Origin of the sequence: Flavobacterium sp. XGLA_31 (assembly GCF_051547105.1) — a bacterium.
Taxonomy (GTDB): domain Bacteria; phylum Bacteroidota; class Bacteroidia; order Flavobacteriales; family Flavobacteriaceae; genus Flavobacterium.
The window spans coordinates 113,365-171,035 of sequence record NZ_JBPTTM010000004.1 but is presented as its reverse complement, the minus strand read 5'-3'; the positions used below and the strand labels follow the sequence as shown (position 1 = coordinate 171,035).

Genomic DNA, 57,671 nt, shown 5'->3' with positions numbered 1-57,671 from the left:
CCAAAAGATTACCGAACAAGAATATTTTACTGCTTAATGACATTCCTTTATTGGCTCACAGCATTAGGTATGCGCAGCAAAATAAAGCTATAATTGACGAAGTTTTTGTTTCAACCGATGATGCGGCTATCAAAGAAATAGCAATGCAATATGGGGCTAAAGTCATTGACAGGCCGGAAGCTATTTCGGGAGACTTCGAACCCACAGTTTCCGCAATGAAACACGCTGTTCAGAGTTTGAATAAAGAAGTAGAAAATGTGATTTTATTGCAGCCCACTAATCCGTTACGTCCCGAAAATTTATTAGCAAATTGTTTCGAAAAGTTTTCAACCACAGGGGCTGATAGTTTGTTTACTGTAAGTCGAAATCATCATAAATTAGGTAAAATTGTTGACAATACTTTTATCCCTTTCAATTATACCATCGGGCAGCGAAGTCAGGACCTGGAACCATTATATTATGAAAATGGATTGCTGTATATCAGTAAAGCTGAGTTAATCCTGAATGACCAAATCATCTCTAATAACGTGATTCCTTATCAAATGAGTGACTCATTTCCCATTGTGGATATTGATACTCCGGAAGATTTTGAATATGCTGCCTATCTTATAACTAAAAAAACAACTGAAAATAAACCATGAATCCATATGTAGAAATTGCGGGAAGAAAAGTCGGCCCGGATTATCCGCCATTAGTCATTGCCGAAATCGGAATTAATCATGAAGGTTCGTTGGCTGTAGCCAAAGAAATGGTTGATGCAGCGTTTCGGGCCGGTGTAGAAGTAGTCAAACACCAAACCCATATAGTTGAAGACGAAATGAGCGGAGCCGCCAAAAAAGTAATTCCCGGCAATGCCGATGTTTCGATTTATGAAATTATGGAAAGATGTTCACTCAACGAAGCTGACGAATGGGAACTCAAAAATTATGTAGAAAGTAAAGGGATGATTTTTATTTCCACTCCTTTTTCAAGAGCTGCCGCCGAAAGATTGCGAAAATTTGACACTCCGGCTTACAAAATCGGTTCTGGTGAGTGCAATAATTACCCTTTGTTAGAACACATTTGCAGCTTTGGCAAACCGGTTATTCTGAGTACTGGGATGAACACTATTGAAAGTGTACAAAAGGCGGTTGCAATTTTTGATAAACATCACATTCCCGTAGCTCTCTTACATACGACTAATTTATATCCAACGCCTGTACATCTGGTGCGTTATGGCGCGATGACCCAATTGCATGAGGCTTTCCCGGATAAAGTTTTTGGGCTTTCTGACCATACCTTAAACAATAATGCTTGTTTGGGTTCGGTCGCTTTGGGGGCTAGTATTTTGGAGCGTCATTTTACAGATCACATGCAACGCACCGGTCCGGATATAGTGTGTAGTATGGATGAAAAAGCTTGTGCCGAACTTATTGTAGGTTCTAATGAAATATGGCAAATGCGCGGTGGAGATAAAGTTCCGGCTAAAGAAGAGCAAGTCACAATTGATTTTGCTTTTGCTACGGTTTGCGCTATAGCTCCGATTAAAAAAGGAGAGGTGTTTACCAAAGAAAATATTTGGGTAAAAAGACCGGGAACCGGAAAAATTTTGGCAGAACATTTCAATGATGTACTCGGAAAAACAGCCGCACATGATATTGAAGATGATGCACAATTAACATGGGAAGATGTTTCGTAAATTAAAAAGATGAAAAAAATTCTATTCCTGACAGGTACCCGAGCCGATTTTGGAAAAATAAAATCGCTGATTCAAATTTTGGAAAGCCGTCCGCAGTTTGAAGTTTTTGTATTTGTCACCGGTATGCATTTGCAAAAAGAATACGGTTATACGTTGTTAGAAATTGAAAGATGCGGTTTTAAAAACGTGTATACTTTTGAAAATCATACCCATGAGACGACTATGGATTTGACTTTGGCAAAAACCATTGAAGGCTTGTCAAAACATTGTGCAGCGGTCTCTCCCGATATGATTGTGGTGCATGGTGACAGGGTAGAAACCTTGGCCGGAGCTATCGTTGGGTCGCTAAACAACATATTGGTTGCCCATATTGAAGGCGGTGAATTATCAGGAACAGTAGACGAATTGATTCGCCACAGCGTCAGCAAATTAAGTCATATACACTTTGTTTCCAATAACGAAGCCAAAAAACGATTGCTTCAGATGGGCGAAATGAAATCCTCTGTTTTTACCATTGGTTCTCCCGATGTGGATATTATGTTTTCTGCGGATTTGCCGAGTTTAGAAAAGGCAAAAACCTATTATGAAATTGAATTTGAGAATTATGCAGTGGCTATGTTTCATCCGGTGACCACAGAAGCCAATGAAATGGAGTCATATGCCCGTCATTTTGTAGACAGCTTGCTCAGTGATAATCACAATTATATTGTCATTTATCCCAATAACGATTTAGGAAGCCAAAGCATTATCAATGAATATCAAAAAATGAAGGACAATGCCCGGTTCAGAATTTTTCCGTCATTGCGTTTTGAATATTTTCTGACTTTGCTAAAGCATTCCAAGTTCATCATTGGCAATAGCAGTGCTGGTATCAGAGAAGCACCCTACTATGGTATTCCGATAATTAATATTGGCACACGCCAGCAAAACAGAGCTTTGCACGCAGATATCATCAACGTTGACTATGAAGCAGATTCAATTAAAAAAGCATTGAAGAAAATTGACACGCACCAAGTGATGGAAGTAGCACACAGTTTTGGTAAAGGAAACAGTGCCGAATTGTTTTTGGAAAGTTTATCCGATGAAAAGATCTGGAGCATCAATCACCAAAAACAATTTAGGGATATTTAACTTTTTTAGCTTGCTTTGCAAAGGAAAAAAGAATGATTTTAAAAGAACATGAAAAAAATAGGAGTTGTAATTACAGATGGCGTTGGATTCAGAAATTTTGTTTTGAGCAATTTTTTGCAGGAAGCTGAAAACGCCTTCGATGAAGTGGTTGTTTTTTCATGTTTGCCCGCATTGGTTTTTACAGGTTTATCCCAAAAGATAAAAGTGATTGAACTGACTGTCTTTCAAGAGCATTTTTACACTTGGTTTTTCAGAAAAGCCAAAGAATTGGCACATTTACAGTTACACAAAAAAGGAAATTTTGGGATTACTGATAACCTTAAAACGAACAGTACCAAATCAAAAACACCACGCGGCTATGCTACCCGATTCCTTATCGATTGGACAGCTTTTTTCAATACAGAAAGATGGATTCGTTTTTACAATGCCTGCCAGCAGTTTTCGTTCAGGAATAAAGCGGTTACCAAAGAATATATAGACCTGCTCCAAAAGGAACAACCCAATATTCTGTTTTTTACCCATCAAAGACCTGAATTCATAGCACCATTGGCCTATGCCGCCGAAAAACTAAAGATAAAAACCGCTGCGTTTATTTTCAGTTGGGACAATCTGGCTTCCAAAGGCAGAATGGCGGCTGACTTTGATTATTATTTGGTTTGGAGTGATTTAATGCAAAAAGAATTGCTGCAGTTTTACACCAAAATACCAGCCCGAAATGTGGAAGTGGTGGGAACACCACAGTTTGAACCGTATGTCATGGAGCAATATAAAACGACAAAAGAGGATTTCTGCCAGCGTTTTGATCTTGACCGCTCCAAGCCAATAGTTTGTTTTAGTTGCGGCGATAGCGCTACCAGCAAAAACGATGAGTTGTATATCAGCTGCATTGCCAATGCAATGAACGCAAAGATTATTCCGGATTGCAATCTTATTGTAAGAACATCACCGGCCGAGGATGGTTCGCGTTTTTTGGCGATAAAGAATCAATATCCTTTTATCAAATGGAATTTCCCCAAATGGAAACTATCCAGGGAAAACCACCAGCAGGTTTGGTCTCAACGTGTTCCAACCATAGAAGATGTCAAAGATTTAAGGGCTTTAATCGAGTTTTCGGATTTGAATATTAACATGCTTTCTACCATGAGCCTCGATTTTATGCAATTTGACAAGCCGGTTATCAATACTGTTTTTGGTAATGAATCGAATGGATTGTATGATGATCAGCGGTTTTTAAAGTACGCCCATATTGTTCATGTGGTTAACAGTCGAGCCACCAAGATTGTCAAAGAAGAGGCATCTTTGCTAAAAGCCATCAAAGATTATTTAGACCATCTGGATTCAGATAGTGAAAAAAGGAAAGCATTCCAATCCATGCAGATAGGAAAACCATTGGCAGGAACAAGCAAACGCATTGCTGAAAAATTATTGGCATGGACAAACCGATAAAGATAATCGCTGTGATTTGCAACTATAAACTGCTGCCCGAAAGAGTAGGAGGAATGGATTATTTCTTTTGGATGTTTGATAAAAAGTGCAAAGAAAATGATATTCAGGTGGATTGGTTTTTCCCGAACACATCCAATCATGGATTGTATAAAGAGTTGACTATATACCACAGTCATCACAAAAACGTGGAGCGTTTTTTTTTAGAAAATTATTCCCAAAACTGCTACTCGCATATTATTACTCATTTTGTTGAGCTGTGTACTCCTTTTTACAAGCAGTTAAAAAGAGTTAATAAGGCTAAAGTGATTGCTGTTGACCACAATCCAAGACCATTATCAGGATATCCTTTAAAGAAGCGATTCGAAAAAAGGGTCAAAGGAATTCTATATTCAAGATATATTGATTTATTTGTGGGTGTTTCCCATTATACAGTAACAGAAATTCTGAACGATTTCGGATCACAAATAAAAAACAAAACCATCACACTTTATAATGGTGTAGTAATTGATGATATCAAAGTCAGAACTGAGCGAAATTTTGAGAATCCAACTTTTTTAGTAGCATCTCATTTGAGAGAATCCAAGGGAATTCAGGATTTAATTGATGCGGTGGCAATGCTCACGAAAGACGAACAAAGAAAAATAAAGATTGATGTTTATGGAGAAGGTCCTTATGCCTCAAAACTTTTGGAAAAAGTAAAAGTATTGCAGTTGGAAGCGAGCTTTGATTTTAAAGGCAGCGTGGCCGACTTAAAAGACGTTTTTTGCCAATACGATTATATGCTGCAACCCACTCACATGGAGTGTTTCAGTTTGTCTATTTTGGAGAGTTTAGCGGCCAATGTTCCGGTAATAACAACCAATGTGGGCGGCAATGAAGAAGCGATTACAGATGGCGTGAACGGCTATATCTTTAAAGCCAAAGACATTGTGGCCTTAAAAACGATACTGCATCAAATTTTGGCCAACGAAATCAAAATTGAAGCCAATACCCGAACTTTGGTTGAAGAACGTTTTTCATTAAAAACCATGGTTGATAATCACTTTTCATTAATCCGATAATGCTGTTTAACTCCTTTCAATACCTGCTGTTTTTGCCTTTGGTTTTTGCTGTTTATTGGATGGTGAACAAACGAAGTCTGGCATTGCAGAACGTATTATTGTTAATAGCAAGTTATTTTTTTTATGCTTGCTGGGATTGGCGTTTTTTGTTTTTACTCATTTTTTCCACGGGCTTGGATTATTACACCGGATTAAAAATGCATCAGGCCGAAAATCAAAAGCTGAAAACGTTTTGGTTTTGGTTGAGTGTATCAGTAAATCTGGGCTTTTTGGGAATTTTTAAATACTATAATTTTTTTGCGGAAAGTTTTGCCCAAATGCTGTCGGCTCTTGGTTTTCATCCTAATTTATGGATGCTGGATGTCATTTTACCGGTCGGGATTTCGTTTTATACGTTTCATGGTTTGTCGTATGTGATTGACATTTACAAAAGCAGAATTACACCCGAAAAAAATATAGTGACTTATTCTTTGTTTGTGAGCTATTTTCCCTTGTTAGTAGCCGGTCCTATTGAAAGAGCCACCCATTTATTACCGCAGATTAAAGTTGCGCGAAAATTCAATTATCTTCAGGCCATGCAGGGTGTGAAGCAAATTATCTGGGGATTGTTTAAAAAAGTGGTTGTGGCAGATAACTGTGCTTTTTTTGTCAATCAGATTTTTGATCATGCCGGCAGTCATTCGGCATCCGAATTGTGGCTGGGGATGTTCTTGTTTTCATTTCAGATTTACGGAGACTTTAGTGGGTATTCTGATATAGCATTGGGAACCTCCAAACTCTTTGGAATCGATTTATTACGTAACTTTAGTTTTCCGTATTTCTCAAGGGATATAGCTGATTTTTGGCGCCGATGGCATATTTCTTTATCGTCATGGTTTCGGGATTATGTGTATATTCCGTTAGGAGGGAATAAAGGCTCCAAAATAAAGCAATTACGCAATGTATTTGTGATTTTTCTGCTTAGCGGATTTTGGCACGGAGCCAATTGGACTTTCATTTTTTGGGGGTTACTTCATGCTTTGTTGTTTATCCCGCTTTTACTTTTAAATAAAAACAGAAATAGCTTGAGTGCTACTTCCTTTAATTTTAGAGTCTACTGTAAAATGGGGTTGACTTTTCTTTTGGTTTCTTTCGCATGGATATTCTTCAGGGCCAACACAATAACAGAAGCTTTTCAGTACCTGGCCGGAATGTTTGATTTCAGTAATTTGTCACTAAACTATTTTTACAGCAATACCAAGTTCGCCCTTTTGACAGTCATAAGTTTATTCAGTATTGCTTTTTTAGGTTTTATCGAATGGAAAAGCGTACTCAGAGGGAATCCTGAGGTTAGGTTAACAAAAATGATGGTATTTATTGTCTTATTTTTTTTGTTTTGCATGGGAACCTATCGGAATGAAATGAGTTTTATTTACTTTCAATTTTAATAATGAAAAAGTTTTTACTCAAAATAGCGCTTTATACTTTAGCTCTACTGCTTTTTTTCAATGCAGTAGCTTGGTGCAGCTTGTATTTCCTGAGAAATTCCTCTTTTTACAAGCCTGAATTTTTGACGCATGAGGTCAAAGAAAACCAATTCGACTACATCATTATAGGTTCCAGTATCGGTCTTACGTCTTTGAATACAGTACAAATTGACAGTACTTTAAAAACCACCGGATTGAATTTATCTATAGACGACACCTCCATAAATTCCAATTATTTGATGTTGGAACATTTTTACCATCAAAATAAAAAAGCAGCATACTGTATACTGGCAGTCAACTATTGGGATTTGGCCAACGAAAAACCAACATTGAGTGATAACGATTACCGCTTTCTGCCTTTTGTAAACGAGGCTTATGTTTTCGATTATTACAGTGAATTGGAAACCGGTTATTTCAAGCCACTGACTTGGTCGCATTATATGCCTTTTGTGGGCGTGGGATACTACAATACCGAAGTTTTTTATTCTTCTGTCTTAGCTGCTGTTCATCCGGAAAAGCGCAACCGGTTTGACGCTAAAGGCAATTATTCGTATCCGAATAATGGTGAAGTAAAATCTAAAAACAAAACCATGACCACGTTAGAATGGAAAAACCCGTTTATAAAACGTATTCAACAACTCTGTGATAAAAACCATACCCAATTGATTATTTATCAGGCTCCTAATTTTTCGGTAAGTATCAAAAACAACCAAGCAAATTTTGTCTTAATCAATCACAGTGATTTGATTACAAAGCCCAATTTGTTTTATGATGAACTACATCTGAATGAGGGCGGAAGGAAGTTAGCCACACAGGCTTTTGCCAATGATTTTGACCGACTGCGAATTAAAAAATAAACACTATTTTTGATTTTAAGAGTTGTTGTATCATTCAAAACCCAAACATGAAAATAGCCTTTTTGACTTCTGAGTTTCCTCATCCCAAAATGAAAAGTTCGGGAGGTATTGGTACCAGTATCCTGAATTTGTCCAAAGGAATGACACAAACCGGAAATGAAGTAGTTATCTTGGTCTACGGCCAAGATAAAGATGACTATTTTGTAGAAAATGGGATTGGCTTTTATTTGGTAAAAAACCCTAAATTCAAAGGGCTTTCCAGAATTTTGACACAAAAAAAAATACAAAAATTACTCAATACTTTGGTTGATGAAGACAAAGTAGATATTGTTGAAGTCCCCGATTGGACCGGAATCTCATCCTTCATAAAACCCAAATGTCCTTTAGTCGTAAAACTGCACGGTTCGGATACTTATTTCTGCCATTTGGATCAGCGTCCCGTGAAGTTTATCAATCGATTTCACGAAAAAAGAGCATTACAGCAAGCCGACGCCATCCTTTCAGTAAGTCGTTACACAGCTGATTTAACCAACTCCTTATTTGGGTTGCACCGTGAGGTTACCGTAATCCCTAATGGTATCGACCTCGAAAAATTCAGTTCTCCTGATGTTATCACTCAGGAAAACACCCTTTTATATTTTGGCACCTTAATCCGAAAAAAAGGGTCGCTTGAATTACCCCTCATTTTTAACGAAGTTTACAAGCAAAATCCCAAGGCTAGGTTGTTTTTGGTAGGTCGTGACAGTAACGATGTGATTTCCGGGAATGCCTCAGTTTGGGACATGATGCAACCTTTGTTTCATCCTGCAGCTTTACAAAATGTAGACTATGTTGGTAGTGTGGCGTATGACGAAATTAAAAATTATATTGCTGCAGCAACGGTTTGTGTTTTCCCTACTTTTGCTGAAGCTTTGCCGGTTTCCTGGATTGAAGCTATGGCAATGCAAAAGGCCATAGTTGCCTCCAATATAGGTTGGGCCACAGAAATTATTGATGATAAAGTTGATGGTTTTTTGGAGCATCCAACAAATCACAAGGCTTATGCTGATAAAATAGTAACATTGTTCGCAAACCCTGAGTTGAGAAAACAATTCGGTAGAAAAGCAGGAGAAAAAGTGGCTGAAAAATTTACTATTGAAACTGTTGCTCAACAGAGTCTGACCTTTTACCAACAAGTAATCACAACAAGTAAACACTAGAACTATGATTATCTTGTATCATGCAAATTCAAAAGTTACAGCCGTCATTTCTTCGGAAAAAGGTGAGCTCCCGGGCAGAAGGCGAAAGAATGCTGTATCGGTTTTATTGGATTTAGCTACCGAATTCAAAGAAGAAGTTTTGGTATGGTGCCATGAGAATGAGAGAGAAAATCTGAATATACCCTTTGTTGTACAGCGATTGCACCATCAAAAACTGTTGATTTCATATCACCCTTTTGATTGTAATTTCTTTGACAACCGTTTAGGCTACATTGAAGATACGCATTATATCAATATTGATAAAAAAGTAAGTTATGCTACTTGGCAGATTAGTGGTCAGGTTGGCGCCGTTCATGCTTCGGTTATTCATGTATGTCGGCAGGATTTGAATCCGGAAAAAAATTTTGATTATTTTTTGAATTCACTCGGCAAGAGACTTTTACCATTAGGCATTTTTTGTTATTCTGAACCGTCATTATTATTAAAGCAAAATACTGTTGGACCGACCCCCAAAGCCAGTCTCTCGGAACTGTTTAAATTTACTAAGCAGCATTATCGGACCCGTTGGGTATTTTTATTGTTCTTCAATTTGTTTCTCTACGAAAAGCAATTTGCTATAATACCTTTGCTGATTTCGTTGTTTTACCGAAAAAGAAAATTAAATCCGGAAAAACTGAATGCTATTCCGCTAAAGTCGAACAGAAAAATTGTTGCCAGCGGTACAATTGATGTATTGATTCCAACCATAGGCAGAAAGGGTTATTTACATGATGTACTCAATCATTTGACGAATCAAACCCAACTTCCTAAAAATGTAATCATTATTGAACAAAATCCTCTTGAAGGCAGTACCTCGGAATTGGATTTTCTACAAAACCAAGCATGGCCTTTTAACATAAAGCATCAGTTTACCCATCAGTCCGGAGCGTGTAATGCCAGAAATATGGGATTGGCCTTGGTGGAAAGCGAATTTACTTTTTTTGCTGATGACGATATTGTTTTTGAAAGCGATTTGCTGGAAAAAGCATTACAGGCTTTTCAAGATACCGGAAATGAAGCCCTATTAGTAGCGTGTCATTTGCCAGCTGAAAAAATTATACCACAGCCTCCCAAGCAATCACCTTTTTTTGGTGCAGGTCATGCCTTTGTCAAGTCAGATTGTTTTCGAGGTCTGTCCTTTAATATGGCTTATGAATTCGGTTTTGGTGAGGACAATGACTTTGGTATGGAGCTCCGTCACAGAGGGTTTGATGTTTTATACATTACCACTTCTAAAATTTTACATTTGAAAGCTCCGATGGGCGGTTTCAGGACCCGTCCGATTTTGCAATGGCAAAACGATGACATACAGCCCAAACCCTCGCCAACAGTAATGTTTTACAAATTAAAATACGATACTAAAGAACAATTACGGAGTTATAAGACTACACTTTTTTTCAAAAATTGGGACAAGAGTTTTTTTCGCAATCCGTTTTTGTATGTCAAAATGTTTCAAAAAAAATGGAACCGTAGTGTTTTTTGGGCTAATGAACTAAAACAATCTTAATCATGAATTTTACCTTGGTAGTCTGCACCTATATGCGACCTAAATCGTTGTTGGATTTACTGCAATCTGTAAAGACTCAAACGCGCTATCCGGATGAAATCCTGATTGTTGATGGCTCAACAAATGAGGCTACAAAAGACATGTTGCAGCAAAATACATTTCAAAACCTATGCTATTATAAGGTGGAGGCACAACACAGAGGGTTAACCAAACAAAGGAATTTTGGGGTTTCTAAAGTTTCAGAAGCGTCTGAAATAGTGTGTTTTTTAGATGATGATACGGTTTTGGAACCCAACTATTTTGAGGAAATTATGAATGCGTTTGCGGGTGATGCTGAAATTGTTGGAGTAGGCGGAGTTGCCATCAATGAAAATAATTGGCGTAAAAAAGAAAAAAATAAAATTTATAACAAACACAACTATTACGAGTTGGGTGAATATGTTTATCCGGAAGGTTCCCGAAATGTATTGAGAAACCGTTTGGGTTTGCAGTCGAATTTAGGCCCCGGTTTAATGCCGGAATACTCACATGGTCGGACTTGTGGGTTTCCGTTAGACGGAAGAACGCATGAAGTAGATTTGCTGATTGGCATGTCATTCTCATTCAGAAAACATATTTTCAACAGCATCAATTTCTCGCAATATTTTGAAGGTTATGGTTTATACGAAGATGCCGATTTTAGCATCAAGGCCCTTCAATTCGGAAAAAATGTAATTACTACCAAAGCAAAATTATCGCATTTTCACGATCAGGCAGGGAGACCCAATAAATATAAATACGGATTGATGGTGGTTAGAAACGGCTGGTACGTTTGGCGCTTGAAATACCCAAACCCTTCATTCAAAGCCAGGCTCAAATGGAATGCAATCACATTAGTGTTGACTTTGATAAGATTTAGCAATATCTTTACCACAAACAAGAGAAAAGAAGCCTTTACAGAATCAATGGGGAGATTGATAGGATGGTTGAGTCTGTCTGTAAACAAACCCAGAATAGAGTAGCAATTAAGCACGTATGAAATTAGAAATTCCCCTTTGGCATCATAGCAATAGTCAATTAATTTATGCTTTCTTCTACTATTGTATGAAGCAAAAAATAAAATGCGATATCGTACTCAATAGTACAGTTCACTACAATGGAGCTATACTTCACTATCAAAATAAAAAGCTTTTTTTTGATTATTCAGACGATTCTATCCTGATAAACAATCCGGCCGACTATGATTTTTATTTTAAAAGATCCTTGTTGCCAAAGGATAAAACCGACCGTGTTCTTCCATTGAATTTTAATGTACCGTTAGCTTATAAATCGTTTCAGTTGTTAACCAAGCTGAGCTATAACCTTATCATGGATAAGTCGAGTAGGATTGAAGTGATTAGGGCCTTGGATGCTTTTGATTGGTTTACCAATAACTCACACAATGCCATGGATGTGAGGAAATATCCGGCTGAAGTTAAAGATAACGGAGGGAAAATTATTTTTTATACAAGATTATGGAATCCAGACCGACACGGTGATGCAGAAGAAAAAGAGCGCAGAAGACTTCAGAACGATTTCAGAATCAATGCGTGTCGAATCATTAAAAAGAATTTTGAAAATGCTTCTGTAGGGCTATTTCCGGATGAATTGTCATTGAGCCTTGCGCCTGATATCGTCTTAGATTTTAAAGATACTAAGAAAAAAAGCTATTTCCAAAAACTGCAGAATTATGACATTGGTATAGCCGATGACGGACTAAAAGATACCCCGGGATGGAAAATCGGGGAATATTTGTTTTATGGTAAAGCTTTAATTACAACTCCATTGAATGTGTGCGTGGATGATTTTTATGAAGGAACCAACTATTTAAAACTTTCAAGTCGGTCTGCGTACGAAGAGTTGCCGGATAAAATAGAAACCTTACTCAAAGACAAAAAATATTTAGAAATGGCGGATGCCAATTTGAAATGGAGCAAGGCTTATATTCATCCGTTCCATTATATAGAAAGACTACTCAACGTAGTTAACAACTCCAATTGATTTGTAACCATGAAATTTACAATCATTACCCATGTTTCACATTGTCAGGAACAGAACCGCTTTTTTGCCTACGCTCCTTATGTTAGGGAGATGAATATTTGGGCAAAATATGTTGATGAGGTAATTATTGTAGCTCCTTTGGAAGACAAGAAAAAAACCGCCATTGAATTAGAATACCAGCACGGGAGAATAGATTTCAGGCCGGTTCCCGAATTTAATTTACTGGGCATTTCTTCCAAAATTAAAGCCATTTTTGCCTTGCCTGGAATTTCATGGAAGATTTACAAGGCCATGAAAGATGCCGATCATATTCATTTGCGGTGTCCCGGAAATATGGGGTTACTGGGGAGTTTGATTCAAATTCTTTTTCCTAAAAAGAAAAAAACAGCAAAATATGCCGGCAACTGGGATTACAAATCATCACAACCGTTGAGTTATAAGTTGCAACAATGGATTTTGAGTAATACGTTGCTCACTAAAAACATGCAGGTTTTGGTTTATGGAGAATGGGAAAACAGCACTAAAAATATAAAACCTTTTTTTACGGCCAGTTATTCTGAAAAGGATAAAGTGCCCGTAATTCCGAAAACATTAGGAGAAACCCAATCCTTTGTTTTTGTTGGTACTTTATCTAATGGGAAACAGCCGTTATATGCTATACAATTGATGGAGCAATTATTGGCCAAAGGACGAAAGGTACAGCTGACTCTTTTTGGAGAGGGGAGTGAACGCACAATACTCGAAAACTATATTGCCGATAAAAATCTCGGGTCATTCATTCACTTAAAAGGAAATCAAGATCAGGGAACTATAACCAAAGCCTATTTAGAAAATCATTTTGTAGTTTTGCCTTCCTTAAGCGAAGGCTGGCCTAAAGTAGTGGCAGAAGGGATGTTTTGGGGATGTTTGCCCATAGCTACAAAAGTTTCCTGTGTGCCTACTATGTTGGATAATGGAGAAAGAGGTTTACTTTTGGCCCTTGACATAGCCCAAGATGTTGAACAAATTGAAAAGCTTTTAGAAGATGGCGCCTTATATCAAAGAAAAGTAGTTAACGGGGTGGATTGGTCAAGAAAATATACTTTGGATTTGTTCGAGAGTGAAATTAAAATGCTTTTGCAGTCATGAGAATAGTTCAGATAATTGATTCACTTGAAATTGGAGGTGCTGAAAAAATGGCTGTAAATTATGCCAATGCCTTGGCGGATAAAATAGAGTTCTCGGGTTTGATTGCTACAAGACTGGAAGGTGATTTAAAGGGGCAGCTCAGTGAGAAAGTAGACTATTTGTATTTGGCCAAAAAAAGAGCATTCGATTTAGGAGCTGCCCTTCGGTTGAAGAAATACTGTAAAACCCATCAGGTAGAGGTGTTGCAAGCACATAGCAGCTCTTATTTTATTGCGTTTCTAACCAAGTTGATGTATCCCAAAATACAACTGATTTGGCATGATCACAATGGTATTCTGGCTTTAATTACCCTCAGACAAACTATCGCTTTAAAGATGACCTCTTGGTTTTTTCATGGAATCATAGCCGTAAATTCGGAGCTTGAAAGCTGGTCAAAACAAAAGCTGAATTGCAAAAAGGTAATTTATTTGCCTAATTTTACCAGTGTAAAAGTCTTCGAAAAAGCGGAAACCCATTTGCAAGGATTGGAAGGGAAACGGATTTTGTGTCTGGCAAATTTACGCCCGCAGAAAAATCACTTTTTGTTGCTGGAGGTCGCTGTAAAAATTAAGAAACAATTTCCGGAATGGACATTTCACTTGGTGGGCAAAGATTTTAATGATACCTATTCAGATCAATTGAAAAATGCTATAGCTGAAAAGAATTTAGAGACTACAGTTTTTGTATATGGCTCTAAAAATGATACGGTTCATATCATAAACCAATGTGAAATAGCCATTTTAACTTCGGATTCCGAAGGATTACCGGTGGCTTTAATTGAATATGGTTTATTGAAAAAACCGGTTGTAGCAACAGATGTTGGGGAAATCCCTTCGATTATAGTGCATGGCAGCAATGGTTTTTTAGTTAGTGCAGGAAATGCAGTAATTTTTGCCGATTTTTTGATGAAATTAATAGAAGACAAAGCGATGAGCAATAAATTGGGTGAAGCTTTGTATGCAACAGTAGCCAAAAGTAATTCGGAGGAAGGGGTCATTACACAATATTTAAATTGGTTAAAAAACGATAATGGAAATTAAGGACAATCATTATATTTTGTTAGTTGTACTTCATGCTTTGATTGGCGTGTTGGTTTATCTTGTGCCTTCAATCTCCGGTATGTATGGTTATCTAATCTTGCTGCTGTCCGTATATTATGTGTTAAAAACAAGAAATAGAAACAATGATGTTTTGTTGGTTTCTGCTTATATCGTTGGTAGTGAGGTGTTTTTGAGGATGACCGGAGGGGTCATACTCTATGAGTTTTCCAAATATGGTGTTATGCTTTTTTTAACCATAGGAATGTTTTACAGTGGTTTTTCCAAAAATTCAGTACCGTTTTGGGTTTACATGCTGCTGCTAATCCCCGGTGTTTTTGTGGCAACAGAAACCTTAAATTTACAATCAGATTTACGAACTTCCATAGCGTTTAATATTTCAGGACCGGTTTGTTTGGGTATCGCTTCGATTTATTGCTACAACAGAAAGATTTCTTTTCAGCAGGTTAATAATATCTTACTGGCCTTGGGATTGCCAATTATATCAACAACTGTTTATTTAATTTTATACACTCCAGAGCTAAAAGATATTTTAACAGGAACCGGGTCAAACGGAGAAACTTCAGGTGGATTCGGGCCTAATCAGGTAGCTACCGTTTTAGGTATCGGGATGTTCATTTTCTTCTCCAGACTGATTTTTTCATCCAAAAGCAAACTCATATTTATTTTAAACGTTATTATAGCTTTTAATATCAGTTATCGTGGGTTGGTAACATTCTCCAGAGGAGGAATGATTACCGGTTTTGTGATGATTGTGCTCTTGTTGTTTTTCTTATATACCAATTCAAGTGCTAAAGGGCGTTATAAACTCAACTTACTTTTTGTATTCATGTCTATCGTTTTTTGTTTTGTATGGATTTATACTTCCATGCAAACCGGTGGTCTTATTGATAAACGATACGCAAATCAGGATGCTTTGGGAAGGGCAAAAGAGAGTAAGTTTACCGGAAGGGAAGAGATTTTGGAAAACGAAATTAATTCTTTTCTGGACCATCCTATTTTGGGCATTGGTGTTGCAAAGGGATTGGAGATACGATACGAACAAACAGGAGCTATCGTTACGTCACACAACGAAATATCAAGAACTATTGCGGAACATGGCGCATTAGGAATCATGGCGCTGATGATAGTCTTTTTCACACCACTTTTTTTATACCTCGATAACAAACAACACGTTTACATGTTTTGTTTTTTACTTTTTTGGTTGCTCACTATCAACCACGCGGCGATGAGGATTGCTGCTCCGGCTTTTGTTTATTCTCTATCGTTGTTAAAAGTGACTTTTGACAGAGATTCACTAAAATAATGACTTCTTTTAGCAAATTATGAAAATCAACAATTTCATTTCAGGATGCGTATTATTTACTAACTTGCGGTTCCAAATAATTGCTTTTGACCTGATATGAATAAATACAAGGATATCCACTTTGAAATTTCCGAAAGAAAAGTTCTTTTGCGGATTTTTGATGTGGTTTTTGTATTGTTTTTTCTGTACCTCGTCGGTATCATTTTCAGGTTTAATTACTTCATTATTTCGACCAGTAATTTTTACTGGACAATAGTTTTAGGACTGTATCTAAATTTTATTGGTTCTGTATTTGAAATGTACAATCTGCAGGTGGCCAGTAATCAGTTTCAAGTCATTAAAAGTATCATTCTCACTTCATCAACAACAGTATTACTCTATTTGTTGACCCCGGTTTTTACACCTATTCTGCCTAACAGGCTTCAGATTTTAATTTTCTTTCTGGCTGTTTTTGTAGCGCTGTTTACCTGGAGGATTATTTATGTTCGCTTTTTTGCTTCCAATCGTTTTTTGAAAAAAGTAATTCTGATTTGCGATAAAGAGCAGGTAAAAGAATTGGTAAACGGATTGGAAAGTGTTGATCCGCATTATCGGGTTTTGGGCTATGTCAATTCAGACAGCTCAGATGAAAGCAAAATTTCATTTGTAAAAGTCAAGAACATTGCAGTAGATGATTTGGAGAAATTTGTCAAAGAAAATTCGATTTCAGAAGTAGTAATCGCTTCTCAAAAAACAGATGGAATTACTGTGAATTTATACAATCAGTTGATTCATTTACTCGAAAGTGGTTTCATTATCAGAGAATATACCCAAGTGTACGAGAATATTACCCAGCGCATTCCAGTACAGTATGTTTCCCGCGACTTTTACCGTTATTTTCCTTTTAGCCGAAGCAATCAAAATCATTTGTATCTCATTGTTGTACGCTTTTTAGAAGTAATCCTTTCGCTGGTTGGGTTGGCTATCGGACTTGTTTTGGTTCCATTGGTGTTTGCTGGAAACCTGATGGGAAATAAAGGGAAGTTATTTTACACACAGGAAAGAGTTGGGAAGAACGGAAAGGTTTTTAATATTGTCAAATTTCGAACAATGATTAAAAATGCCGAAAAGGCAGGTGCGGTTTTTGCCACTACAAATGATTCCAGGGTGACTCCTTTTGGCAAAATCCTCCGAAAATCAAGAATTGATGAGTTTCCCCAATTTTACAATATATTGAAAGGTGATATGGCCGTTATCGGGCCTCGTCCGGAACGTCCGGTTTTTGTTAATGAAATTGCTGAAGTTATGCCGTTTTATGAAACCCGTCATGTTATCAAACCAGGGCTGACAGGTTGGGCGCAGGTCAATTACTCCTACGGAGCGACTATTGAAGACAGCCTAATCAAACTGCAATACGATTTGTATTATATCAAACACCGAAATCTTTTCCTCGATTTTAATATCATTTTTAAAACCTTTAGTACCGTCTTATTTTACCGTGGGCAGTAAGGCTCTGTTACTTTTTCTGAGGAAGTAAAACAACATCAGTAACATGCTCAAAATCATGGGTAGAAACATGACTAAATTGGGTTTGTCAAGTAAAATTACCACCAATGCCATCAACATTACTATACCGATTTGAGTGAATCGCTTCACCCAAACAAAGTTTTGTTGCCAATAACAGTATATTAACGCCAACAACAATGGGTTGAAAAGTAGTGTATTGTAGTTCCAAGCTACTTCGGCATGATAAGAATACCACCCCACTAAAGATAAGAATGTACCCAACAGTCCGAAAATGGCAAATAAGGTAAGATAAATCCAGGTTTTACGAGTTAAGACTATCAGAAGGAATACGAGTGTGAATGCATAAAAATTGTTCCAAAGCGAAGTGGTTTGACTTTGAGCTTCTGCTTTTAAAATTAGTTTTGGCGCTTCGGACACGGGTTTTCCATAGAGTTTAGTTGTTTTCAGACTCTCCATGAATTGATTGGGGAGGAACAATTTTTCCCCATTATCATCCACTTTTTTACCAAAAATAATCATGATACCCAAGTTCTCTATAAAATGATTTCTGAGATAGGGATACAGAATTTGTCGGTAACTTAAATCCTTTTCGGTTGTTTTTACAATACAGTTTTGTCCCAATGTTTGATTGACTTTATCAACCACCATATTGGTACAGTTACGGTCGATAAATTTATAGGTATAATACTTTTCCTCGGATTCTAAACTGTGGTTAAGTCTTTCAAAAAGCTGCTGTTTTTGCAAATCGGTCAGGTTGATTTTTTGCTCATAAATAGAACGGTTTTCCAATACATATTCATTGAAAAAATCATTGTAGGTAGTGGCCGTAACAAAATAACGCAAGTCCCCCTTGACGAATTTTAGATAAAAGTTTTCTGTACTGAAATCGAATGTACCATAATTATAAACAACATCCAGGGCATTGATATCATCTTTAATCCGAATGGCGGTGTGGCCAAAAAGCGAATAGAGTTCATTCCCTTCGCCACAGGTAAGGATACTTACTTCAGCGTTTTTGCCTAAGGACATTTGTCCGAAAATCAAACTGTTACTCAAGAGCAATACCCATAGAAACAGTAAAAAGATTTTGTTTTTAAACATAAAGTTCTATTTGATTTATCTAAAAATACTCAAGTCGACTTTTACTGAAAAGATATTGGAATAGAGCGCGGCACTTTGATCGCCTAAGTCGGTTAAAGCATAATCTACCTGTATGCCTTTATACTTGAATCCCAAACCGATGTTGGGTTGGAAATTTACTTTTTTGCTACCGTCAATTTGTTCTACATTCTGAAAATTTCCCACGCCCGCTCTGAGAAATACCAAATCGGTATACCCGAATTCGAGTCCCAAGGCCGGGTCGATACTTACGGCATCTGAAGCAATCACATCATTGGTTCTGGTAAACTGCATATTCAAATTGACAGCCGCCAATAACGTATAGTCATAATGAAATTCGAATTTTTTAGCAATACCCAACTGTGCTTTTGGCATTGTAATCTCGGTGCTTTCAGGCGGTTCTTGGTTTTGACCGGCTACGGCATCTTTAATTTCGTTGTACTTGTCTTCATCAATAGCCCACACGTTGTAAGTAGTGGTAATATCACGCAACATTAAACCGTAATGCCAATCGTCTTTTTCATATTGCAAACCAAAATCAAAACCAAAGCCCCAGGAATTGGCAAATTTACCAATCACACGTCGAATCACTTTGGCATTTACCCCATAACGTAAACCTTCTATTAGTGTCGGACGTCGGGCATAGGAAAAAGTCAAGCCATAATCGGCGGTAGAGAAGAGGCTGATGCGATTGTAATCAATATTTCCTTGTGAGTCAATTAATTGAGTGGTGTTTAAGATGTCATCTACTCCAAATCGAATAATGGAAAAACCCCAAGCACTGCGATCATCTATCTTTTTGGCGTAACCGGCATAATCATATTGAGCAATATTGGCAAAATAACTGGCGTGCATCAAAGCGGCCTCACTGTCTTCAATTTGGAGTAAGCCTGCCGGGTTCCAATAGCCCGAATTTACATCGCCTGTAAATGCGGTAACGGCATTTGACATTCCTAAGGCTGCGGCATCCACTCCAATATTCATGAATTCGTTGGAGTATTTTCTAACGGTCTGAGCATGAGTGTATAGTCCGGTGAAAAGCAGGAGAATAGCAATTGTATTTTTCAAGGCAATTTTTCTTTTTACAAATATCAATTAAAAATCTTGAATATAAAACGCAGAAGTCTGCAACTTATTGTATTAAATTTGCAAAACTTACATAAAAACCAAGTCTAATGAAAATAAAAGCGCAGATTCCCAATTTGTTTACAATGCTTAATTTGTTTTGTGGCTGTGTAGCTGTGGTGATGGTAGCTGATTTTAGATTTGATTTGGCTTTTTACTTTGTTTGTCTGGGGATTTTCTTTGATTTTTTTGATGGCTTTTTTGCCCGAAAGTTTGGTGTTGCTGGGCCATTAGGCGTACAACTCGATTCATTGGCCGATATAGTAACCAGTGGTGTAGTACCCGGATATGTGATGGTGTATTTATTGTCGGGTCATTATGAACATGCGCCCATTGAAGGATATCTTCCCTATTTGGGATTTGTAATCACGCTTGGAGCTTGTTATCGTTTGGCGAAATTCAATATCGACACACGCCAATCGGATTCTTTTATAGGATTGCCAACTCCGGCTAATGCGTTGTTTGTGACCAGTTTACCCTTGGTTATTGTATATGGTCAGGATACCTTTATTGCCGATATGTTGTTAAACCAATGGGTACTGTTGGGATTAACGCTTCTAAGTGCTTATGTGATGAACGCTGAAATTCCGCTGTTTTCATTGAAAATAAAAAATTTCAGTTTTGACAAATACAAATTGCAACTTTTCTTTTTAGGGCTTTCGGTAGTTTTAATTGTAACGCTGCAATTTTTGGCGGTTCCGCTGATTATTTTACTCTATGTTTTATTGTCAGTAATCAATAATGTACTGAGCAAAAAAGTTTCCTAGAGCAGAGACTTTTTATTGATTCTTTGTAATCATGTAAATTACAAATCCGAAAAATAAGGTAGCCAAAAGTAAAGATAAATAGGCTTTCGGATTTGCAAAATTAAGGGTTACGCCAAAGTCCGGATTTCTTTTTTCTATAAAAACTCTTTGGTCTTTTTTGTTATAATAAAAAAGTCCGCGAAGTTTCCAGTTTGAGTCATCATCATGCCAACGCTGTAGGGTTTCTTTGCTTGGATTTTCCATGCGTTTAAAATTCCAGTTTCTTTTTACGAAGTTCAAAGTTTTGTCCGAGATACACTTTTCGTACCATGGCGTCTTCGGCCAATTCCTCAGGAATTCCGGCTTTCAGAATGCCACCTTCAAACATTAAGTAGGTTTTATCAGTAATGGCTAATGTTTCCTGAACGTTGTGATCGGTGATAAGGATGCCGATGTTTTTATTTTTTAATTGCGCTACTATTCGTTGGATATCTTCAACTGCCACCGGGTCAACTCCGGCAAAGGGTTCATCCAATAAAATGAATTTTGGGTCAGTAGCTAAAGCACGAGCAATCTCAGTTCTACGGCGTTCTCCACCCGAGAGTAAATCACCGCGATTGGTTCGGATGTGTTCCAAGCTGAATTCTGCAATCAGACTTTCCATTTTGGCAATCTGTTCTGCTTTGGATAATTTAGTCAACTGTAAAACACTTAAGATGTTGTCTTCGATGCTCAGTTTTCGGAAAACAGAAGCTTCCTGTGCCAAATATCCTATTCCGTGTTGCGCACGCTTATACATGGGAAATTCGGTGATGTCAGTATCATCGAGGTAAATCTTCCCTGCATTGGGTTTTACCAAGCCTACAATCATGTAAAAGGAAGTTGTCTTTCCGGCACCATTCGGTCCTAAAAGCCCCACGATTTCTCCTTGGTTTACTTCCACGGATATGCCTTTTACGACACTTCGCCCTTTATAGGTTTTGACTAAATTTTCAGCTCTTAATTTCATTCTGTTGGTTATTCGGTTGTTCGACTATTTGGTTATTCAACAAATTAACGAATAAACCAATCATCAAATTCACCATTTAACAATTATTTATTTTCTTCTAAGGCTTCCCAAAATTCATAAGCTCTTCTCAAATGCGGAATTACGATAGTGCCACCTACCAAAGTGGCTATACCCATGGCTTCCATCATTTCTTCTTTGGTAATGCCTTCTTTGTAACAGGTTTCCAAATGATATTTGACGCAGTCGTCACAACGTAAAACAGTGGAAGCAACCAAACCCAATAACTCTTTGGTTTTGACATCCAAAGCTCCTTCGGAGTACGCATTGGTATCCAAATTAAAAATGCGTTTTACAATTTTGTTATTGTCAGCCAATAACTTTTCGTTCATCTTGGAACGATATTCGTTAAATTCTTCAACCAGCTTGCTCATTTCGTTTTTTATTTCGGACAACGATAGCGGATATCCAGATACTCACTTCGTAAATTAATAACATGGGGATGGCTACGGTAATTTGGCTTACCACATCGGGCGGCGTTACAATAGCGGCAATCACTAATACGATAACGATGGCGTATTTTCTATAGGTTCTAAGGAAGGTTGGGGTTACCAATCCCAATTTGGTGAGGAAATACAAGATGATAGGCAATTCAAAATAAAGTCCACTGGCAATTACGGCGGTTTTTACCATACCTATATAAGAATCAATATTGAACTGATTTTTTACGACACTACTGATGGAGAATGTGGCCAAGAAGTTGACTGACATCGGTACAATTACAAAATAGCCGAACAATACCCCTAAGAAGAAAAGCAATGAGGCTACGGTAATAAATACTTTAGCATTTTTTCGTTCTTTTTCATACAGAGCGGGACTGATAAATTGCCAAAACTGCCAAAGAATATAAGGGAATGCCAAAATGAACCCGGCAGTGATACAGGTCCATACAAATATGTTTACCTGTCCTTCCATTTCTGTATTTTGAATGATGAACGGCAGTTCGGTAATACAAATACTATCGGCAAAACCTAAATAGTGAGAGGCTTCACAAAAGAAACGATAGGTGATAAAACTAGGATCGGTTGGTCCGAAAATCAGCGTGTCAAAAATATAATCGGCAAAGAAATAGGTAATAGTTGCCATGATGACCACAGCGGCAGAGCTTCTTACTAAGACCCATCTTAATTCTTCTAAATGATCAAGGAACGACATTTCGCCCGTAGGCTTTTTTGTTTTTTTTGCCATTATACGATACCTTCTTTTAAAATGTCATGCAAATGTAAAACACCTTTATAATCTCCATTGTCTGCAACAACCAATTGCGTAATCGAAAAATCTTCCAACAGGTTGAGTGCATCGCTGACCAAATCAGTAGATTTTATGGTTTTAGGATTTTTAGTCATGATGTCAGCAGCCGTCAAACCAGAAATGGAATCGGTTTTATTCAGCATTCTTCGAATGTCACCATCGGTAATAATCCCGATAATTTTGTCGTTTTCAACCACAGCGGTTACGCCCAAACGTTTTTCAGAAATCTCAACAATCACTGTTTTGATGTTTGAATCGGGAGTAACGACAGGTTTGTGGGTTCCGTCAAGCATATCTCCAACGCGCAGCAATAGTTTTTTTCCCAACGCTCCGCCTGGGTGGTATTTGGCAAAATCTTCTGCTGTGAAATTTCTCATTTCCATCAAACAAACAGCAATTGCATCACCAATAACCAATTGTGCTGTGGTACTGTTGGTGGGTGCCAGGTTATTGGGGCAAGCTTCTTTTTCTACATAAGTGTTTATGGTGACATCAGCTTCTTTTCCTAAAAAGGAAGTAGTGTTGCCGGTAATGGCAATCAACTTGTTTCCGAAACGTTTTAATAATGGGACTAAAACCTTAATTTCAGGACTGTTACCGCTTTTCGAAATGCAAATGACCACATCGCCGGGCTGTACCATCCCTAAATCGCCGTGAATGGCTTCAGACGCGTGTAGGAAAAGAGAGGGTGTTCCTGTTGAATTTAAGGTCGCTACAATTTTTTGAGCAATGATGGCGCTTTTACCAATCCCTGTGACCACTAGGCGACCACTAGCCTTGTAGATGAATTCAACCGCTTCTGCAAAGTTGTGGTCTAAAAAATCTACAAGTTTCGCAATGGATTCACTTTCAGCTAAAATGGTGCTTTTGGCCGAAGCCAAAATGGTGTCTTTATTTATCAAAATTGTAATAATATAAAATTTGTGTGTGTAAAAGAAAGTCGTATCTTTATGTTTGCAAATTTATGTAAAAATACCACATTACCCAAGAATGAATTCAAACGAAATTGACATACACGCAGCATTAAAAAAGTATTTTGGTTTCAACCAATTTAAAGGATTACAAGAACAAGTCATAAAAAGTATTATTACCCATCATAATACTTTTGTTATTATGCCGACTGGCGGTGGGAAATCACTTTGTTACCAGTTGCCTGCTCTAATACAAAACGGAACAGCCATAGTTGTTTCTCCACTTATTGCTTTAATGAAAAATCAGGTTGATGCCATTCGGAGTTTGTCTTCTGAAAATGGGATTGCCCACGTATTAAACTCCTCACTAACCAAAACCGAAATCAATCAGGTTAAAAAAGACATCACATCCGGAATTACCAAATTATTGTATGTAGCACCTGAGTCACTGACTAAAGAAGAATATGTAGAGTTTCTGCAAAGTGTGCCTATATCTTTTGTTGCCATTGATGAGGCGCATTGTATATCAGAATGGGGTCATGATTTCCGTCCGGAATATCGAAATCTCAGAAGCATTATCAAACAATTGGGAGATGTGCCCGTGATTGGTTTAACGGCTACGGCTACGCCAAAAGTGCAGGAAGATATTTTGAAGAATTTGGACATGTCTGATGCGACGACTTTCAAAGCTTCGTTCAACCGTCCGAATTTATTTTATGAAGTACGTACCAAAACCAAAAATATAGAAGCGGATATTATTCGCTTTATCAAACAACATAAAGGAAAATCAGGGATCATCTACTGCTTGAGCAGAAAAAAAGTAGAGGAAATTGCCGAAGTGTTGCAGGTAAATGGTATCAGTGCTGTGCCTTATCATGCGGGATTAGATGCTAAAACACGTGCCAAGCATCAGGATATGTTTTTGATGGAAGATGTTGAGGTGGTGGTGGCTACGATTGCATTCGGAATGGGAATTGACAAGCCGGATGTTCGTTTTGTGATCCACCATGATATTCCGAAATCACTTGAAAGTTACTATCAGGAAACCGGTCGTGCAGGTCGGGATGGAGGAGAAGGACATTGTTTGGCTTATTACTCCTATAAAGATGTTGAAAAATTAGAGAAATTCATGTCGGGAAAACCGGTGGCTGAGCAGGAAATTGGTTTTGCTTTACTTCAGGAAGTAGTGGCTTATGCTGAAACATCCATGTCAAGACGTAAATTTTTATTGCATTATTTCGGTGAGGAGTTTGACAGTGAAACCGGTGAAGGTGCTGATATGGACGACAATGTTCGCAATCCGAAAACCAAAGTCGAAGCCAAAGATCAGGTAAAAATGTTGTTAGAAGTGGTTCGCGATACCAAGCATTTGTACAAATCCAAAGAAATAGTATTTACTTTAATAGGCAGAGTAAATGCCACCATCAAAGCGCATCGAACTGATACACAAACATTTTTTGGTTGTGGTGCTTCTTTTGATGAGCGGTATTGGATGGCATTGATTCGACAAGTATTGGTTGATGGTTTGCTCCATAAAGACATTGAAACATATGGGATTTTAAAAGTCTCGGAACGCGGTCATGAGTTTATCAAAAATCCGACTTCTTTTATGATGTCTGAAGACCATGAATACAGTGAAAGTGAAGAGGAAGCTCTGGTAACAGCTGCCAAATCCTCGGGCACTGCTGATGAGGCTTTGATGACGATGTTGCGTGATTTACGTAAAAAAGTGGCAAAGAAATTAGGTGTACCACCATTTGTGGTGTTTCAGGATCCTTCCTTAGAAGATATGGCCTTGAAATATCCGATTACTATTGATGAATTGAGTAATGTTCATGGAGTAGGAGAAGGCAAAGCCAAGAAATACGGAAAAGAATTTGTTGATTTGATTGCCAGATATGTGGAAGACAATGATATCATTCGTCCGGATGATTTGGTAGTGAAGTCTACCGGAGCCAATTCTTCGAATAAATTGTACATCATTCAAAACATTGATCGGAAGTTGTCTCTTGAAGATATAGCCAAAGCCAAGGGCTTTACAATGGATAATTTACTTAAGGAAATGGAACAAATAGTTTATTCCGGTACCAAGCTCAATATAGATTATTGGATAAACGAAATCTTAGACGAAGAACAACAGGAAGAAATCCATGATTATTTCATGGACTCTGAAACGGATAAAATTGAAGAAGCACTTAAAGAGTTCGATGGAGATTACGACATTGAAGAACTTCGTTTAATGCGAATAAAGTTTATTAGTGAGGTGGCAAACTAAACTAAGAGGTTTCCAAATAAAAATCGGCTGCTTTTATGAAGGCAGCCGATTTTTTTTAGTAATGAATAGTAGTATTATTGCTTAATTATGCGAAGTGTTTTTACTTCATTTTCTTGTCTTACGATCACATTGTAAACGCCAGTCGGATAACCCAAACCAAGTTGTGTTTTAGTAAGTTCTTCCAAACTGATTTCTCTTTGTTCAATTAATCTTCCTAACATATCATACACCTGAATATGTATATCAGAATTGTTATATGACAATAAGTTTATTTGAAATGTTTTCTCATACGGATTGGGGTAAGCCATTACATTACTTAAAGACTCAGAAAGCGTTGGTGTATGCAGGTCACAGTTTTCGGTTAATACAGTTGCTGTAACGGCTACTCTGGCTGAGGAACAAACTTCGGTAATATCCCAATCGTAGAAATAGTTGTAACTGTAAATATCTGTATAATCATTATCAATGCCACCGATTATCATAACGGGACCATTTTCCATAGGAAATGGGCTCGGGAAGAAACTATTATAAGCCAGAGCATTGTCATATGATGTACCGTCGGTAACCTGAAGGGAGTAATTCTCTCCTGCAGCTAATTCATAATTAAGAATAACTGTTTGTGCTGTAGTACTTGGCGAATAATCTGAAAAAGAGTTTGGTGTAAAAGTTACCGCAGCAGTACCGGGAACTGGTATGCCGTTTTGAAATATTCTTATCGTAATAGGTGCTACACCAGATCCGCCCGGACTTTGATTAGGGTATACTTTAACCGAATTTAAAATAATGGAATTATTGAGATTAAAGGACAAACCTTTATTGGTGCCACCGGATGGATAACCGTCTCCTGAATATGACATGCCCGCTGTAGTATTGCTGGTAGTTTCCGTGCCGACATAATAGGTTGTAGTCGTTGAAATTGAAGGGGTAATAAATGTATTTCCGGTAGCTAAAGTTGTACCGCCGCTTGGAGCATCATACCATTTAACAGTTGCTGTTGAGGCGGCTGATAACGTAGCCGTGTCGGTATTTAATAAACAAATAGTTGCTGGTATAGTAGAATCAATAGAATTGTTTAAAGTGATTGAAACAGGAGTTGACGCTACTGTTGCAGAACTGAATGAACAACTTACATTACAACGATAATACGTGTTTTCCAAAGGAGTAACCACACAACTTGTAGCTGTGGCACCATCAATATCATCATAACTTAACCCAGAGGCAGAACTTTGCCATTGATAGCTTATTCCTTCTCCAATAACTACATTTTGCAAACTCAAAGTACTTGATTGTCCGTTACATACATTGGTTCTTGTAGCTATTGTATTCCCCGGGTTAACAATAGAACATTCTGCTTGTCTCGCGGTAGAAAAAAAGCCTTTAAATGCAGTAAAATCTAATGGAGCACTTGTGGATGCTAAGGTGTTTGGTGTTCCTGCTGTAAAAGTTGAAGTAATTCCAAAGTCATTATCATACACACCCGCAGCAGCAGGTGCCTGAACAATAATACTGTTTTCTCCGGCTTCAGAATCACTTACTTTTATGTTGAAGTTTATAACAGTACCATCTGTTTTATACACTTCCCAGCGATTTTGACTCAAATGGGCAATGTTAGCGGAAGGTGTTCCTGAATTGGTTCCGAATGCTTCTACTTTCAAATTGGTCCCCGGACTGTTAAATCCTCCGGAAGGAGTCGTAACCCCCACCCATATAGGCGCATAAGATTCTTTACCCACAGGGAAAAAGAAAGCAGAATCAAAACCGGAACCATTGGTTAGGTCAATTGCATTTTGGCCACTTCCGATATCTTTAGACATCGGCCCGTCTACATAACAAGTGCTCCCGAAATTACCATCTATAAAAGCCGTATAAGCCATAGCCGGAGTTCCGATTTTCAAAATGTTTGTTCCCATATGAATAATACCGGCCGTCATGTTAAGACCGCTAACTACATTAAAAGGAATGGTAAAAGTGACTCCGGAAGTACTGGTGTTGTTTACTTTCAGTTGGTTTACAGATCCGGTATTGAAGGAATTGTTGAGAATTACATCGCTTTGCGCATTAAATGTTCCGTTACCTGAAATTGTTTGAGGATTTGTGGTTTCTACATAAGAACCGTTGATATAATTACCTAAGTAGGTGCTGTTGTAAACGTTTAATTCTCCGTTGTTCAGAACATTTCCTCCGTAGTAGGTATCCACGCCGTTACCTTTTACTTTCCCCTGCAAAATTTTAAAATCGTTTTGAACATTCATTACAACAGTGCTGAAATTACTGTTGTTATTGTCTAAATTCATGAATCGGTTGGTCGGATCTAGAGCGTTAACAGTTAAATTGCCCAAAGACAAAGCACCGTCAGCAGTTCTGAAATTACAATTGAAACCATTTGTGGTTACGGTACTCTTCTCAGTAGAAATCCCATCTCCAATTTGTAAAGTATGTCCTAAACCGGCGGCATAATTTGTATTAGAATCATAAACAAACGCCGAAACGGTATTACCGGTGTTATAAAATGATAAACTCAATGGCAAATTAAGTCCTGTTTCGGGTAAACTGGGATTAGTATTAATGGTTCCGTCAAAATTGATATTAGCAATAGTTGTACCGGCAGGAATTCCTGTGCCAACCACAATTTGTCCAACAGCCAATCCATCAACAGAATCCAGTTGCACACTTGAAGTATACCAACAAAAAAATCCGGTGCAAGGAATAACACTTGTTGCTTCGTGAGTTGTTACTAATGTAGTATTCACCACAGGTGGATCAATAATTGTTATTTTTCCTCCTGTCAGATTCAATGTTGAGTTCCCTATTTTGAAAAGTGTTTGGTCACTGCTGGTAGCGGTAGCTCCATTATGATTTCCGTCAACTATTATATCACCTCCGGTTTGGTTGAACGAACTGCCATTTGCATGGAATACGTTTCCATTAACAATAAGTGAACCTCCGTTAATAGCATACGTTCCTCTGTTTGAAAAAGTAGCATTATTATTGGTACAACCTACAGTTAAACTGGAAGCATTACTAATCAAGGCACCACCGACAGAAATATTAATGCCCGCAGCATTGCTGTTAGTATCAACTGTTATGGTATGACCGGAAAGTATGGTTACAGTGTCTGTACAGGTAGGCACTGAATTACTGCTCCAAACAGCAGCATCATTCCAGTTTCCTGATTGGAGTGAAGTTACCGGAGTGTCTAAAGCGGCATTGTAACCCACCTGAAAAATATTGTCTAAATCAGTATCAGAAAGATCTGTTCTTTCTGCAAAAGGGGTAGTGGTTCCTGTTTGATGAACTCCGATTGTGGTTCCGTCAGCTTTGATAATTCGGGAGTTACCATTTTTAATTAAATAAGCATCCTCCAAAGAAAAAGCTAAAGTATGGTTTCCAACGGGGAATGAATAAGTCGCATCTTTTTCAACTACCCAGGTGCCTTCATAAATATCTGTAACGGTATAGGCACCGTCTGCTATTGTAAAGCCGGGAGATACAGTGGACGCATCATAATAACTTACAGAGAGTTGTCCTGATATTGCTGAAAAAGTAGAGTCGTTTGGCCTCGTGATAAAAGCCGCACGGCTTTTCCCGTTGGCACTGATAAAAGGAAATAATGCCTTAATATTATAATAATCAGCGCCAGAAGCAATAGGGTCGTAATTATCATATGCGTCATACCATCGCCCGATAGTACCGCTCAAAAAACCATTACCGGCAGGGCAAACAAGAGCGGCACTACCATAATTTCCAACAGACATTTTATTACTGCCCAAGTCGACTCTGGCATTCGTCAGTGTTAAAACACTTTTGATTTTAATATTGTTGAATCCCCAAATAACATTAGGCGTTGTCGGGCTGGTGTTGTTTACGACCAGCTGATTAATTACTGCACCATTGTTTGAAGAGGAAGTGTTATAAGAGGTTCCGCCGAAAGTTCCCAAACCACTTACGGTTTGTAAAGTAGTTCCGTTTAGATTCAGAACGCCTTCCGGATTATAACTGGAACCTTCGGACAAATCGATTCTCCCGTTGTTAATAATATTGCCTGCAATGCTAAGTTGTATTCCTTTATTATAACCAAATGAACCGGCATCAAAAAAGTAATACCCTTTAAATAAACCACCCGAATTCACCGTTAAATTTCCATTTACAATGAATTCCCAAGAGGCTGCTGTGCTTTCCAAAGTGCCGTTTATTGTTACGTTTTGAACTGTCAACCAATCTGAAAGGGATACTGTAGTTCCTGTACTGATGATTACATTATCGTCAGGAGTTGGAGCTGTTTCAGTTCCCCAAGTTAATGGATCGGTGTAATTTCCTGATTGAACTGACGTATATGTAGTTTGTGATTGTATATCCGTAAAGATAAAAAGCACCATTAGAGACAGTATTCCTTTTAAACCAACTTTGGTTCGGCAATTGTGAAAACCCGGAATGTTCTTAAAAATGTAATTTATTAGCATTGGATAAAGATTTTGATTAATAATTACTCAAAGCTAATTATTTGTATGTCTTTTTTTATAAAGCACACTTTCAAAATGGCAGAATTTACGAAGCTTATTTGACTGGTTTTCCCCAGTAAAATAAGCATTGTTGCACAACTGAAGGTAAAAAAAGAAGTAATCGCTTTTCTTTTTTTAAGGAGTGTAAAGTTCGCCTCGATGTGGTTTCAAAACATCTCTGACTTGAATCATGTACTCATCAGTTACCACCATAAAAGCAATGGCATACATGTCATTTTTAATCTCAAAACCGGTAATGTTTACAGGCAGTTTTTCAATTTCTATATATTCTTTTAGATGAATTTCGTGATGTTCTGCTGTTTTTGCTGCCGCCGGACCACGAAAGTCCCAGATTAATTTTATTTGTCTAGACATGATAACGATGTTGATGCGATGCAAAATTACAATAACAATTTTCAAATCACTATTTTTGCCAAAATTCAATACAAATGCCACGCGAATTACTCATACAAGTCTCCCCGGAAATAGCATCAAACGAAAGTTTACTTTATGAGAATGTGGCTCAATTAGTTCGGGTTTCTACCAAATTGGTTCAAAAAGTTGTAATTCTGAAAAGATCCATTGACGCACGCCAAAAAGCAATAAAGGTGAATCTTAAAGTTTTGGTCTATTTGATTGATGAAAAATATACCGAACAAAAAATAGAACTTCCGGATTATCCCAATGTTTCCAATGCACAGGAAGTTATCATTGTCGGAGCAGGGCCGGCAGGTCTTTTTGCCGCTCTACAATTGATAGAATTGGGGTTAAAACCAATTGTTCTTGAAAGAGGAAAAGATGTTCGCGGACGTCGCAGGGATTTGAAAGCGATTAATCGGGATCATATTGTCAATGAAGATTCCAATTACTGCTTTGGCGAAGGCGGAGCAGGAACCTATTCTGATGGAAAGCTCTACACCCGATCGAAAAAACGCGGTGATGTTGATAGAATTTTACAGTTATTAGTAGCCTTTGGAGCCACTCCCGATATTTTGGTGGAAGCACATCCGCACATCGGGACAAATAAATTACCACAAATAATTCAAGACATCCGAGAAAAAATTATCGAATGCGGAGGACAGGTTTTGTTTGAAACCCGCGTTACCGATTTTGTGATAAAGAATAATGAAATACAAGGGGTGACAACCCAAAAAGGGGATACGATTGCGGCCAATAAACTCATCTTAGCCACCGGACATTCCGCTCGCGATATTTTTGAATTACTAGACCGAAAAAAGATTTTTATCGAAGCCAAACCTTTTGCATTGGGAGTTCGTGCTGAGCATCCTCAGGAATTGATTGATAAAATTCAGTACAGTTGTGACTTTAGAGGAGAATATTTACCGCCGGCACCTTATTCCATCGTGAAACAAGTAAACGGCCGCGGAATGTATTCATTTTGTATGTGTCCCGGTGGTGTAATTGCGCCTTGTGCTACCAGCCCGGGCGAAGTGGTGACCAATGGTTGGTCTCCGTCTAAAAGAGATCAGGCGACAGCCAATTCGGGAATTGTGGTCGAATTGAAATTAGAAGATTTCAAACCATTTGCCAAATATGGCGCCTTAGCAGGTATGGAATTTCAAAAAAGTATCGAACAAACGGCTTGGCGTTTGGCAGGACAAACTCAAAAGGTACCGGCACAGCGCATGGTTGATTTTACCCAAAATAAAGTTTCGTCTTCCATCCCGAAAACATCCTATGTACCGGGAACAACTTCTGTTGAATTAGGGCAAGTATTCCCCGGATTTCTGACCCAAATCATGCGCGAAGGTTTCATGCAATTCGGTAAATCAATGCGGGGTTACATGACCAATGAAGCAATTTTGCATGCGCCCGAAAGCCGTACTTCATCGCCCGTAAGAATTCCAAGAGACATTGAAACGTTAGAACATCTTCAAATTAAAGGATTGTATCCGTGCGGTGAAGGAGCAGGATTTGCCGGCGGTATTATTTCGGCAGCTATTGACGGTGAAAAGTGTGCATTGAAAATAGCGGAAAGTCTTTCAAAATAAGTATATTTCATTTTTATTGTAAAAAAAAGTAGGGTGATAGCATTATGTGTTGTCCAACCTTAAAACTCTAAATTATAAATAAGATGAAAAAAATTAAAATTTTACTGTTGTTACTAACCGCTATTGTGGCAACATTCTATTCTTGTTCGGATAATAATCCGGTTGAAAATGAGGTGGTAGCTACTAAGAGTATTTCGCTGAGAACCACACTTAATGAAATTAAAAAAGCCAATAATATTCCGGGCAAAACAAATCAGACCACATTAGATCAAGCTTTTTGTTTCAATTTTGTTTATCCTATTACTCTTTCCTATAACAACGGTACTGCTGTAACCGTTGCTACATATGATGGGTTAATTGAAATTTTGACCGATGAAACCAATAATTTGTATATTGATGGAATTGTGTTTCCATTCCAAGTTCAGGAGGAAAATACTATAACTACAATTAATAATGAAGCTGAATTTTACGCTTTGATTGATGCTTGTACCACATTTGAAACGGTAAATGATTTAGTGGTAAATCCTAATTGTTATCAGATTGTGTATCCTATTTCAGTCATTGGTCCTAATGGACAAACTGTAACTGTAACCAGCGACACACAATTGAACAGCATGATTTCTCCGGCGGCTGGTACATATCAATTGGATATTGTATTCCCAATATCATTGACATTGAACAATCAAACAGTAGTAGCCAACGACTTATACGAATTGTTCGATTATTTTGATGATTGTACCGGAAATGCGTGTAACTGTCCAACCGATATTAACCCTGTTTGTGTACAAACGGCCAATGGAATAGTGCAGTTTGACAACGCTTGTTTGGCTGAATGTGCCGGTTATACCGCTAATGACTTTGTAGATTGTAACAGTAATAATCCGTGTAATTGTCCAACAGATTTCTTGCCGGTATGTGTACAAACGGCTACGGGAATAGTACAGTATGACAATGCTTGCAGAGCAATTTGCGATGGGTTTTCACAAGCTGATTTTGTGAATTGTAGTACAGCTACACAAACATTTGGTCAGTTATTAGGCAATTGTTTTACTATTTCTTATCCGGTTCAGATACAAAATCAGGGAGCTTTGGTGACGGTTAATAATGATGGGGAATGTCTGCAATATTGGTTCCCGGTACAGAATTCTATGCCGGCGTTTAGTTATCCGATAACAGTTACTTTTGGAAATCAGGTCTTTACTTTTGCTAATCAAGCGGCATTTCAGACACAAATTGATTTGCATTGTAATTAATGATAGGGTTAAAAATTGGATTAAATTTAATTCTTGTTACCACATGTTTTAAGTAAACATGTGGTAACTAATTTTATGATAATGAATCAAACTGACCAGCAAAATAATGCATGCTTATGTTCGGAACCTATTTTTAAATTGGTTTTTGAGACCAACTTTAAATTGCTGCGAAACTTTTTAATTTATAAATTCAGAGATGTTGAACGCGCCGAAGATGTGGCGCAAAATGCATTTGTAAAACTTTGGGAAAATTGCGGGATTTTGAAACCCGAACAAGCCAGAAGCTTTTTGTATACCACGGCCATCAGGCTTTCATTGAATCAAATTAAGCACAATAAAGTTGTAGCTAATTTTGAAATACAATCCAAGTTGAAAACAACATATTCGGAATCTCCAGAGTTTTTGATGGAAGAAAACGAGTTAAAAAAGCGATTGGAAAAAGCGATTCATGATTTGCCCGAAAAACAGCGAATTGTTTTTTTGATGAATAGGTTTGATAATCAATCTTATGCCGATATCGCAACAGCATTAGATTTGTCTGTAAAAGCAGTAGAAAAAAGGATGCACTTGGCCTTGCTGTCGTTGCGAAAAGTGGTGAAAAATGTTTAAAATTTGTAGTATGAAAAATGAGAACGAAGCGTATTTGTCCGATTGGTTAGCCCAAAAAATTTCAGATGAACAACTGAAATTATTGGTTGGGGAAAAAGAATTTAAAGCTTATCAAAAACTGAAAGAGGCCTTGAACGATTTCACCGTCAATGCTCCGAATATGGAGCAAAATTTCAGTGCAATTCAACAAAAAATAAAGGCTCAAAAAGAGGAAAAAAAGTCTAATGTCTTTTTGCTTTGGTATTCCGCAGGTGTCGCGGCTGCCATACTTTTATTGGTGGGATTGTTCCAGTTATTTTACTTCTCCAATACGGTAGAAACGGCTTGTGGAATCAATAAAATAGAGCTGTTGCCGGATAATTCACGAGTGACTTTAAATGCAAAATCAAAATTGTCATATCCTACCTTATTTCGATACAACAGAACTTTGACATTGGATGGCGAAGCATTCTTTGAAGTCCAAAAAGGAAGTGATTTTACAGTAAAAACCGATTTGGGAAGTGTGAAAGTCTTGGGGACCAAGTTCAATGTTATTGCCTATAAAGATTATTTTGAAGTGGTGTGTTATGAAGGGAAAGTTCGGGTGCAATCCAAAGACAGATTTACTATTTTGACTCCTACTGAAAGTGTTCGCTTTTATGACAATCATTGTGAGAATTGGGCCGATAATTTGGTCAAAGCACCTTCTTGGATTTACGGTGAATCCACTTTTAAAAACGTTCCGATAAAATATGTTATCAATGAGTTGAAAAATCAGTATGATGTAGATGTTCAATTTCCGGAGAACCTGGAAAACGTCAAGTTTACAGGAACTTTTACTCATAAAAAGCTGGAAACTGCCTTGAAATCAATTTGTATCCCTTTGCGTTTGAATTATGCTAAAACCAGTTCGGGAAAAATTATTATTTCCAAATGAAATACCTGATTTCGTTTTTTTGTGTAGTTGTTTTTTGTCAAATTTCATGGTCGCAAAAGAGCGAAAGGAAATCCTTTGTCTTTACTGTAACCCCAGTTCAGAAAGTTTTAGCGGAAGTTGAAGAGAAGTTTGATGTCAAATATTCGTATGTAGACAGCATTGCGGTAGGAAAAAAAATCACCTTACCTAAAGCATTGTACTCTTTGGAAGAAATTAATAACCAAATCTCAGAGCAAACAACACTTTCTATTGTCAAAATTGATAATCGGTTTTATTCTATTGTTCAACAATACCAAGAAATTCCGCCCAAAATTTACACTTTGGATGATGTTTTAGTCGAAGCGTTTTTAGCTAAAGGCATCACTAAAACCAGTCAAAAAGTAGTGCTTTATCCCCAAATAATCCAAACTCTTCCCGGGGTGACAGATGCCGATATTTTACTCACGTTGCAGCAATTGCCCGGAGTGAAAAGTCCCAACGAAACGGCGAGCGGTTTGCATGTCAGAGGCGGCTCGCCTGATCAGAATCTAGTCCTATGGGATGGTATTCGGTTGTATCATCCGGGGCATTTATTCGGTATGATTTCGGCTATTAATCCGAATGTAAATCAAACGGTTAATTATTATAATCAAGCGGTTAATCCCAAATTCGGTGAACGTATCTCGAGCGTTATTGATGTTAAAACGTCTGATAAAATTTCTGAAAAGACCTTCATCAATGCAGGACTTAATGCACTCAATGCTGATCTATACCTGCAAACTCCCTTGATTAAAAATAAACTAGGCCTACAGCTTTCGGGTAGAAAATCATTTACAGAATGGCTACAGTCGCCAACGTTTGAGCAACTGGCCAAAAAAGTTTTTCAGAACACCAATTTCAAAGATTTCAGTAATCAAAACCAATTTCAGTTTCAGGATTATTCCGCAAAATTGAATTATAAACTCAATCCGAATTCAGAATATTCTTTGACCGCTTTATGGATTGATAATAATTTGGATTTTAAAAGTAAAAGTGCCGATTCGGAATTCAATAAACAAACCATGTCCATTTCCAATTTTGGTTTCAGTTTCAACTGGAAACAAAAATTCAGCAAACGATTCGAACAAAAACTGCTGATTTTTTACTCGGCTTATGATTTTGATTATGAAAAGCGACAGCAACATTCGGATGTTACTTTTGAAGGCTATAAAAAATTAAACCGTTTGATTGATTCGGGTACAGAACTCAATTATTCCTTCGGGATTAACAATCGATTGAAATGGGATTTCGGGTACCAATTTTTAGGAAATGATGTGTCTCATTTGTTCAACAGCTATAACCAAAACCTCGGTGTTGTATTGGATTTGAAGCATCATTACAACGTCTCGCAAGTTGGGTATTCATTTCTGAAATACGAATATCAAAAATGGAATTTACAAGTAGGAATGCGCTATGCATATTATGTTCAATTGAAAAAAAACAGTTTTGAGCCTAGGATTATGGTGCAAAGACAGCTTTCGGAATCATTAATCGGACAATTGTCATATGAGGGGAAAAGTCAGGTTTTGAGCCAAATCAGAGAAGATTTTGCAAACGATCTGAGTTTGGAAAACTATGTTTGGGTTTTAGCAGGAAAAGATTCTTATCCGATACAACGCGCCAATCAGTGTACCCTTGGATTCATTTTCAAAAAGAACTCTTGGTTGTTGGATGCCGGTGCTTATTATAAAACAATAAAGGGCATTACTTCTTTTACCTTTGATTTTCAAAATCAATACGATTACACAATTCATCAGGGTAACGGCTTTACTAAAGGAGTAGACGTTTTGCTGCAAAAAAGTGCTTCCGACTGGCGTGCCTGGATGACCTATACTTTTCAGGATTCACAACACAAATTTGACGGAGTGAATCAGAATGAATATTTCCAAATGAACTCCAATAGCAAACACGCCTTGAATTTTTCTTTCTATAAAAAATGGAAAAGCTATAACTTGGCTTTAGGTTGGTTTTGGCACACCGGGAAACCCTATAGTTCAATTAATGAGACAGGTGAAATAATTTCCTATAATTCGGAAGTGCTTCCGGATTATCATCGGTTGGATATTTCGGGTTTTTATCAGTTTAAAGACAAGCATGATTGGAATTATAAGGTTGGTTTCTCTGTTTATAATCTCTACAATCGTCATCAAATTCTCAGCAAAGAGTTAGAACGAAAATATACTGTAATAGGCGATTTTATGACTGCCAATTATACCGTTCAGAATTACTATTCATTGGGAATCATGCCTAATGTTTTTATTAGAATGAACTTTTAAATAAAAAACCGCTCATAAAATGAGCGGTTCTGAAAGTAATAATTAATGCTTCTTTTTCAATCGGTCTTTAAATACCTTCTCGAATTTTTCCAACTTAGGTTGTATAACCAACTGGCAGTACGGTTGCTCTTTATTGTTTTCATAATAATTCTGATGGTAGTCTTTCGCTTTGTAGAAGGCTTTGAAAGGTTCTAAAGTCGTTACAACTTTTTTGCCGTACACATTGCTCGAATTCAATTCAGTGATGATGCTTTCCGCAGCTTTTTTCTGTTCATCATTTTTATAAAAAATTACAGAGCGGTATTGTGTTCCCACATCAGCACCCTGACGATTTAATGTTGTTGGGTCATGAACGGTGAAGAATACTTTGAATATTTCATCCAAATTGGTTTTGGTTTTGTCAAAGGTAATTTCCACCACTTCGGCAGCACCTGTGGTTCCGGTACAAACTTCTTCATAACTCGGGTTTACTACTGTGCCTCCTGAAAAACCGGAAACTACTTTTTCTACACCTTCTAATTGTTCATATACAGCCTCCACACACCAATAACATCCGCCACCAATAACGATGGTGTCCAGATTCGATTTGTCTCCGGCAATTGCATCCGGAACAAAATCCAAGGAGACTGCATTCATACAGTACCGTTTTCCTGTTGGTGCCGGGCCATCGTCAAACAGATGTCCTAAGTGACTTCCACATCTCCCGCACAGAGCCTCGGTGCGTTGCATACCATAGGAATTATCCGGTTTGAAAATTACACTGTTTTTGTTTTCCTGCTCAAAGAAACTTGGCCAGCCACAGCTGCTCACAAACTTTTGTTCCGATTTGAAAAGCTTGTAACCACAGGCCGCACAGTAGTAGGTTCCTTTGGTTTCAGATTTCCACATCGTGCCGGTAAAAGCTCTTTCCGTGTCGGCATGTCGGGCAACAGCATACAAGTCGGGAGATAATACCTTTTTCCATTCCGCATCAGGCAAATCCAGTTTTTGGGTATCGGTATTAGAGTAATAAGGATTTTCGGGTTTTGAAATTACATTTTCCATAGTAACGGGTTTTGAGTTTGCTTCTGATTTACTAGCATTTTGGCCACAAGCATTCAGCATGAACAGTGGCAATAAAAATAAAAAGTTTACAACGGATTTTTGCATAATTGTAAGTATTTAAATCTTTGACAAATTTACATCACATCTACGAGGTGAAATGTCAGTTAAATTACAAATTGCGGCTATTTAAGGAAAGTTTAACGGTTGTTCCAAATGCAGAATTAATGAGGCTTGTTTTTTTTCGTATTTTTGAACGATTAATAAAAGCTATGACAGAAGAAAAAGTAATCTTAGTCAACGAAGAAGATGAACCTATAGGGTTGATGAATAAGTTGGAAGCACATGAAAAAGCAGTGTTGCATCGTGCTTTCTCGGTATTTGTATTGAACAGTAATAATGAAATTATGTTGCAGCAACGAGCGCATCATAAATATCATTCTCCGTTACTTTGGACGAATACTTGTTGCAGTCATCAGCGGGATGGTGAAACAAATATTCAGGCCGGAACCCGTCGATTGTATGAGGAAATGGGTTTTAAAACTGAACTCAAAGAATTGTTCCATTTTATTTATAAAGCACCATTCGACAATGGCCTGACCGAGCACGAACTAGACCACGTCATGATTGGCTATTATAACGAAGAACCCAGTATCAACAAAGAAGAAGTGGAAAGCTGGAAATGGATGAAAATTGAAGATGTGAAAACAGATATGCTTCAAAATTCGGAGATTTACACCGTTTGGTTTAAAATCATTTTCGATGAGTTTTATCACTATCTAGAAGACCATAAAATATAATCATGAGAGTAACTGTTTCAAGAAAAGCTCATTTTAACGCTGCCCACCGATTGTATCGCAAAGACTGGTCGATGGAAAAAAACCAGACCGTTTTCGGACTCTGTAATAATCCCAATTTTCACGGACATAATTATGAACTGACGGTTTCGGTTACCGGTGAGATCGATCAGGAAACCGGTTATGTAATTGACGTTAAAATTCTTTCCGACTTGATTAAAGAACATATAGAACTTTCTTTTGATCATAAAAATCTAAATCTTGATGTTCCTGAGTTTGCTGATTTGAATCCAACAGCTGAGAATATAGCTGTAGTCATTTGGCAAAAAATGAGAAAACATATTGATCTCGATAAAGACTTAGAGGTGGTATTATATGAAACCCCAAGGAATTTTGTAACCTATAGAGGCGAATAATGGCATTGCAGGTAGGAGAAACAATTCCCGTTTTTTCGGCTATTGACAATCATGGCGATTTGTTTGAAAGCACAACAGTTATTGGGAAAAAACCGGTAGTAATTTATTTTTATCCTAAGGATGATACTCGAGTTTGTACCGAGCAGGCCTGTGCTTTTCGTGACCAATATGAAGATTTTAAGGCTTTGGGAGCAGAAGTTATAGGCATCAGCAGTGATAGCTTACAGTCACACATAAAATTTGTGACTAAGTACCAACTTCCTTTTATATTGCTTTCTGATTTTGATAAGAAGATAAGACGTGCTTTTGGTGTTCCAAATGATTTGTTGGGATTAATTCCGGGAAGAGCGACTTACGTAGTTGATAAAAAAGGCGTTGTCCAAATGGTTTTTGACAGCACTTCGGGAAAAATTCATATTGAAAAAGCACTCGAAATGCTGAAAACCATGTAAGTTTGACAAAATGAAAGAGATGAAATTTTATCCGTTGCAATTTGAACCGATATTGAAAGAGAGGATTTGGGGCGGAACCAAGTTGAAATCCTATTTGAATAAATCCATTACTTCCGATATTACCGGTGAGAGTTGGGAAATTTCCACTGTTCAAGATAACGTGAGTGTTATAGCAAATGGTCATTTCCAAGGAAAACATTTAGACGAATTAATTGCTGAGTTTCCGAAAGAGATTTTGGGAACCAAAGTCTATGAAGCCTTTGGTAAACAGTTTCCGTTACTATTCAAATATCTGGATGCCCGGGATGATTTGTCTATACAGTTACATCCGAATGATGTTTTGGCCAAAAAAAGACATGATTCTTTCGGGAAAACCGAAATGTGGTACGTTATGCAAGCTGATGACAATGCCCGATTGATCGTTGGGTTTAAAGAAAAATCTTCACCGGAGGCATTTTTACAACACGTAAATGACAAGACTTTATTGGATATACTGGATACTAAAAAAGTGAAACAAGGTGATGTTTTCTTTTTGGATACCGGAACAATTCATGCTATTGGTGCCGGAATTGTCATTGCCGAAATTCAGCAAACTTCAGATGTAACCTATCGTATTTATGATTTTGACCGCAGAGATGCCAATGGTAATACACGCGAATTGCATCTTGATTTGGCTTTAGAAGCCATCAATTATGATACGGTAAAAGCGCAAAAAGAATACTTGAAAAAAGAAAATGTGTCTAACGAAATAGTACATTGTCAATACTTTACAACCAATATTATTCCGCTAAACGGAGCTGTTGTAATGAATAAAAGCAAAGATTCTTTTAAAGTATTTATGTGCGTTGATGGCGAATTTCAACTGCAAACCAACGAAGAGACATATCAATATCAAAAAGGAGATACTATTTTGATTCCTGCTGCTTTGACTGACTTTCAGTTGATTGGCAAGGCCTCGGTACTAGAAATTTACATTTCGTAGTGTAAGTTCTAAAGAATTAACGTAATTTTGCGCCACCCGAAACCTCAAGGTCGAACGGGAGATCATTAAATTTAAAATTTACGAAAAAATGGGAAGTGTTAAGAATTTAAAAAAAGACATCAACTTTGTATTAGGAGATATTATTGAAGCAGTTTATATTTATGAAATGACTTCTTCAGGAAAACCGTCAGACAAAACCAATGCCATCATTGATGAGGCGATTGCTTCTTTTGATGCTTTGATTACAAAAGTGAATGCTAAGAATGTGGAGAACAAAAAAGCACATTTCAAACAAATCAACGCCGAATTAGAACAAACTGCTAATCAATTGGTTGAAAAAATCAACGCTTTGTAAGCATAAAAAACAATAAAAAAGTGCAAAATTATTTTGGAGAATTCATTTTCGCTATTATATTTGCACTCACATTGAGACGCCAGCATAGCTCAGTTGGCTAGAGCAGCTGATTTGTAATCAGCAGGTCGTGGGTTCGAGTCCCTCTGCCGGCTCAATACGAAAACCATCACTAACCAGTGGTGGTTTTTTGTTTTTATGGGCGTCAATATTTCTGAAAACCTTCTTGTAAATCATTTCAATTTGTATCTTTATAAGCTGCAATAAATTGAAATGCAGTAAGTAATATTCCCATAAAGAGTTGTAATTATAATAAAGATTAATAATATGTGTGCAAAAAATGAATTTATGCAAGAGGCTATCAACCTGTCTATCGAAAATGTAAAATCGGGAAAAGGCGGGCCTTTTGGTGCAGTAATCGTGAAAGACGGTAAAATTATTGCCCGCGGAGCCAATGGAGTAACTTCAACAAATGATCCTACGGCACACGCAGAAGTAGTCGCAATCCGCAACGCTTGTAAAGAATTAGGAACGTTCCAATTAGACGGATGTGAAATTTATACCAGCTGTGAACCCTGTCCAATGTGTTTGGGCGCTATTTACTGGGCACGACCGGACAAGATGTACTTTGCTAATACAAAAAATGATGCAGCCGATATTCAGTTTGACGATCAGTTTATCTACGAAGAATTAGAATTGCCTTATCACAACCGTAAATTGTCTACCGAACAAATGATGCGTGAGGAAGCTTTGGAGGCTTTCAAATTATGGTCAGAAAGCCTCAATAAAATAGAATATTAATCGCAGTCGCGTATGATTCAATTTATATTAAATAATCGATTGGTTCAAACCGACAGAGCGGCCAGTACTACTTTGCTCGATTTTATTCGGTATGACGAAAACCTACGCGGAACCAAAATCGGCTGTCGCGAAGGTGATTGCGGAGCTTGTACCGTATTAATCGGTTCACTCAAAGAAGGAAAAGCGGAATACATCAGTGTGACTTCCTGTTTAACGCCTTTAGCTAACGTATGCGGCAAGCATGTTGTAACGGTTGAAGGGTTGAATTTGCCTGAAAAATTGAATCAGGTACAACAAGCCATGGTCGATTGTTCAGGAACGCAATGCGGATTTTGTACGCCGGGCTTTGTAAACTCGATGAGTGGTTTTGCGTTGACTTGTTCAGAGCCAACCGTTGAAAAAGCCATCAGTGCCATTGACGGCAATATTTGCCGTTGTACAGGATACAAAACTATAGAACGTGCGGCTGCCAAAGTAACCGAGCAACTGCTGCAAAAAGATCAAAAAGAGCCTTTATCCTGGTTGGTTGCCAATAATTTTGTGCCCGATTATTTTTTAACAATTGAAGAAAGATTAAAAGAATTCCAATCTGAATACTCATTCACCGGTCAGATCCCTATTGGTGGTGGAACCGATTTGTACGTTCAGAAACACGACGAATTGCACGATATGGATATGGACTATCTGTTCGATAAAAAAGAATTGAACGGAATTACATTCGAAGGGAATCAGTGTATATTGAAATCTTCGGTAACAGTCTCGGATTTAATAGCAAATGAAGCGCTATTAAATGCTATTCCTAATTGGTATAATTATCTAAAATTACTTTCGTCTACACCAATTCGAAATATTGCTACCATTGCCGGAAATATTGCTAATGGTTCGCCTATTGGAGATTTCACGATTATTCTTTTAGCCATGAAAGCTCAATTGATATTGACCAATAAAGAAAATGCCAGTCGAAAAGTTATGCTGAAAGATTTTTATTTGGGATACAAAACCTTAGATAAAAAAGCGGACGAAATCATTTCTGAGATTGCATTTGAAGTACCCACTTCAAGTAAATTCCATTTCGAAAAAGTATGCAAACGCCAATATTTAGATATTGCCAGCGTGAATACTGCTATAACTGTTTCTACTAATGGAACTGCCATTATTGATGCTGATGTTTCTATGGGAGGCGTTGGGCCGATTCCGAAATATTTGACTGAAACCAGTGCTTTTTTAATCGGAAAAGAACTGACCGCTGCTACTCTAAAAGAAGCAGAACAACTGTTGCAAACTGAGCTGGCTCCAATAAGTGATGCCCGAGGCACTGAAGAGTATAAAAGACTTTTGGCGCGTCAATTGTTCTTTGCCCATTTCATTGCGCTATTTCCTGAAACTATAAAAATCGATGACTTATTATGATTAATATAGATGCTCATAACCACGTAAAAGGAAAATCCATTTATCTGGATGATATTCAGGAAATTCACGGAACGCTTTACGCATTGCCGTTTGATGCTACGGTAGCTCATGCCAAAATAAAAAGTATCGATTTAGAATCGGCACTAAAAACCAAAGGCATAGTGACCATTTTGACGGCGAAAGATATTCCGGGTCAAAATCAAATCGGAGGTATTTTTCCTGACGAGCCTTTATTGGCCGATGGTGAAGTGCATTTCCGCGGACAGGTCATTGCCATCATTGTAGGTACTACCGAACACCATTGTCGTGTAGCGGCAAAACGGATAAAAGTAGTTTATGATGAATTGCAGGTTATTACCGATCCGAGGGAAGCCCAGAAACAAAATCAGTTAATTATGCCTCCCCGACAATTCAAGTTGGGTGATACAGCTTCTGCCTGGTCGCAATGCGATTACATTTTTGAAGGCAGAAGTGATGTCAACGGGCAAGAACATTTATATATAGAAACTCAAGGTGCTTATGCTCGTCCCAAAGAAGACGGAAGCATCATTGTTTCTTCTTCTACACAAGGGCCAACGGCTGTGCAACGTATGGTTGCTCAAGTATTGGGAATTCCGATGCATAAGATTGAAATTGATACCGTTCGTTTAGGTGGCGGTTTTGGTGGGAAAGAAGATCAAGCAACTCCTTGGGCTGTTATGGTAGCTTTGGCAGCGCAGCATTTACACAAACCGGTAAAAATGTCGATGCACCGCATGGACGATATGCGCATGACAGGAAAGCGCCATCCGTATTCGGCCGATTTTAAAATTGGTTTGAATAAGGATTTGAAAATCATCGCTTACGAAGTAACTCATTATCAAAACGCAGGAGCCGCCGCCGATTTATCGCCGGCCGTTATGGAACGAACCCTATTTCATTCCACGAATGCGTATTTTATTCCAAATGTAATTGCTAAAGCCTACAGTTGTAAAACTAATTTGCCACCTAACACAGCGTTCAGAGGTTTTGGTGGTCCTCAAGGAAAATTTGCCATTGAAGCGGCAATTGTGAAAGCTGCTGAATCGTTGGGAGTAAGTCCGGCTGTAATTCAGAAGGCAAATTTGGTACAAGATGGCGATGAGTTGTCGTATGGACAAGTTTTGCAACAAGTAGAAGCACAAAATGCTTGGGAAACCTGCATGAAAAGCTACGATTACGAAAGTCAGAAGAAACGAGTTGAGGAGTTCAATGCCAATAATACACGATTCAAAAAAGGCTTAGCGATTCAACCGATTTGTTTCGGGATTTCGTTTACCAATACCATGATGAACCACGCTCGTGCTTTGGTACATATTTATCATGACGGAAGTGTGGTGGTTAGCACCGGTGCCGTTGAAATGGGACAAGGGGTGAATACCAAAATGCTGCAAATCGTGGTGGAAACATTTGGCATCAAACCTTCAAAAGTCCGAATTGAATCGACTAATACGTTGCGTGTGGCCAATACGTCACCAACGGCTGCCAGTGCGGGAGCAGACCTGAATGGGAAGGCATTGCAAATGGCCTGTAACGCTTTGTTGGAACGATTGAAAGCTGTAGCTCAAAAAGAGTATACCGACCAAATTATTGAATTGAAAGAGGAGATGGTTTATGCCAATGAGGTAAAAACTGAAATCACTTGGAATGAATTAATCACCAGAGCGTTTACCCAGCGTGTGGCTTTGAGCGAAAACGCTCATTATGCCACGCCAACCATTCATTACGATAAAACCAAAGAGAAAGGTCATCCGTTTGCATATCACGTGTACGGTACGGCCATTCATGAAGTTACGGTCGATTGTTTGAAAGGAACTTATGATTTTGACAGCGTGAATATTGTGCACGATTTCGGAAAAAGTATGAACCCAACGATTGACAACGGTCAGATAGAAGGTGGCTTGGTACAGGGAATGGGTTGGATGACTTTGGAAGAAATCATATATAACGAACAAGGACGATTGGTTTCGAATGCATTATCGACTTACAAAGTTCCTGATATTTATTCGGTCCCAAAAGTGATTAACATTCAACACCTCGAAACTGAAGGCCATGAACTCGCTATTAAAAAATCAAAAGCTGTGGGTGAACCACCATTGATGTATGGAATCGGAGCTTATTTTGCCATTCGCAATGCTGTGAAAGCTTTTAATCCTGATGCCGATTTAGCTGTAAATGCACCGTACACGCCCGAGAAAGTGTTGATGGACTTATACAAGAAGTCATAAACCACCAATAATTTAAGGATTATGGTGATTGATTTCTATAAAAAAGTTCAGCAAGTACTTCAGCAAGAAAAAAGACTGATCCTGATGGTGGTCATTGCCAATGTAGGCAGCAGCCCCGGAAGAAAAGGCTTTAAAATGTTGGTGTCCAAACAGCAAATGTACGGCACGATTGGTGGCGGCATCATGGAGCACAAATTGGTAGAGTTTGCCGAAAGTCTTTTGGATAAACCGCATTTTGAACCTTTCATAAAACGTCAGATTCACGATAAATCGGCACCCAAAGACCAGTCGGGGATGATTTGTTCCGGTCAGCAAACGATTGCTTTTTATGATGTTGATTCCAATTATTTTTCTTTGTTAGATGAGGTACTTTCTGATGAAGTTGTTACTATTAATTATTCGAATTTCGGTATAGAAACACACCAGCCTGAAGCGAGTGAATGGTTGTTTTCAGAAACTAATTCTTTGATTCAAAAGGTATACATTGTTGGCGGAGGTCACGTGGGTTTGGCGTTAAGCGAAATACTGTCCAAATTGGATTTTGAAATTCATTTGCTGGATCATCGGGAAAATCTGAATACGATGGAAGCGAATCATTTTGTTAAATCCAAAGCCGTAATCGAATTTGAATCTATAGAAAATCACATCCCCGAAGGCGATAACGTTTATGTTGTAATTATGTCCTTCGGTTACCGAACCGATGATATTATTATTCGACGTTTATTGGGGAAAAATTTCAAATACATAGGGATGCTGGGCAGCGCGGCAAAGATTGAAACGCTATTCAAAAACCTCGAAGCTGACGGATTTGATAAAAATCAAATTGCTAAAGTATATGCGCCAATTGGCATTGACATCAAAAGCGAAACGACCTATGAAATTGCTGTTAGTGTAGCGGCCCAACTTATAAAAATCAGAAACCAAGATCGATGATTTCCGTAAACGAAGCCTTTTCGATTTTAAATCAAATCACTTTTTTTCTTAAAGAAAAGGAAGTTTTTTTGTTGGAATCTCGCAATCATATTTTGGCTGAAAATCTATATTCTCCAATAAACATGCCACCGTTTCGGCAATCGAATATGGATGGATTTGCACTTTGTCTTCATGATGCTTTAGAATATGAAATTATAGGGGAAGTAAAAGCCGGTGATGAAAATCAACCGGAGCTTCAACCCGGTCAAGCGGTTAAAATATTTACCGGAGCTGCGGTTCCTGATTCAGCACAAGCGGTAATTCAAATTGAAAAAGTTGCGGTAATTGGTAATCAATTACAACTTGAAGAACAAATAGCAGCTCAGACCAACGTCAGACCGTTAGGCTCTCAAATCAAACAAGATGATGAAGTATTGACCAAAGGAACATTTCTCAATGCAGCCGCTATCGGTTTCTTAGCCGGATTGGGTTTTACCAAAGTTAAAGTATATCAAAAGCCAACATTAGCCATTGTTGTTACCGGAAATGAATTAGTGCAACCCGGTCAACCGTTACCTAACGGAAAAGTCTACGAGAGCAATGCAGTCATGCTGCAAACGGCTTTGTATAGTACTCATTACAATGAGGTAAAACGGTATGAAGTTAATGACGATTTTGAAGGGACAAAAACGATTTTGGAGAAAGCATTGGACGAAAATGATGTGGTTATGGTTTCGGGCGGGATTTCTGTTGGGGATTATGATTTTGTGAGCAAAGCATTAGAAAGTTTGCAAGTAGAAACACTGTTTTATAAAGTGAATCAAAAACCCGGAAAACCGTTATTAGTTGGAAAGAAAGACAGAAAATTAATTTTTGCCTTGCCCGGTAATCCAGCGGCGAGTTTAACCTGTTTTTATGTTTACGTGTTGCCAACTTTGCAGCGCTTGTCAGGAATGACAGTTTTCTATGAATCCAAAAACACTTCGCTTTTAGCTCATGATTACAATGTAAACAATTCCCGAGATCAGTTTTTAAAAGCAGTAGTAACAGAAGAAGAAGTGACTATCCTTCCGTATCAGGATTCTTCAATGCTTAATTCTTTTGCTATAGCGAATGCTTTGGTGTATTTACCCAATGGAAATTATCAAAAGTTGAAGGGTGATAAAGTTGTTTTTTACCCTGTTTAGCCATTAAAATACTCATTACCTTTGTTTTACTAAATAAAAAATATGCTTTTACCGGATATTATAAATTCTCCTTTGCTGCTGGTTTTGTTACTGGTAGTTGCCTTTTTATACGCGAGTGTCGGACACGGTGGTGCCAGTGGTTATTTGACATTAATGAGTTTGTTTGCTTTTCCGGTAACCTTCATGAAACCCACAGCTTTGGTGTTGAATATTTTGGTTTCGGCCATTTCGTTTTATTTTTTCTACCGAGAAAAAAAGTTTGAATGGAAATTGTTTTATCCGTTTGCTATTACTTCGGTTCCTTTTTCATTTTTAGGCGGAATGATTACCATGGAAACCCGCTATTATAAAATAGCATTAGGTACTGTCTTAGTATTTGCCGTAGCCCGATTGTTAGGGTTGTTTGGCAATGAAAAGACGGTGCGAAAACCATTAAACATATCACTAGCTTTATGCATAGGAGCCCTTATAGGATTTCTTTCAGGATTACTCGGCATTGGCGGAGGCATTATTTTGAGTCCGGTCATCTTGTTATTAGGCTGGGCCAATATCAAACAAACGGCGGCGGTTTCGGCTTTATTTATTTTTGTGAATTCTATTTCTGGGCTTTTTGGATTTTTATCTAAAGGAGGAACTTTGCCAACTGCATCGCTGTCATTGATTATTGTAGCCCTCATAGGCGGAATACTTGGAGCCTATTACGGAAGTAGAAAATTCAATACACTGACTTTACGAACTGTTTTGAGTTTTGTACTCGGAATAGCCATTCTAAAATTATACACAACCTAAGTTATGACTATAATATGTGTTTTAAAATATTATGGTATCATCAGTGATATACTGGAGACGGATAGTGATTTTGCGGAGTTTACCGCTTTCACTCCGACTCTGAATCATATAAAGTTGGCACTCGAAAACTCGTCTCCCGAAATCAAAAAGGTGGAGTATATATTTGCCGTCAATCATAAGATTGCTTCCGATTTGACATTGGTATTGAAACACGGTGATGAGATTGCACTGTTACCGGCTTTTTCAGGAGGATAATTCAGAATAAAATGCACAACAAACGATATAATAAACAAATTCAGCTGTCTGAAATAGGTATTTCAGGTCAGGAAAAACTCGGGAGGGCTAAAATATTAGTCATTGGTGCCGGAGGATTGGGCTGTCCGGTATTGCAAAACTTGGCCGGAGCTGGTGTAGGTCATATTGGGATTGTGGATGGTGATGTGGTGGAAGAAACCAATTTACACCGTCAGTTTTTATATGTCAAAGAGGACTGCGGAAAACTCAAAGTCAAAGTTGCCGCTGAAGCAATTTTAAAGCAAAATCCAGAAGTTGAAGTGATTCCGTATACAGATTATTTTACCACAAGTAATGCCTTTGAAATAGCTTCCGATTACCAAATTATAGTGGATTGCACAGATAACAATGTGACCCGATATCTGATTAACGATGTAGCATTAGCAAAAGGAATTCCAATGGTATATGCCTCCATTCACAAATTTGAAGGGCAGCTTTCGGTTTTCAATTATAAAAACGGACCAAGCTATCGTTGCCTGTTTCCTGAGCCTGTAAATTCCGGTTTGGTGTCAAATTGTAATGACTCCGGAGTTTTAGGTGTTTTGCCTAATGTTTTAGGTGTAATGCAAGCCAATGAAGTACTTAAGATTATTTTAGAAATTGGAGAAGTTTTGAGCGGAGTGTTGCTTTTGTACAATGGTTTGAATGTCAATTTTCAAAAAATGAATTTTCAAAAAAACAAATTGGAAATAGATAAAGGACTGCAAAACGGACAGGCCATTTTAAATCTTCAGGAGACTACAGAAGTTAAAATTATAAAGGCTAAAGAATTTTGGCAAATCATAGATAATCCCAATGTTTTAGTGGTTGATATTCGGGAGTCTTATGAAGAACCAAAACTAGATATTCCCACAATAACAAAGGTTCCGTTGGCACAACTCGAAGGCTTTTTAAAGACATCAGACAAAGACCGAAGGATTGTTTTATTCTGTCAGCGTGGTCAAACAAGTTTAATGGCTGCTAAGTATTTGACACGGAAGGGTTTCAGTCAGGTCTTTCATTTGGAAAACGGAATCCATGCCTTGGAAAAAGACAAAACAAATTCGGCAATAAATCCCTGAACAAAACTTGTATCTTTTTGATTTAAATCTATATTTGTAGGTTCGCAACTAATTCTTGCGGACTTACTATTGAAAATAAAATAACCTTGCAGGAAAGAAAAATATACAGCCAAAGGGTTTGGGTAAATGACAAGATTCAACCCGCTACTATAAGCTTCCAAAACGGAAGTATTATCGCTATTGATTTCGAAAAACTAACCGATGTTGAAGATTTCGGTAATGCGGTAATCATGCCGGGCGTTATCGACGTTCACGTGCATGTCAATGAACCCGGACGAACCGAATGGGAAGGTTTTGAAACAGCCACTCAGGCCGCCGCAGCCGGAGGTACTACTACTATTATCGACATGCCTTTGAATGCAAGTCCCGTGACGACTACCCTTAAAGCTTTCGAAGAAAAACTGGAAGCCTCCAATGGAAAACTCAATGTAAATGTGGGTTTCTATGCCGGATTGATTCCCGGAAACACACCCCATTTGGAAGCAATGATGAAAGCAGGTGTAGTAGGAGTGAAGTGTTTCCTCACGCATTCCGGGATTGATGAATTCCCCAATGTCACTGAGAAAGATTTAGACCAAGCCATGCCAATAATTGCGAAGTATCATTTACCATTATTGGCGCATTGTGAGTTGTATGACAATGAGGTTGATTGCGATTTTGAAAATAATCCAACAAGTTACCGGCATTATTTATTTAGTAGACCAAAACAATGGGAAAACGATGCTGTTGATTTGATGATACGGAAATGTCGTGAACATAATTGCCCGGTTCATATAGTGCATGTGGCTTCCGCTGAAGCTTTGAGTATGATTGAGGTTGCAAAGAAAGAAGGGTTGCCAATAACTGCTGAAACGTGTACCCAATATGTTTTTTTCAACGCAGAAATGATACCGGATGCGAGTTGTATTTACAAATGTGCGCCGCCTATCAGAGAAAAATCCAATAATGATCAGTTGAAACAAGCTTTTGCGACTGGAGTTTTAGATTTTATGACCACCGATCATTCACCGGCTCCACCGAGTATCAAAGAAATGGGAAGTGGTAATTTAAAGAAAGCTTGGGGAGGAATCGCCGGAATTCAGTTTTTATTAAATGGTTCTTGGACTGCGATGAAAGATACCTTGTCTTTGGAACAGTTTATCCCTTTGGTAACCTCGAAACCTGCGGATTTTATTAAAGCTAAAAACAAAGGAACCATTGAGATTGGTAAAGACGCTGATTTCGTGATTTGGAATCCTGAGGGAAGTGAAATAATTAAAGAAGATAATGTGTTATTCCGCTATAAAATAAGTCCGTATATCGGTCAAAATTTATACGGGACTGTTAATGAAACAATTGTAAACGGAGTTACCGTTTATCAAAATAAAACAATAAAGAATAAAAATAAAGGACAATGGCTTTTGCAAAAGTAACAGAGATTATCAAAGAATCACCGGCATTTACACAACTTACGGACTTAGCTGCTGAGCGTTTAGGTGGAAAAGTATTGTATGCTACGGATGATTTTTTTGCCGAAAAAGAGAATTTGATACTACCCACACGAGGGGTTTTTATAGCTGATAAATATACCGACCGAGGGAAATGGATGGACGGTTGGGAAAGCCGACGCAAAAGAACACCCGGACATGATTGGGCGGTTATTCAATTAGCTACTTCGGGGAAAATTACCGGTTTTGATATTGATACCAATTTCTTTTTAGGCAATCATCCGCCACATGCTTCCATTGAAGCCGTTAATTTGGAAAGTACTGAAGGAATCACTGATTGGGAAAACGTGGCTTGGAAAGAAATTTTACCAAAATCACATTTAGATGCCGGTTCACAGAATTTTTACGAATGTGAAAGCGATGAAATCTTCACGCACTTACGTTTGCATATTTATCCTGATGGGGGCGTGGCTCGTTTACGCGTCTATGGCGAAGTTTTCAAAAACTGGGATGCTGTATCAACTACTGAAGAACTTGATTTGGCAGCTGCCATCAATGGTGGTCAGGCCATTGCTTGTAACGATATGTTTTTCAGTGCCATGAGTAATTTGATTATGCCGAATCGCGGTGTCAATATGGGTGACGGATGGGAAACCAAAAGAAACCGAACACCTAACAACCGTGACTGGGTTATTTTGAAATTGGCGCACAAAGGCATTGTCGACAGAATCATTGTGGATACCTGCCATTTTAAAGGAAATTATCCTGATAGTTGTTCCATTGAGGCCTGTATTTCCGATACTGATGATGTGATGAATGCCGATTGGAAAACATTATTACCGCAACAAAAGTTGAGCGCTGATAACATTCACGAGTTTGTGCAGGAAGTTACTACTTTAGGTGCTGTGACCCATATCCGATTGAATATCTTTCCTGATGGCGGCGTGAGTCGATTACGAATTTTTGGAAAAATCAGTAAGTAGTGAAAATTAACTTATTCATATTGATCATCTTGTATGTGGTCTATTTCAGTGTTTTAATTACACTGGGGTATTTGTCATACAGAATGCCGAAACTAAAAGTCAGTAAAGCCGAAGAGCATTCCGAGGAAACAGAGGATATTAAAGTTTCGAGTCAAAATTACATCTACACCGGTATACTTTTGACGATAGTAGGGATTTTGGTCAATACCTACTTTTTGGTGCAAGGAACGCCATTGGAAAGCCACATGATGGAGTGGCTCAATATCGTCATTCGTTTGATGCATATTACTTTCGGTATTGCCTGGATTGGTGCCTCGTTTTACTTTGTGTTTTTGGAGAATGCTTTAAACCGAACGGAAGATGTACGCGAGGAATTGGCCGGAAATCTTTGGGCGGTTCACGGTGGCGGATTTTATTATTTGGAAAAATATAAGATAGCGCCAAAGACGATTCCGAAGCATTTGCATTGGTTCAAATACGAAGCCTATTTCACTTGGTTGTCCGGTTTCTGCTTGTTGTTTGTAGTGTATTATTTTAATGCTTCCGCCTTACTTATTGACAAGAATGTTCTTGACATTAGTGCCACGCAAGGTATATTGACAGGGGTTGGTTCTTTTGTTGTTGCCTGGCTGTTGTATGATATCATGTGCAAATCAGCTTTAATCAAAAATCAATTGGCTTTTGCTCTTGTTGGTTTTGCTATACTGATTGGATTTGCTTTCTTCTATTGTCATGTCTTTAGTGCCCGTGCGGCTTATATTCATTTTGGAGCTATGATAGGCAGTATCATGGTAGCCAATGTGTTCTTTGTGATTATACCTTCACAAAAGGCAATGGTAAAAGCGGCCAAATTGGGACAACCGTTGGATTCAACCTTAGGGAAAAAAGCCTTGGCGCGTTCGTTGCACAACAACTACTTTACTTTGCCGGTCTTGTTTGTCATGGTGAGTAACCACTTTCCATCCACTTTCGGGTCTGAATACCCTTGGTTGATTTTGGCGATTATTTCGTTAGGTGCTGCCGGTGTGAAGCATTACTTGAATCTGAAAGAAAAGAAACAACTCAACGTATGGATTTTACCGGTATCAGTGGTTATCCTTTTGGCGGCGTGTTTTATTACGGCACCGAGTACCAATCCTTACGAATGTAAAAAGGAAGTCAGTATTACCGAAGTACAAGCTATTGTGCAAAAACGTTGTGTTCAATGTCACTCGGCCAATCCTACGGATGATGTTTATAAAGCAGCGCCCAATGGTGTAATGTATGACACTCCGGAAGATATATACAAAAAGAAAGATTTGATTATGCAGCGTGTGGTGATTACCAAAACCATGCCGCAGAACAATAAAACCAATATTACCGAAGAAGAGCGTAACACTATTCGTTGTTGGATTGAACAGGGTGCGAGCTTAAAATAAATACGATATGAATTTATCAACATTCAATACTTTAGATAAAGAATCGGCAGCCAAAGAGCTGTTTGCCTGCTGTGGTTCGACCCGATTCGTTGATGTAATGATGACACACTTTCCTTTTGCTTCCGAAAAACAATTGGTAGACTTGTCAACCGATATTTGGTATAACCAATGCAGCGAAACCGATTGGAGAGAATCCTTCACACACCACCCGAAAATTGGGGATGTCAAAAGTCTGACTGAGAAATTTGCCGGGAAAGAGCAAGCCGGTGTAGCCGTAGCGACTCAACAAACGATTCAAGCTTTGGCCCAAGCAAATGCAGACTATGAGGCCAAAAACGGTTTTATTTTCATTGTTTGCGCCACCGGGAAATCGGCGGATGAAATGCTGCAAATCCTTTTGGATCGATTAAAAAACGAACCGGAAGAAGAGTTGAACATTGCGATGGGCGAACAACAAAAAATTTCCATCATTCGATTTAAAAAGTTATTAACCGAAGGCGATTTCAGTTTCTTGAAAGTGAGTCAAATCACAACGCATGTTTTAGACACAGCTGTCGGGTTGCCGGGGAAGAATATCTCTATCAGATTGCAAGCAAAACGCAATAATGTATGGCAAACTATTGCACAAGGTATTACCAATGGTGATGGTCGCATTCCTGATTTGTTGCCACAAGACAGAAATCTAAAGCCTGATACCTACAAAATGGTTTTTGATACCGGTCGTTACTACCAACAGCAAAACCTGAAAACGTTTTATCCCGAAGTAGAAATTCAGTTTACCACTTTTGACGAAACCCATTATCACGTTCCGTTGTTAGTAAATCCTTTTGGGTACAGTACCTACAGAGGTAGTTGATAAGAAAGAAGTAAGAGCAAGAAAACAGTATATAGAGAATAGATATTAAAAATCAGAATTATGACAATTCCCAATGATAAAAAGGAACAATTGTTCCAAAGCTTGAGCAAAGCTAATAACACTTTTAACGAAATATATCCTGGTGACCGCAGCGAGCGTCAACCGGTACATACGTTATATGGCGGTGCCAATTTGTTCAAATCGGATGCCCCAATGACACTGGGACAAAGAGCCTTAGAAATTTTAGAAACCTACGCGCCGAATCACGAAGTGTTCGGGAAAGCGTTTGGCTTGACTGGGGGGAATGATTTCAGCAAACGTATCTATGATAAAGTGGTTGCCAAATTAAAATCGGAAGCCATTGAAGATTTCCGTATTGATTTTGAAGACGGTTACGGCAACAGAAGCAATGAAGAAGAAGATGCTACAGCAGTTACGGCAGCCAAAGAAGTGGCTAAAGGAATGACTGATAACACTCTTTCACCATTTATAGGTATTCGTATCAAACCGTTTACGGAAGAAATGAAAGAACGCGGGTTACGCACTTTAGATATCTTCTTAAGTACTTTAGTAAAAGAAACGGGAGGGAAGTTACCGGAGAATTTTGTGGTAATGTTACCGAAAGTGACCATACCGGAGCAACCGGAAACCTTAGCCAATTTCTTTGCTATTTTGGAGGAAGAATTAAAACTGTCGAAAGGAATCCTGAAAATGGAAATGATGGTAGAAACGACACAAGCGATTATGGCCATAGACGGAACCAATCCGTTATACAAATTCATTAAAGCAGCACAAGGACGTTGTATTGCCATGCATTTCGGAACGTATGATTATACGGCCAGTTGCAGTATTACGGCCAAATATCAGGAAATGGATCACCCTGTTTGTGATTTTGCCCACCATATGACTAAAGTAGCTTTGGCCCATACCGGCATTTGGTTAAGTGACGGGGCTACGAACACGATGCCTATCGGTCCGCACCGTGGGGATTTGACTCCGGAACAGGAAGAAGAAAACAGACAAGTGGTACACAGAGCCTGGAAAAAAGGGTATGATCATATTCGTCATTCATTATGGAATGGCTATTACCAAGGTTGGGATTTGAATCCGGCACAGTTTCCAATGCGTTATGCTGCGGTGTATGCGTTCTTTTTGGAAAGTTATGATGATGCCGTAGACCGCTTGAAAACTTTTGTGGAAAAAGCGGCGAGAGCCACTTTAATCGGAGATGTATTTGATGATGCCGCTACCGGTCAAGGGTTGCTGAATTATTTCCTCAGAGCGTTAAACAGTGGTGCTATTACCGAAGAAGAAGTATTAGCTACGGGATTGACTTTAGACGAAATTCGCGGTCGCTCTTTTAAGAAAATTTTGGAAAACAGAGCTGCTAAATGATGACTGCCGAGAAACCTAAAAAAAGTTCCTTTATTTCCGGTCCCATATCGGCGGAGTTCATCGGGACGGCAATTGCCAAGCATCAAACGAAAACTTCGATTGGGGCACACAATATTTTTTTAGGTCAGGTTAGGGCTGATGAAATTGACGGTAAAAAAGTAATTGCCATTGAGTACTCCGCTTATGAAGAAATGGCAGAACAAATTTTGTACGACATTCGTGAAGCGGCTTTTGCTAAATATGAATTGACATGCCTTCATATTTACCACAGTTTAGGCATGGTAAAAGCGGGCGAAATTTGTCTTTTTGTATTTGTATCGGCACCAAGACGAAAAGTAGTCTATGACGCTTTACAGTTTTTGGTGGAAGCCATCAAAGAAAAAACCCCGGTTTTTGGCAAAGAAATTTTGGAAGACAAAACATATATCTGGAAAAAAAACACCTGACATGGTTGATATTACGCATAAAATAACGACACTCAGAACAGCTACCGCACAAGCTATTGTGACCGTTGGTTCCGAAGATACTATTCGGGCGGTTTTAGACAAAAAAGTGCCTAAGGGTGATGTGTTGGAAGTCGCCAGAACGGCCGGATTATTTGCTGTGAAAAATACATCAAACAGCATTCCTGATTGTCACCCTATGCCAATTGAGTTCACCGGAATCGAGTATGAATGTCTGGATGATAGTATTAAAATAGCGGTAACAGTAAAAACTATTTACAAAACCGGTGTTGAGGTGGAAGCCATGCATGGGGCTTCAATTGTGGCGTTGACGATATATGATATGTTGAAACCTATTGACAAACAAGTGGAAATTTCTACGGTCAAATTAGTACATAAAAAAGGAGGGAAGTCGGATTTTGGCACAGCTGAGAAACTCGACTTAAGTGTAGCTGTAGTCGTTTGTTCCGACAGTGTTTCAGCCGGAAGTAAAGAAGACCGCTCGGGTAAAGTGATTACTGAAAAACTGCAAAAATTGGGATTAGAGGTAACACAATACGATATTATTCCGGATAGAGTAACCGAAATTCAACACACCCTTCACAGCCTTTGTGCACAAAAAATGGATTTGATTATCCTGACCGGAGGTACCGGTTTGTCTCATAATGATGTTACCCCCGAAGCTTTGATTCCGCTCTTGGACAGAAGGATTCCTGGTATTGAAGAAGCCATTCGTTCCTATGGCCAAGAGCGTACTCCTTTTGCCATGCTTTCCCGAAGCGTGGTAGGTTTCAAGGGAGATACGCTTGTAATGGCCTTGCCCGGTTCTGTTAGCGGTGCTTCAGAATCCATAGATGCTGTTTTTCCTTCTGTGTTGCATTTGTTTAAATTAT

General features: G+C 38.3%; 53 protein-coding genes and 1 tRNA gene (3 of these 54 cut by a window edge). 43 read left to right on the top strand and 11 right to left on the bottom strand.

Annotation, left to right across the window (positions count from 1 at the left end):
* Window positions 1-4, bottom strand: the beginning of a protein-coding gene (locus ACSVH6_RS09570; protein ID WP_438078023.1) for a hypothetical protein. It extends 56 nt beyond the left edge of the window; 4 of the gene's 60 nt are visible here — the first part of the coding sequence; it begins with the start codon at window positions 2-4; its stop codon lies beyond the left edge, outside the window.
* Between ACSVH6_RS09570 and ACSVH6_RS09565 the strand changes: the two genes are divergently transcribed.
* From ACSVH6_RS09565 to ACSVH6_RS09495, 15 genes are all read left to right on the top strand, one after another.
* Window positions 1-641, top strand: the 3' portion of a protein-coding gene (locus tag ACSVH6_RS09565) for a cytidylyltransferase domain-containing protein (protein ID WP_438078021.1). The gene continues 19 nt to the left of window position 1, outside the view; the window shows 641 of its 660 coding nt (coding positions 20-660); its start codon lies beyond the left edge, outside the window; it ends in the stop codon at window positions 639-641. The two genes, ACSVH6_RS09570 and ACSVH6_RS09565, sit on opposite strands and share 23 nt — an antisense overlap.
* Entirely contained in the window at window positions 638-1,678 is a 1,041-nt protein-coding gene (locus tag ACSVH6_RS09560) for an N-acetylneuraminate synthase family protein (RefSeq protein ID WP_438077860.1), read from the top strand. Before ACSVH6_RS09565 ends, ACSVH6_RS09560 begins: the two co-directional genes overlap by 4 nt.
* A 9-nt stretch (window positions 1,679-1,687) precedes the next feature.
* The gene (gene neuC, locus ACSVH6_RS09555) at window positions 1,688-2,809 is read left to right on the top strand and encodes a UDP-N-acetylglucosamine 2-epimerase (RefSeq protein ID WP_438077858.1); all 1,122 of its coding nucleotides are present in this window, start codon (window positions 1,688-1,690) and stop codon (window positions 2,807-2,809) included.
* 48 nt (window positions 2,810-2,857) lie between these two features.
* Window positions 2,858-4,255 (top strand): CDP-glycerol glycerophosphotransferase family protein, encoded by a 1,398-nt coding sequence (locus ACSVH6_RS09550; protein ID WP_438077856.1) that lies wholly within the window; start codon window positions 2,858-2,860, stop codon window positions 4,253-4,255.
* Window positions 4,240-5,316 (top strand): glycosyltransferase family 4 protein, encoded by a 1,077-nt coding sequence (locus ACSVH6_RS09545; RefSeq protein WP_438077854.1) that lies wholly within the window; start codon window positions 4,240-4,242, stop codon window positions 5,314-5,316. Before ACSVH6_RS09550 ends, ACSVH6_RS09545 begins: the two co-directional genes overlap by 16 nt.
* Entirely contained in the window at window positions 5,316-6,743 is a 1,428-nt protein-coding gene (locus ACSVH6_RS09540) for an MBOAT family O-acyltransferase (RefSeq protein WP_438077852.1), read from the top strand. The genes ACSVH6_RS09545 and ACSVH6_RS09540 overlap by 1 nt, the downstream gene beginning before the upstream one ends.
* Window positions 6,744-6,745: 2 nt before the next feature.
* The gene (locus ACSVH6_RS09535; RefSeq protein WP_438077850.1) at window positions 6,746-7,639 is read left to right on the top strand and encodes a hypothetical protein; all 894 of its coding nucleotides are present in this window, start codon (window positions 6,746-6,748) and stop codon (window positions 7,637-7,639) included.
* 47 nt (window positions 7,640-7,686) lie between these two features.
* Complete coding sequence (locus tag ACSVH6_RS09530) at window positions 7,687-8,838, top strand: glycosyltransferase family 4 protein (RefSeq protein WP_438077848.1); 1,152 nt, start codon at window positions 7,687-7,689, stop codon at window positions 8,836-8,838.
* Between the two features lie 4 nt (window positions 8,839-8,842).
* Complete coding sequence (locus tag ACSVH6_RS09525) at window positions 8,843-10,384, top strand: glycosyltransferase family 2 protein (protein WP_438077846.1); 1,542 nt, start codon at window positions 8,843-8,845, stop codon at window positions 10,382-10,384.
* 2 nt (window positions 10,385-10,386) lie between these two features.
* The gene (locus tag ACSVH6_RS09520) at window positions 10,387-11,385 is read left to right on the top strand and encodes a glycosyltransferase family 2 protein (protein ID WP_438077844.1); all 999 of its coding nucleotides are present in this window, start codon (window positions 10,387-10,389) and stop codon (window positions 11,383-11,385) included.
* 82 nt (window positions 11,386-11,467) lie between these two features.
* Window positions 11,468-12,403 carry a hypothetical protein gene (locus ACSVH6_RS09515; RefSeq protein WP_438077842.1) on the top strand — a complete coding sequence of 312 codons (936 nt, stop codon included), beginning with the start codon at window positions 11,468-11,470 and terminating at the stop codon, window positions 12,401-12,403.
* Between the two features lie 9 nt (window positions 12,404-12,412).
* A complete protein-coding gene (locus ACSVH6_RS09510) occupies window positions 12,413-13,531 on the top strand; it encodes a glycosyltransferase (RefSeq protein WP_438077841.1) in 1,119 nt (372 codons plus the stop codon).
* Complete coding sequence (locus ACSVH6_RS09505; RefSeq protein WP_438077839.1) at window positions 13,528-14,610, top strand: glycosyltransferase; 1,083 nt, start codon at window positions 13,528-13,530, stop codon at window positions 14,608-14,610. Before ACSVH6_RS09510 ends, ACSVH6_RS09505 begins: the two co-directional genes overlap by 4 nt.
* The gene (locus ACSVH6_RS09500) at window positions 14,600-15,934 is read left to right on the top strand and encodes an O-antigen ligase family protein (protein ID WP_438077837.1); all 1,335 of its coding nucleotides are present in this window, start codon (window positions 14,600-14,602) and stop codon (window positions 15,932-15,934) included. The genes ACSVH6_RS09505 and ACSVH6_RS09500 overlap by 11 nt, the downstream gene beginning before the upstream one ends.
* 96 nt (window positions 15,935-16,030) lie before the next feature.
* Window positions 16,031-17,422 (top strand): exopolysaccharide biosynthesis polyprenyl glycosylphosphotransferase, encoded by a 1,392-nt coding sequence (locus ACSVH6_RS09495; protein ID WP_438077834.1) that lies wholly within the window; start codon window positions 16,031-16,033, stop codon window positions 17,420-17,422.
* On the opposite strand, the gene ACSVH6_RS09490 is transcribed toward ACSVH6_RS09495, so the two are convergent.
* Window positions 17,402-18,541: a lipoprotein N-acyltransferase Lnb domain-containing protein gene (locus ACSVH6_RS09490; protein WP_438077832.1), complete on the bottom strand. Its 1,140-nt coding sequence runs from the start codon at window positions 18,539-18,541 to the stop codon at window positions 17,402-17,404. The two genes, ACSVH6_RS09495 and ACSVH6_RS09490, sit on opposite strands and share 21 nt — an antisense overlap.
* 15 nt (window positions 18,542-18,556) lie before the next feature.
* Window positions 18,557-19,543 carry a PorV/PorQ family protein gene (locus ACSVH6_RS09485; protein WP_438078019.1) on the bottom strand — a complete coding sequence of 329 codons (987 nt, stop codon included), beginning with the start codon at window positions 19,541-19,543 and terminating at the stop codon, window positions 18,557-18,559.
* A gap of 191 nt (window positions 19,544-19,734) precedes the next feature.
* On the opposite strand from ACSVH6_RS09485, the gene ACSVH6_RS09480 reads away from it, so the two are divergent.
* The gene (locus ACSVH6_RS09480; RefSeq protein WP_438077830.1) at window positions 19,735-20,451 is read left to right on the top strand and encodes a CDP-alcohol phosphatidyltransferase family protein; all 717 of its coding nucleotides are present in this window, start codon (window positions 19,735-19,737) and stop codon (window positions 20,449-20,451) included.
* A gap of 12 nt (window positions 20,452-20,463) precedes the next feature.
* On the opposite strand, the gene ACSVH6_RS09475 is transcribed toward ACSVH6_RS09480, so the two are convergent.
* The 5 genes from ACSVH6_RS09475 to ACSVH6_RS09455 form a co-directional block, all read right to left on the bottom strand.
* Window positions 20,464-20,694 (bottom strand): DUF5808 domain-containing protein, encoded by a 231-nt coding sequence (locus tag ACSVH6_RS09475; RefSeq protein ID WP_438077829.1) that lies wholly within the window; start codon window positions 20,692-20,694, stop codon window positions 20,464-20,466.
* 4 nt (window positions 20,695-20,698) lie between these two features.
* Window positions 20,699-21,439 (bottom strand): LPS export ABC transporter ATP-binding protein, encoded by a 741-nt coding sequence (gene lptB / locus ACSVH6_RS09470; RefSeq protein WP_438077827.1) that lies wholly within the window; start codon window positions 21,437-21,439, stop codon window positions 20,699-20,701.
* An 83-nt stretch (window positions 21,440-21,522) separates the two neighbouring features.
* A complete protein-coding gene (locus tag ACSVH6_RS09465) occupies window positions 21,523-21,870 on the bottom strand; it encodes a carboxymuconolactone decarboxylase family protein (protein ID WP_438077825.1) in 348 nt (115 codons plus the stop codon).
* On the bottom strand, window positions 21,854-22,684 hold the full coding sequence (gene tatC, locus ACSVH6_RS09460; protein ID WP_438077823.1) for a twin-arginine translocase subunit TatC: 831 nt from the start codon (window positions 22,682-22,684) through the stop codon (window positions 21,854-21,856). Before tatC ends, ACSVH6_RS09465 begins: the two co-directional genes overlap by 17 nt.
* The gene (locus ACSVH6_RS09455; protein WP_438077821.1) at window positions 22,684-23,649 is read right to left on the bottom strand and encodes a KpsF/GutQ family sugar-phosphate isomerase; all 966 of its coding nucleotides are present in this window, start codon (window positions 23,647-23,649) and stop codon (window positions 22,684-22,686) included. Before ACSVH6_RS09455 ends, tatC begins: the two co-directional genes overlap by 1 nt.
* An 88-nt stretch (window positions 23,650-23,737) precedes the next feature.
* Between ACSVH6_RS09455 and recQ the strand changes: the two genes are divergently transcribed.
* Window positions 23,738-25,933 (top strand): DNA helicase RecQ, encoded by a 2,196-nt coding sequence (gene recQ / locus ACSVH6_RS09450; RefSeq protein WP_438077820.1) that lies wholly within the window; start codon window positions 23,738-23,740, stop codon window positions 25,931-25,933.
* Between the two features lie 74 nt (window positions 25,934-26,007).
* Here the strand turns inward: recQ and ACSVH6_RS09445 are convergent, their stop codons facing one another.
* Window positions 26,008-30,393: a T9SS type A sorting domain-containing protein gene (locus ACSVH6_RS09445; protein WP_438077818.1), complete on the bottom strand. Its 4,386-nt coding sequence runs from the start codon at window positions 30,391-30,393 to the stop codon at window positions 26,008-26,010.
* Window positions 30,394-30,567: 174 nt separating this feature from the next.
* Window positions 30,568-30,807: a hypothetical protein gene (locus tag ACSVH6_RS09440; RefSeq protein WP_438077816.1), complete on the bottom strand. Its 240-nt coding sequence runs from the start codon at window positions 30,805-30,807 to the stop codon at window positions 30,568-30,570.
* 74 nt (window positions 30,808-30,881) lie between these two features.
* Between ACSVH6_RS09440 and ACSVH6_RS09435 the strand changes: the two genes are divergently transcribed.
* The 5 genes from ACSVH6_RS09435 to ACSVH6_RS09415 all read left to right on the top strand — a co-directional run bounded on the left by ACSVH6_RS09435 (window position 30,882) and on the right by ACSVH6_RS09415 (window position 37,516).
* Window positions 30,882-32,444 carry an FAD-dependent protein gene (locus tag ACSVH6_RS09435; protein ID WP_438077815.1) on the top strand — a complete coding sequence of 521 codons (1,563 nt, stop codon included), beginning with the start codon at window positions 30,882-30,884 and terminating at the stop codon, window positions 32,442-32,444.
* An 83-nt stretch (window positions 32,445-32,527) separates the two neighbouring features.
* A complete protein-coding gene (locus ACSVH6_RS09430; protein ID WP_438077813.1) occupies window positions 32,528-33,697 on the top strand; it encodes a hypothetical protein in 1,170 nt (389 codons plus the stop codon).
* A gap of 81 nt (window positions 33,698-33,778) precedes the next feature.
* The gene (locus tag ACSVH6_RS09425; protein WP_438077811.1) at window positions 33,779-34,306 is read left to right on the top strand and encodes an RNA polymerase sigma factor; all 528 of its coding nucleotides are present in this window, start codon (window positions 33,779-33,781) and stop codon (window positions 34,304-34,306) included.
* 10 nt (window positions 34,307-34,316) lie between these two features.
* Complete coding sequence (locus ACSVH6_RS09420) at window positions 34,317-35,222, top strand: FecR family protein (RefSeq protein ID WP_438077809.1); 906 nt, start codon at window positions 34,317-34,319, stop codon at window positions 35,220-35,222.
* Window positions 35,219-37,516 (top strand): TonB-dependent receptor plug domain-containing protein, encoded by a 2,298-nt coding sequence (locus ACSVH6_RS09415; protein WP_438077807.1) that lies wholly within the window; start codon window positions 35,219-35,221, stop codon window positions 37,514-37,516. Before ACSVH6_RS09420 ends, ACSVH6_RS09415 begins: the two co-directional genes overlap by 4 nt.
* A 42-nt stretch (window positions 37,517-37,558) precedes the next feature.
* Here the strand turns inward: ACSVH6_RS09415 and ACSVH6_RS09410 are convergent, their stop codons facing one another.
* Window positions 37,559-38,620, bottom strand: a complete 1,062-nt coding sequence (locus ACSVH6_RS09410) for a bifunctional methionine sulfoxide reductase B/A protein (protein WP_438078017.1) — start codon at window positions 38,618-38,620, stop codon at window positions 37,559-37,561.
* A 209-nt stretch (window positions 38,621-38,829) separates the two neighbouring features.
* Between ACSVH6_RS09410 and idi the strand changes: the two genes are divergently transcribed.
* From idi to moaCB, 21 genes are all read left to right on the top strand, one after another.
* On the top strand, window positions 38,830-39,357 hold the full coding sequence (gene idi / locus ACSVH6_RS09405; protein WP_438077805.1) for an isopentenyl-diphosphate Delta-isomerase: 528 nt from the start codon (window positions 38,830-38,832) through the stop codon (window positions 39,355-39,357).
* Window positions 39,358-39,359: 2 nt separating this feature from the next.
* Window positions 39,360-39,770 (top strand): 6-pyruvoyl trahydropterin synthase family protein, encoded by a 411-nt coding sequence (locus ACSVH6_RS09400; RefSeq protein ID WP_438077803.1) that lies wholly within the window; start codon window positions 39,360-39,362, stop codon window positions 39,768-39,770.
* A complete protein-coding gene (locus ACSVH6_RS09395) occupies window positions 39,770-40,222 on the top strand; it encodes a peroxiredoxin (RefSeq protein WP_438077801.1) in 453 nt (150 codons plus the stop codon). Before ACSVH6_RS09400 ends, ACSVH6_RS09395 begins: the two co-directional genes overlap by 1 nt.
* Before the next feature lie 19 nt (window positions 40,223-40,241).
* Window positions 40,242-41,204: a type I phosphomannose isomerase catalytic subunit gene (locus tag ACSVH6_RS09390; RefSeq protein ID WP_438077799.1), complete on the top strand. Its 963-nt coding sequence runs from the start codon at window positions 40,242-40,244 to the stop codon at window positions 41,202-41,204.
* Between the two features lie 88 nt (window positions 41,205-41,292).
* Window positions 41,293-41,559: a hypothetical protein gene (locus tag ACSVH6_RS09385; RefSeq protein ID WP_438077797.1), complete on the top strand. Its 267-nt coding sequence runs from the start codon at window positions 41,293-41,295 to the stop codon at window positions 41,557-41,559.
* Window positions 41,560-41,637: 78 nt separating this feature from the next.
* A tRNA-Thr gene (locus tag ACSVH6_RS09380) sits at window positions 41,638-41,711 on the top strand.
* A 193-nt stretch (window positions 41,712-41,904) separates the two neighbouring features.
* Window positions 41,905-42,357: a nucleoside deaminase gene (locus ACSVH6_RS09375; protein WP_438077795.1), complete on the top strand. Its 453-nt coding sequence runs from the start codon at window positions 41,905-41,907 to the stop codon at window positions 42,355-42,357.
* A 12-nt stretch (window positions 42,358-42,369) separates the two neighbouring features.
* Entirely contained in the window at window positions 42,370-43,767 is a 1,398-nt protein-coding gene (locus tag ACSVH6_RS09370) for an FAD binding domain-containing protein (RefSeq protein WP_438077793.1), read from the top strand.
* Complete coding sequence (locus ACSVH6_RS09365; RefSeq protein ID WP_438077791.1) at window positions 43,764-46,013, top strand: xanthine dehydrogenase molybdopterin binding subunit; 2,250 nt, start codon at window positions 43,764-43,766, stop codon at window positions 46,011-46,013. Before ACSVH6_RS09370 ends, ACSVH6_RS09365 begins: the two co-directional genes overlap by 4 nt.
* A gap of 21 nt (window positions 46,014-46,034) precedes the next feature.
* Complete coding sequence (locus ACSVH6_RS09360) at window positions 46,035-46,946, top strand: XdhC family protein (RefSeq protein WP_438077789.1); 912 nt, start codon at window positions 46,035-46,037, stop codon at window positions 46,944-46,946.
* Window positions 46,943-48,112 (top strand): molybdopterin molybdotransferase MoeA, encoded by a 1,170-nt coding sequence (locus ACSVH6_RS09355; RefSeq protein WP_438077788.1) that lies wholly within the window; start codon window positions 46,943-46,945, stop codon window positions 48,110-48,112. Before ACSVH6_RS09360 ends, ACSVH6_RS09355 begins: the two co-directional genes overlap by 4 nt.
* 42 nt (window positions 48,113-48,154) lie before the next feature.
* On the top strand, window positions 48,155-48,901 hold the full coding sequence (locus ACSVH6_RS09350) for a sulfite exporter TauE/SafE family protein (RefSeq protein ID WP_438077786.1): 747 nt from the start codon (window positions 48,155-48,157) through the stop codon (window positions 48,899-48,901).
* A gap of 3 nt (window positions 48,902-48,904) precedes the next feature.
* Window positions 48,905-49,156 carry a MoaD/ThiS family protein gene (locus ACSVH6_RS09345; protein WP_438077784.1) on the top strand — a complete coding sequence of 84 codons (252 nt, stop codon included), beginning with the start codon at window positions 48,905-48,907 and terminating at the stop codon, window positions 49,154-49,156.
* An 11-nt stretch (window positions 49,157-49,167) separates the two neighbouring features.
* Complete coding sequence (locus tag ACSVH6_RS09340; protein WP_438077782.1) at window positions 49,168-50,256, top strand: ThiF family adenylyltransferase; 1,089 nt, start codon at window positions 49,168-49,170, stop codon at window positions 50,254-50,256.
* A gap of 86 nt (window positions 50,257-50,342) precedes the next feature.
* On the top strand, window positions 50,343-51,668 hold the full coding sequence (gene allB, locus ACSVH6_RS09335; protein ID WP_438077780.1) for an allantoinase AllB: 1,326 nt from the start codon (window positions 50,343-50,345) through the stop codon (window positions 51,666-51,668).
* The gene (gene alc / locus ACSVH6_RS09330) at window positions 51,650-52,666 is read left to right on the top strand and encodes an allantoicase (protein WP_438077779.1); all 1,017 of its coding nucleotides are present in this window, start codon (window positions 51,650-51,652) and stop codon (window positions 52,664-52,666) included. The genes allB and alc overlap by 19 nt, the downstream gene beginning before the upstream one ends.
* Window positions 52,666-54,084, top strand: coding sequence for a urate hydroxylase PuuD (locus ACSVH6_RS09325; RefSeq protein WP_438077777.1), 1,419 nt, complete (start codon window positions 52,666-52,668; stop codon window positions 54,082-54,084). The genes alc and ACSVH6_RS09325 overlap by 1 nt, the downstream gene beginning before the upstream one ends.
* A gap of 7 nt (window positions 54,085-54,091) precedes the next feature.
* Window positions 54,092-54,940: a 2-oxo-4-hydroxy-4-carboxy-5-ureidoimidazoline decarboxylase gene (gene uraD / locus ACSVH6_RS09320; RefSeq protein WP_438077775.1), complete on the top strand. Its 849-nt coding sequence runs from the start codon at window positions 54,092-54,094 to the stop codon at window positions 54,938-54,940.
* A 60-nt stretch (window positions 54,941-55,000) separates the two neighbouring features.
* On the top strand, window positions 55,001-56,335 hold the full coding sequence (locus ACSVH6_RS09315; RefSeq protein WP_438077773.1) for a DUF6986 family protein: 1,335 nt from the start codon (window positions 55,001-55,003) through the stop codon (window positions 56,333-56,335).
* Window positions 56,335-56,781, top strand: coding sequence for a molybdenum cofactor biosynthesis protein MoaE (locus ACSVH6_RS09310; protein ID WP_438078015.1), 447 nt, complete (start codon window positions 56,335-56,337; stop codon window positions 56,779-56,781). Before ACSVH6_RS09315 ends, ACSVH6_RS09310 begins: the two co-directional genes overlap by 1 nt.
* A gap of 1 nt (window position 56,782) precedes the next feature.
* On the top strand, window positions 56,783-57,671 hold the 5' portion of the coding sequence (gene moaCB / locus ACSVH6_RS09305) for a bifunctional molybdenum cofactor biosynthesis protein MoaC/MoaB (RefSeq protein ID WP_438077772.1). The gene runs 29 nt beyond the window's last position; 889 of the gene's 918 nt are visible here — the first part of the coding sequence; the start codon lies at window positions 56,783-56,785; the stop codon falls past the right edge of the window.

Bases quoted from the DNA above. Each gene is read 5' to 3' on its own strand.
- ACSVH6_RS09430 (WP_438077813.1), top strand. From the start codon at position 32,528: ATGAAAAAAATTAAAATTTTACTGTTGTTACTAACCGCTATTGTGGCA.
- ACSVH6_RS09525 (WP_438077846.1), top strand. From the start codon at position 8,843: ATGATTATCTTGTATCATGCAAATTCAAAAGTTACAGCCGTCATTTCT.
- ACSVH6_RS09365 (WP_438077791.1), top strand. From the start codon at position 43,764: ATGATTAATATAGATGCTCATAACCACGTAAAAGGAAAATCCATTTAT.
- idi (WP_438077805.1), top strand. From the start codon at position 38,830: ATGACAGAAGAAAAAGTAATCTTAGTCAACGAAGAAGATGAACCTATA.
- ACSVH6_RS09510 (WP_438077841.1), top strand. From the start codon at position 12,413: ATGAAATTTACAATCATTACCCATGTTTCACATTGTCAGGAACAGAAC.
- ACSVH6_RS09345 (WP_438077784.1), top strand. From the start codon at position 48,905: ATGACTATAATATGTGTTTTAAAATATTATGGTATCATCAGTGATATA.
- recQ (WP_438077820.1), top strand. From the start codon at position 23,738: ATGAATTCAAACGAAATTGACATACACGCAGCATTAAAAAAGTATTTT.
- ACSVH6_RS09410 (WP_438078017.1), bottom strand. From the start codon at position 38,620: ATGCTGAATGCTTGTGGCCAAAATGCTAGTAAATCAGAAGCAAACTCA.
- ACSVH6_RS09495 (WP_438077834.1), top strand. From the start codon at position 16,031: ATGAATAAATACAAGGATATCCACTTTGAAATTTCCGAAAGAAAAGTT.
- alc (WP_438077779.1), top strand. From the start codon at position 51,650: ATGGCTTTTGCAAAAGTAACAGAGATTATCAAAGAATCACCGGCATTT.
- lptB (WP_438077827.1), bottom strand. From the start codon at position 21,439: ATGAAATTAAGAGCTGAAAATTTAGTCAAAACCTATAAAGGGCGAAGT.
- ACSVH6_RS09440 (WP_438077816.1), bottom strand. From the start codon at position 30,807: ATGTCTAGACAAATAAAATTAATCTGGGACTTTCGTGGTCCGGCGGCA.
- ACSVH6_RS09425 (WP_438077811.1), top strand. From the start codon at position 33,779: ATGAATCAAACTGACCAGCAAAATAATGCATGCTTATGTTCGGAACCT.
- ACSVH6_RS09395 (WP_438077801.1), top strand. From the start codon at position 39,770: ATGGCATTGCAGGTAGGAGAAACAATTCCCGTTTTTTCGGCTATTGAC.
- neuC (WP_438077858.1), top strand. From the start codon at position 1,688: ATGAAAAAAATTCTATTCCTGACAGGTACCCGAGCCGATTTTGGAAAA.
- ACSVH6_RS09360 (WP_438077789.1), top strand. From the start codon at position 46,035: ATGGTGATTGATTTCTATAAAAAAGTTCAGCAAGTACTTCAGCAAGAA.
- ACSVH6_RS09520 (WP_438077844.1), top strand. From the start codon at position 10,387: ATGAATTTTACCTTGGTAGTCTGCACCTATATGCGACCTAAATCGTTG.
- ACSVH6_RS09465 (WP_438077825.1), bottom strand. From the start codon at position 21,870: ATGAGCAAGCTGGTTGAAGAATTTAACGAATATCGTTCCAAGATGAAC.
- ACSVH6_RS09490 (WP_438077832.1), bottom strand. From the start codon at position 18,541: ATGTTTAAAAACAAAATCTTTTTACTGTTTCTATGGGTATTGCTCTTG.
- ACSVH6_RS09560 (WP_438077860.1), top strand. From the start codon at position 638: ATGAATCCATATGTAGAAATTGCGGGAAGAAAAGTCGGCCCGGATTAT.
- ACSVH6_RS09445 (WP_438077818.1), bottom strand. From the start codon at position 30,393: ATGCTAATAAATTACATTTTTAAGAACATTCCGGGTTTTCACAATTGC.
- uraD (WP_438077775.1), top strand. From the start codon at position 54,092: ATGAATTTATCAACATTCAATACTTTAGATAAAGAATCGGCAGCCAAA.
- ACSVH6_RS09540 (WP_438077852.1), top strand. From the start codon at position 5,316: ATGCTGTTTAACTCCTTTCAATACCTGCTGTTTTTGCCTTTGGTTTTT.
- ACSVH6_RS09485 (WP_438078019.1), bottom strand. From the start codon at position 19,543: ATGAATATTGGAGTGGATGCCGCAGCCTTAGGAATGTCAAATGCCGTT.
- ACSVH6_RS09340 (WP_438077782.1), top strand. From the start codon at position 49,168: ATGCACAACAAACGATATAATAAACAAATTCAGCTGTCTGAAATAGGT.
- ACSVH6_RS09530 (WP_438077848.1), top strand. From the start codon at position 7,687: ATGAAAATAGCCTTTTTGACTTCTGAGTTTCCTCATCCCAAAATGAAA.
- ACSVH6_RS09515 (WP_438077842.1), top strand. From the start codon at position 11,468: ATGAAGCAAAAAATAAAATGCGATATCGTACTCAATAGTACAGTTCAC.
- ACSVH6_RS09475 (WP_438077829.1), bottom strand. From the start codon at position 20,694: ATGGAAAATCCAAGCAAAGAAACCCTACAGCGTTGGCATGATGATGAC.
- ACSVH6_RS09545 (WP_438077854.1), top strand. From the start codon at position 4,240: ATGGACAAACCGATAAAGATAATCGCTGTGATTTGCAACTATAAACTG.
- ACSVH6_RS09435 (WP_438077815.1), top strand. From the start codon at position 30,882: ATGCCACGCGAATTACTCATACAAGTCTCCCCGGAAATAGCATCAAAC.
- ACSVH6_RS09375 (WP_438077795.1), top strand. From the start codon at position 41,905: ATGCAAGAGGCTATCAACCTGTCTATCGAAAATGTAAAATCGGGAAAA.
- ACSVH6_RS09350 (WP_438077786.1), top strand. From the start codon at position 48,155: ATGCTTTTACCGGATATTATAAATTCTCCTTTGCTGCTGGTTTTGTTA.
- ACSVH6_RS09535 (WP_438077850.1), top strand. From the start codon at position 6,746: ATGAAAAAGTTTTTACTCAAAATAGCGCTTTATACTTTAGCTCTACTG.
- ACSVH6_RS09385 (WP_438077797.1), top strand. From the start codon at position 41,293: ATGGGAAGTGTTAAGAATTTAAAAAAAGACATCAACTTTGTATTAGGA.
- ACSVH6_RS09500 (WP_438077837.1), top strand. From the start codon at position 14,600: ATGGAAATTAAGGACAATCATTATATTTTGTTAGTTGTACTTCATGCT.
- ACSVH6_RS09480 (WP_438077830.1), top strand. From the start codon at position 19,735: ATGAAAATAAAAGCGCAGATTCCCAATTTGTTTACAATGCTTAATTTG.
- ACSVH6_RS09420 (WP_438077809.1), top strand. From the start codon at position 34,317: ATGAAAAATGAGAACGAAGCGTATTTGTCCGATTGGTTAGCCCAAAAA.
- tatC (WP_438077823.1), bottom strand. From the start codon at position 22,684: ATGGCAAAAAAAACAAAAAAGCCTACGGGCGAAATGTCGTTCCTTGAT.
- ACSVH6_RS09505 (WP_438077839.1), top strand. From the start codon at position 13,528: ATGAGAATAGTTCAGATAATTGATTCACTTGAAATTGGAGGTGCTGAA.
- ACSVH6_RS09550 (WP_438077856.1), top strand. From the start codon at position 2,858: ATGAAAAAAATAGGAGTTGTAATTACAGATGGCGTTGGATTCAGAAAT.
- ACSVH6_RS09415 (WP_438077807.1), top strand. From the start codon at position 35,219: ATGAAATACCTGATTTCGTTTTTTTGTGTAGTTGTTTTTTGTCAAATT.
- ACSVH6_RS09370 (WP_438077793.1), top strand. From the start codon at position 42,370: ATGATTCAATTTATATTAAATAATCGATTGGTTCAAACCGACAGAGCG.
- ACSVH6_RS09310 (WP_438078015.1), top strand. From the start codon at position 56,335: ATGACTGCCGAGAAACCTAAAAAAAGTTCCTTTATTTCCGGTCCCATA.
- ACSVH6_RS09400 (WP_438077803.1), top strand. From the start codon at position 39,360: ATGAGAGTAACTGTTTCAAGAAAAGCTCATTTTAACGCTGCCCACCGA.
- ACSVH6_RS09355 (WP_438077788.1), top strand. From the start codon at position 46,943: ATGATTTCCGTAAACGAAGCCTTTTCGATTTTAAATCAAATCACTTTT.
- ACSVH6_RS09315 (WP_438077773.1), top strand. From the start codon at position 55,001: ATGACAATTCCCAATGATAAAAAGGAACAATTGTTCCAAAGCTTGAGC.
- ACSVH6_RS09390 (WP_438077799.1), top strand. From the start codon at position 40,242: ATGAAATTTTATCCGTTGCAATTTGAACCGATATTGAAAGAGAGGATT.